This is a genomic window from Pseudomonas sp. GW821-FHT03E01 (genome assembly GCF_059420765.1).
The window spans coordinates 288,358-344,898 of the sequence record NZ_JBWKUI010000003.1; the positions used below are offsets into that span (position 1 = coordinate 288,358).

Annotated in this window: 54 protein-coding genes and 6 pseudogenes (2 of these 60 cut by a window edge); 28 read left to right on the forward strand and 32 right to left on the reverse strand. The window is 56.3% G+C overall.

From position 1 onward, the window contains the following. A protein-coding gene (locus AC07VO_RS06795; RefSeq protein WP_192351046.1) for a TetR/AcrR family transcriptional regulator crosses the window boundary here: on the reverse strand, positions 1–441 show its 5' portion. 174 nt of this gene lie to the left of the window's left edge; the window shows 441 of its 615 coding nt (coding positions 1–441); its start codon is at positions 439–441; the stop codon falls past the left edge of the window. A gap of 365 nt (positions 442–806) precedes the next feature. Here AC07VO_RS06795 and AC07VO_RS06800 point away from each other — a divergent pair, with 365 nt between their 5' ends. Continuing rightward, positions 807–2,042, forward strand: a complete 1,236-nt coding sequence (locus AC07VO_RS06800) for an NADH:flavin oxidoreductase/NADH oxidase family protein (RefSeq protein ID WP_310398336.1) — start codon at positions 807–809, stop codon at positions 2,040–2,042. Positions 2,043–2,063: 21 nt separating this feature from the next. Here AC07VO_RS06800 and AC07VO_RS06805 read toward each other — a convergent pair whose 3' ends face one another. The 3 genes from AC07VO_RS06805 to AC07VO_RS06815 are packed head-to-tail and all read right to left on the reverse strand — an operon-like array spanning position 2,064 to position 4,643. Continuing rightward, a complete protein-coding gene (locus AC07VO_RS06805; protein ID WP_192351867.1) occupies positions 2,064–2,711 on the reverse strand; it encodes a TetR/AcrR family transcriptional regulator in 648 nt (215 codons plus the stop codon). Between the two features lies 1 nt (position 2,712). Next, on the reverse strand, positions 2,713–4,371 hold the full coding sequence (locus AC07VO_RS06810) for a bifunctional 3-(3-hydroxy-phenyl)propionate/3-hydroxycinnamic acid hydroxylase (RefSeq protein ID WP_192351866.1): 1,659 nt from the start codon (positions 4,369–4,371) through the stop codon (positions 2,713–2,715). Continuing rightward, positions 4,368–4,643, reverse strand: coding sequence for a hypothetical protein (locus AC07VO_RS06815; protein WP_192351865.1), 276 nt, complete (start codon positions 4,641–4,643; stop codon positions 4,368–4,370). Before AC07VO_RS06815 ends, AC07VO_RS06810 begins: the two co-directional genes overlap by 4 nt. A gap of 170 nt (positions 4,644–4,813) precedes the next feature. Here AC07VO_RS06815 and AC07VO_RS06820 point away from each other — a divergent pair, with 170 nt between their 5' ends. From AC07VO_RS06820 to AC07VO_RS06840, 5 genes are all read left to right on the forward strand, one after another. Continuing rightward, positions 4,814–7,711, forward strand: a complete 2,898-nt coding sequence (locus AC07VO_RS06820) for an AAA family ATPase (protein ID WP_192351864.1) — start codon at positions 4,814–4,816, stop codon at positions 7,709–7,711. Between the two features lie 118 nt (positions 7,712–7,829). Next, a complete protein-coding gene (locus AC07VO_RS06825; protein WP_192351863.1) occupies positions 7,830–8,045 on the forward strand; it encodes a hypothetical protein in 216 nt (71 codons plus the stop codon). A gap of 117 nt (positions 8,046–8,162) precedes the next feature. Then, complete coding sequence (locus AC07VO_RS06830) at positions 8,163–9,680, forward strand: TolC family protein (protein WP_192351862.1); 1,518 nt, start codon at positions 8,163–8,165, stop codon at positions 9,678–9,680. 30 nt (positions 9,681–9,710) lie between these two features. Next, positions 9,711–10,823 (forward strand): efflux RND transporter periplasmic adaptor subunit, encoded by a 1,113-nt coding sequence (locus AC07VO_RS06835; protein WP_192351861.1) that lies wholly within the window; start codon positions 9,711–9,713, stop codon positions 10,821–10,823. After that, a complete protein-coding gene (locus tag AC07VO_RS06840; RefSeq protein WP_192351860.1) occupies positions 10,820–13,912 on the forward strand; it encodes an efflux RND transporter permease subunit in 3,093 nt (1,030 codons plus the stop codon). Before AC07VO_RS06835 ends, AC07VO_RS06840 begins: the two co-directional genes overlap by 4 nt. A 70-nt stretch (positions 13,913–13,982) precedes the next feature. Here AC07VO_RS06840 and AC07VO_RS06845 read toward each other — a convergent pair. Continuing rightward, positions 13,983–14,345, reverse strand: a pseudogene (locus tag AC07VO_RS06845) (saccharopine dehydrogenase family protein); the annotation flags it as partial. A gap of 870 nt (positions 14,346–15,215) precedes the next feature. Then, complete coding sequence (locus AC07VO_RS06850) at positions 15,216–15,773, reverse strand: terminase small subunit (protein ID WP_192351859.1); 558 nt, start codon at positions 15,771–15,773, stop codon at positions 15,216–15,218. Between the two features lie 216 nt (positions 15,774–15,989). On the opposite strand from AC07VO_RS06850, the gene AC07VO_RS06855 reads away from it, so the two are divergent. Continuing rightward, the gene (locus tag AC07VO_RS06855) at positions 15,990–16,190 is read left to right on the forward strand and encodes a KTSC domain-containing protein (RefSeq protein ID WP_192351858.1); all 201 of its coding nucleotides are present in this window, start codon (positions 15,990–15,992) and stop codon (positions 16,188–16,190) included. Positions 16,191–16,266: 76 nt separating this feature from the next. Further along, a complete protein-coding gene (locus AC07VO_RS06860) occupies positions 16,267–17,109 on the forward strand; it encodes a DUF4062 domain-containing protein (RefSeq protein ID WP_192351857.1) in 843 nt (280 codons plus the stop codon). Positions 17,110–17,242: 133 nt separating this feature from the next. On the opposite strand, the gene AC07VO_RS06865 is transcribed toward AC07VO_RS06860, so the two are convergent. The 6 genes and pseudogenes from AC07VO_RS06865 to AC07VO_RS06890 all read right to left on the reverse strand — a co-directional run bounded on the left by AC07VO_RS06865 (position 17,243) and on the right by AC07VO_RS06890 (position 21,972). Next, positions 17,243–17,575: a phage holin family protein gene (locus AC07VO_RS06865; protein ID WP_495007492.1), complete on the reverse strand. Its 333-nt coding sequence runs from the start codon at positions 17,573–17,575 to the stop codon at positions 17,243–17,245. 529 nt (positions 17,576–18,104) lie between these two features. Further along, the gene (locus AC07VO_RS06870) at positions 18,105–18,464 is read right to left on the reverse strand and encodes a PA0613 family protein (protein WP_495007493.1); all 360 of its coding nucleotides are present in this window, start codon (positions 18,462–18,464) and stop codon (positions 18,105–18,107) included. Then, entirely contained in the window at positions 18,457–20,676 is a 2,220-nt protein-coding gene (locus AC07VO_RS06875) for a VapE domain-containing protein (RefSeq protein WP_495007494.1), read from the reverse strand. Before AC07VO_RS06875 ends, AC07VO_RS06870 begins: the two co-directional genes overlap by 8 nt. Further along, positions 20,666–20,890 carry a TraR/DksA family transcriptional regulator gene (locus AC07VO_RS06880; RefSeq protein ID WP_008080171.1) on the reverse strand — a complete coding sequence of 75 codons (225 nt, stop codon included), beginning with the start codon at positions 20,888–20,890 and terminating at the stop codon, positions 20,666–20,668. The genes AC07VO_RS06875 and AC07VO_RS06880 overlap by 11 nt, the downstream gene beginning before the upstream one ends. Then, on the reverse strand, positions 20,883–21,401 hold the full coding sequence (locus tag AC07VO_RS06885) for a phage regulatory CII family protein (RefSeq protein ID WP_009049401.1): 519 nt from the start codon (positions 21,399–21,401) through the stop codon (positions 20,883–20,885). Before AC07VO_RS06885 ends, AC07VO_RS06880 begins: the two co-directional genes overlap by 8 nt. Before the next feature lie 319 nt (positions 21,402–21,720). Beyond that, positions 21,721–21,972, reverse strand: a pseudogene (locus tag AC07VO_RS06890) (YdaS family helix-turn-helix protein). Between the two features lie 101 nt (positions 21,973–22,073). Between AC07VO_RS06890 and AC07VO_RS06895 the strand changes: the two are divergent. The 7 genes from AC07VO_RS06895 (at position 22,074) to AC07VO_RS06925 (ending at position 25,778) form a co-directional block, all read left to right on the forward strand. Further along, positions 22,074–22,835 carry a S24 family peptidase gene (locus AC07VO_RS06895; RefSeq protein WP_102688073.1) on the forward strand — a complete coding sequence of 254 codons (762 nt, stop codon included), beginning with the start codon at positions 22,074–22,076 and terminating at the stop codon, positions 22,833–22,835. Positions 22,836–23,088: 253 nt separating this feature from the next. Then, positions 23,089–23,679 carry a hypothetical protein gene (locus AC07VO_RS06900; RefSeq protein ID WP_495007495.1) on the forward strand — a complete coding sequence of 197 codons (591 nt, stop codon included), beginning with the start codon at positions 23,089–23,091 and terminating at the stop codon, positions 23,677–23,679. Between the two features lie 9 nt (positions 23,680–23,688). After that, positions 23,689–23,970 carry a phage antirepressor KilAC domain-containing protein gene (locus AC07VO_RS06905; RefSeq protein WP_186534177.1) on the forward strand — a complete coding sequence of 94 codons (282 nt, stop codon included), beginning with the start codon at positions 23,689–23,691 and terminating at the stop codon, positions 23,968–23,970. Continuing rightward, positions 23,957–24,136, forward strand: coding sequence for a hypothetical protein (locus tag AC07VO_RS06910; protein WP_139315800.1), 180 nt, complete (start codon positions 23,957–23,959; stop codon positions 24,134–24,136). Before AC07VO_RS06905 ends, AC07VO_RS06910 begins: the two co-directional genes overlap by 14 nt. Next, positions 24,129–24,485 carry a pyocin activator PrtN family protein gene (locus AC07VO_RS06915; RefSeq protein WP_116254739.1) on the forward strand — a complete coding sequence of 119 codons (357 nt, stop codon included), beginning with the start codon at positions 24,129–24,131 and terminating at the stop codon, positions 24,483–24,485. The genes AC07VO_RS06910 and AC07VO_RS06915 overlap by 8 nt, the downstream gene beginning before the upstream one ends. Next, a complete protein-coding gene (locus tag AC07VO_RS06920; RefSeq protein WP_116254740.1) occupies positions 24,472–24,708 on the forward strand; it encodes a DUF4224 domain-containing protein in 237 nt (78 codons plus the stop codon). The genes AC07VO_RS06915 and AC07VO_RS06920 overlap by 14 nt, the downstream gene beginning before the upstream one ends. A gap of 2 nt (positions 24,709–24,710) precedes the next feature. Then, entirely contained in the window at positions 24,711–25,778 is a 1,068-nt protein-coding gene (locus tag AC07VO_RS06925; protein ID WP_258717588.1) for a tyrosine-type recombinase/integrase, read from the forward strand. Positions 25,779–25,941: 163 nt separating this feature from the next. Here AC07VO_RS06925 and AC07VO_RS06930 read toward each other — a convergent pair whose 3' ends face one another. Next, on the reverse strand, positions 25,942–26,403 hold the full coding sequence (locus AC07VO_RS06930) for an NUDIX hydrolase (RefSeq protein ID WP_495007496.1): 462 nt from the start codon (positions 26,401–26,403) through the stop codon (positions 25,942–25,944). Positions 26,404–26,519: 116 nt separating this feature from the next. Here AC07VO_RS06930 and AC07VO_RS06935 point away from each other — a divergent pair, with 116 nt between their 5' ends. Beyond that, positions 26,520–27,950, forward strand: a complete 1,431-nt coding sequence (locus AC07VO_RS06935) for an IS1182 family transposase (RefSeq protein ID WP_495007497.1) — start codon at positions 26,520–26,522, stop codon at positions 27,948–27,950. A gap of 227 nt (positions 27,951–28,177) precedes the next feature. Here AC07VO_RS06935 and AC07VO_RS06940 read toward each other — a convergent pair whose 3' ends face one another. The 5 genes from AC07VO_RS06940 to AC07VO_RS06960 all read right to left on the reverse strand — a co-directional run bounded on the left by AC07VO_RS06940 (position 28,178) and on the right by AC07VO_RS06960 (position 33,308). Then, a complete protein-coding gene (locus AC07VO_RS06940; RefSeq protein WP_258708126.1) occupies positions 28,178–28,672 on the reverse strand; it encodes an SLATT domain-containing protein in 495 nt (164 codons plus the stop codon). A 184-nt stretch (positions 28,673–28,856) separates the two neighbouring features. Then, complete coding sequence (locus AC07VO_RS06945) at positions 28,857–29,999, reverse strand: DUF2971 domain-containing protein (protein ID WP_495007498.1); 1,143 nt, start codon at positions 29,997–29,999, stop codon at positions 28,857–28,859. A gap of 2 nt (positions 30,000–30,001) precedes the next feature. Continuing rightward, positions 30,002–31,075: a hypothetical protein gene (locus AC07VO_RS06950; RefSeq protein ID WP_495007499.1), complete on the reverse strand. Its 1,074-nt coding sequence runs from the start codon at positions 31,073–31,075 to the stop codon at positions 30,002–30,004. Between the two features lie 150 nt (positions 31,076–31,225). Beyond that, on the reverse strand, positions 31,226–31,444 hold the full coding sequence (locus tag AC07VO_RS06955) for a hypothetical protein (protein ID WP_495007500.1): 219 nt from the start codon (positions 31,442–31,444) through the stop codon (positions 31,226–31,228). Positions 31,445–31,877: 433 nt separating this feature from the next. Then, positions 31,878–33,308 (reverse strand): IS1182 family transposase, encoded by a 1,431-nt coding sequence (locus AC07VO_RS06960; RefSeq protein WP_495007501.1) that lies wholly within the window; start codon positions 33,306–33,308, stop codon positions 31,878–31,880. 123 nt (positions 33,309–33,431) lie between these two features. On the opposite strand from AC07VO_RS06960, the gene AC07VO_RS06965 reads away from it, so the two are divergent. After that, positions 33,432–33,719: a barstar family protein gene (locus AC07VO_RS06965; protein ID WP_495007502.1), complete on the forward strand. Its 288-nt coding sequence runs from the start codon at positions 33,432–33,434 to the stop codon at positions 33,717–33,719. Between the two features lie 138 nt (positions 33,720–33,857). Here AC07VO_RS06965 and AC07VO_RS06970 read toward each other — a convergent pair whose 3' ends face one another. After that, a complete protein-coding gene (locus AC07VO_RS06970) occupies positions 33,858–34,400 on the reverse strand; it encodes a hypothetical protein (RefSeq protein WP_495007503.1) in 543 nt (180 codons plus the stop codon). A 729-nt stretch (positions 34,401–35,129) separates the two neighbouring features. Here AC07VO_RS06970 and AC07VO_RS06975 point away from each other — a divergent pair. From AC07VO_RS06975 to AC07VO_RS06985, 3 pseudogenes are all read left to right on the forward strand, one after another. Further along, positions 35,130–35,338, forward strand: a pseudogene (locus AC07VO_RS06975) (hypothetical protein). A gap of 419 nt (positions 35,339–35,757) precedes the next feature. Then, positions 35,758–36,003: pseudogene (locus AC07VO_RS06980) on the forward strand (winged helix-turn-helix domain-containing protein); the annotation flags it as partial. A 168-nt stretch (positions 36,004–36,171) separates the two neighbouring features. After that, a pseudogene (locus tag AC07VO_RS06985) lies at positions 36,172–36,360 on the forward strand (integrase); the annotation flags it as partial. Between the two features lie 1,098 nt (positions 36,361–37,458). On the opposite strand, the gene AC07VO_RS06990 reads toward AC07VO_RS06985, so the two are convergent. The 3 genes from AC07VO_RS06990 to AC07VO_RS07000 all read right to left on the reverse strand — a co-directional run bounded on the left by AC07VO_RS06990 (position 37,459) and on the right by AC07VO_RS07000 (position 39,170). Next, positions 37,459–37,626: a hypothetical protein gene (locus tag AC07VO_RS06990; protein ID WP_158245530.1), complete on the reverse strand. Its 168-nt coding sequence runs from the start codon at positions 37,624–37,626 to the stop codon at positions 37,459–37,461. Positions 37,627–37,865: 239 nt separating this feature from the next. After that, the gene (locus AC07VO_RS06995; protein WP_018927610.1) at positions 37,866–38,402 is read right to left on the reverse strand and encodes a dihydrofolate reductase family protein; all 537 of its coding nucleotides are present in this window, start codon (positions 38,400–38,402) and stop codon (positions 37,866–37,868) included. A 168-nt stretch (positions 38,403–38,570) separates the two neighbouring features. Next, the gene (locus tag AC07VO_RS07000) at positions 38,571–39,170 is read right to left on the reverse strand and encodes a TetR/AcrR family transcriptional regulator (RefSeq protein WP_173861155.1); all 600 of its coding nucleotides are present in this window, start codon (positions 39,168–39,170) and stop codon (positions 38,571–38,573) included. A 149-nt stretch (positions 39,171–39,319) separates the two neighbouring features. On the opposite strand from AC07VO_RS07000, the gene AC07VO_RS07005 reads away from it, so the two are divergent. The 5 genes from AC07VO_RS07005 to AC07VO_RS07025 all read left to right on the forward strand — a co-directional run bounded on the left by AC07VO_RS07005 (position 39,320) and on the right by AC07VO_RS07025 (position 43,789). Next, the gene (locus tag AC07VO_RS07005) at positions 39,320–40,420 is read left to right on the forward strand and encodes an alkene reductase (RefSeq protein WP_495007504.1); all 1,101 of its coding nucleotides are present in this window, start codon (positions 39,320–39,322) and stop codon (positions 40,418–40,420) included. Positions 40,421–40,472: 52 nt separating this feature from the next. Then, positions 40,473–41,261 (forward strand): SDR family NAD(P)-dependent oxidoreductase, encoded by a 789-nt coding sequence (locus tag AC07VO_RS07010; RefSeq protein WP_019649210.1) that lies wholly within the window; start codon positions 40,473–40,475, stop codon positions 41,259–41,261. Between the two features lie 81 nt (positions 41,262–41,342). Then, entirely contained in the window at positions 41,343–42,212 is an 870-nt protein-coding gene (locus AC07VO_RS07015; protein WP_086946260.1) for an alpha/beta fold hydrolase, read from the forward strand. A 67-nt stretch (positions 42,213–42,279) separates the two neighbouring features. Next, on the forward strand, positions 42,280–43,278 hold the full coding sequence (locus tag AC07VO_RS07020) for an NADP-dependent oxidoreductase (protein ID WP_086946331.1): 999 nt from the start codon (positions 42,280–42,282) through the stop codon (positions 43,276–43,278). 349 nt (positions 43,279–43,627) lie between these two features. Then, complete coding sequence (locus AC07VO_RS07025) at positions 43,628–43,789, forward strand: hypothetical protein (RefSeq protein ID WP_018927603.1); 162 nt, start codon at positions 43,628–43,630, stop codon at positions 43,787–43,789. 270 nt (positions 43,790–44,059) lie between these two features. Here the strand turns inward: AC07VO_RS07025 and AC07VO_RS07030 are convergent, their stop codons facing one another. The 3 genes from AC07VO_RS07030 to AC07VO_RS07040 all read right to left on the reverse strand — a co-directional run bounded on the left by AC07VO_RS07030 (position 44,060) and on the right by AC07VO_RS07040 (position 45,725). Beyond that, a complete protein-coding gene (locus tag AC07VO_RS07030; protein ID WP_192351830.1) occupies positions 44,060–44,629 on the reverse strand; it encodes a DJ-1/PfpI family protein in 570 nt (189 codons plus the stop codon). Positions 44,630–44,782: 153 nt separating this feature from the next. After that, on the reverse strand, positions 44,783–45,439 hold the full coding sequence (locus AC07VO_RS07035; protein ID WP_018930324.1) for an HAD hydrolase-like protein: 657 nt from the start codon (positions 45,437–45,439) through the stop codon (positions 44,783–44,785). Positions 45,440–45,569: 130 nt separating this feature from the next. Continuing rightward, a complete protein-coding gene (locus AC07VO_RS07040; protein WP_155944828.1) occupies positions 45,570–45,725 on the reverse strand; it encodes a hypothetical protein in 156 nt (51 codons plus the stop codon). Positions 45,726–45,804: 79 nt separating this feature from the next. On the opposite strand from AC07VO_RS07040, the pseudogene AC07VO_RS07045 reads away from it, so the two are divergent. Then, a pseudogene (locus tag AC07VO_RS07045) lies at positions 45,805–45,966 on the forward strand (DMT family transporter); the annotation flags it as partial. A 259-nt stretch (positions 45,967–46,225) separates the two neighbouring features. On the opposite strand, the gene AC07VO_RS07050 reads toward AC07VO_RS07045, so the two are convergent. The 6 genes from AC07VO_RS07050 to AC07VO_RS07075 all read right to left on the reverse strand — a co-directional run bounded on the left by AC07VO_RS07050 (position 46,226) and on the right by AC07VO_RS07075 (position 53,282). Then, the gene (locus tag AC07VO_RS07050; protein ID WP_086946257.1) at positions 46,226–47,836 is read right to left on the reverse strand and encodes a gamma-glutamyltransferase family protein; all 1,611 of its coding nucleotides are present in this window, start codon (positions 47,834–47,836) and stop codon (positions 46,226–46,228) included. 81 nt (positions 47,837–47,917) lie between these two features. Beyond that, positions 47,918–48,697, reverse strand: coding sequence for an amino acid ABC transporter ATP-binding protein (locus AC07VO_RS07055; protein ID WP_018930320.1), 780 nt, complete (start codon positions 48,695–48,697; stop codon positions 47,918–47,920). Positions 48,698–48,699: 2 nt separating this feature from the next. Then, a complete protein-coding gene (locus tag AC07VO_RS07060; RefSeq protein WP_086946256.1) occupies positions 48,700–49,473 on the reverse strand; it encodes an amino acid ABC transporter permease in 774 nt (257 codons plus the stop codon). A 12-nt stretch (positions 49,474–49,485) separates the two neighbouring features. Next, positions 49,486–50,292 carry an ABC transporter substrate-binding protein gene (locus tag AC07VO_RS07065; RefSeq protein WP_007941906.1) on the reverse strand — a complete coding sequence of 269 codons (807 nt, stop codon included), beginning with the start codon at positions 50,290–50,292 and terminating at the stop codon, positions 49,486–49,488. Between the two features lie 72 nt (positions 50,293–50,364). After that, positions 50,365–51,033 carry a GntR family transcriptional regulator gene (locus AC07VO_RS07070; RefSeq protein ID WP_018930317.1) on the reverse strand — a complete coding sequence of 223 codons (669 nt, stop codon included), beginning with the start codon at positions 51,031–51,033 and terminating at the stop codon, positions 50,365–50,367. Positions 51,034–52,826: 1,793 nt separating this feature from the next. Then, a complete protein-coding gene (locus AC07VO_RS07075) occupies positions 52,827–53,282 on the reverse strand; it encodes a tautomerase family protein (RefSeq protein WP_064617066.1) in 456 nt (151 codons plus the stop codon). Between the two features lie 96 nt (positions 53,283–53,378). On the opposite strand from AC07VO_RS07075, the gene AC07VO_RS07080 reads away from it, so the two are divergent. Then, complete coding sequence (locus AC07VO_RS07080; RefSeq protein WP_086946254.1) at positions 53,379–54,338, forward strand: GlxA family transcriptional regulator; 960 nt, start codon at positions 53,379–53,381, stop codon at positions 54,336–54,338. Positions 54,339–54,494: 156 nt separating this feature from the next. On the opposite strand, the gene AC07VO_RS07085 is transcribed toward AC07VO_RS07080, so the two are convergent. Next, the gene (locus tag AC07VO_RS07085; protein WP_173861154.1) at positions 54,495–54,671 is read right to left on the reverse strand and encodes a hypothetical protein; all 177 of its coding nucleotides are present in this window, start codon (positions 54,669–54,671) and stop codon (positions 54,495–54,497) included. Positions 54,672–55,236: 565 nt separating this feature from the next. On the opposite strand from AC07VO_RS07085, the gene AC07VO_RS07090 reads away from it, so the two are divergent. Further along, positions 55,237–56,541: the beginning of an AAA family ATPase gene (locus tag AC07VO_RS07090; protein WP_018930311.1), read on the forward strand. It continues 1,548 nt past the right edge of the window; the window shows 1,305 of its 2,853 coding nt (coding positions 1–1,305); the start codon lies at positions 55,237–55,239; its stop codon lies off the right edge, out of view.

Sequence of the window (56,541 nt, forward strand, 5' to 3'; positions counted from 1 at the left end):
CGTCAGGACAGAGAGCAATTGCTCTTGCTGAAACAGGTATCGACCGCTAGACAGGCCGCTCAGCAGATCCGTCGTCGCCTGGCTGCTAAACATTTCCCGCAGCGAAGCGTTGCTCATGGCGAACTTATGAATGAAGGCGCCCCAGTGGGAGTCCTCGTGAGCTCGACGGATGAAGAAACGTATGCCGTTGGCCAGTCGCTGAGCGGGATCGGAAAGGGAATCGAAGCTTTTGTTAACCCGTTCATGCATCTCTCTGGCGAGATGGCTGGCGACCGCCTCGAACAGGCCTTCCATGCTTTCGATGTTGCTATAAACCGTGCCGCGCGCCACCCCTGCCTCTTGCGCAAGGTCGAGGATGTTCACTTGGGCAGTGCCCTTTTCCGCGAACAGGCGAAAAGCGGCTTGGTGAATGCGGCGCTGTGTTGGATTCAGGGTTTCCATGGTCTTTTCCCAAGATTGCCTTATGGGTCAATTGAACACGTGTGTTCGATTTGCGTCAATCTACTTTTTTACAACGAAAAGATATTTTTCGAATAAACACCACTTACGACCTATATTTAGCTTATCTAACCCATCTTTTGCGAGTGCGCCCGGCGCTTTTCCGATACCTGCTCATTGACTCAATTGAACATTCGTGTTCAGATCAATGTCAACGGGTGCTTTCACTGGACAGTCATTCAAAGCCGTCTATCGGTGAGCACTCCTCACGTTCAGGTAGACCGATATAGCGCGGTAATGAGGTTGCTTCAGGGGCGCCGCCCTTTTGAATGAAGACCGCCTGCTTTTCGTTAACGGAAGGACAAGACATGACCGCCTCCAAGCTCTTTGAACCGCTTCGATTGCCCAATGGTGTAGTGATTCCCAATCGAATCGCCAAGGCAGCCATGGAGGAAAACCTTGCCAATGAGCATCACGCTCCCGGAGAAGCGCTGACCAGGCTTTATCGAAGTTGGGCAGAAGGTGGGGCTGGCCTGATCATCACGGGCAACGTGATGGTTGATCGCCACGCCTTGACCGGACCTGCGGGCGTGGTGCTTGAGGATGATCGGAACCTGCGCAATTTCCGGGTATGGGCCGATGCTTGCCGCAGTCGCGGGGCTCAGGCCTGGATGCAGATTAACCATCCCGGACGACAGCTATTGGCTTCAATGGGGCAGCCGGCAAGAGGCCCCTCCGCCGTTGCGGTCGATATACCCGGGCTTTCAAAAGCGTTCGTGCCGCCCAGGGCTCTGGATGAGCAGGAGATCGAGGAACTGATTGGGCGCTATACCCAAGCAGCGGTGCTGGCAGAGCGTGCCGGGTTTACGGGGGTGGAAATTCATGCGGCGCATGGCTATCTGTTCAGTCAATTCCTGTCGCCCCTGACCAACCGGCGAGACGATCGCTGGGGCGGCCGCCTGGAAAATCGTGCACAAATTCTCCTGCAAACGATCGACGCCATACGTCAGCGCGTGGCACCGATTTTTTGTGTCGCGGTGAAGCTCAATTCCGCGGACTTTCAGCGCGGCGGATTCGATGCCGAGGATGCAGCTCGCGTGGTGGAAATGCTCAACGCCAAGGCGGTCGATCTGGTCGAGTTGTCGGGTGGCAGCTACGAAAGCCCGGCGATGCAGGGGCAGACCCGCGATGGCAGCCGCCTGGCTCGAGAGGCCTATTTTCTGGAATTCGCGGAGAGGATCGGAAAGATCGCCGACATGCCGCTGATGGTCACCGGTGGCGTGCGTAGAAAAGAGGTGGCGGAGCGAGTGGTGAGCGGCTCTGTGTCGATGGTCGGGCTTGCCACGGCGCTGGCCCTCGAACCGACCCTGCCCAGCCAGTGGATGGCAGGTCATGACACCGCAGTGGAGCCCATCGTCGTCCGCTGGAAGAACAAGGCGCTGGCGTCACTGGCAGTGGCGTCGCTGATCAAAAAGCAGCTCGGCCTGCTGAGTCAAGGGAAGCAGCCACGACCTGGGATGTCACCGCTCATGGCATTGATCAGCAACCAGCTAAAATCCCGACGCCAGGCGAAACGTTATCGGCAATGGATCAATAACGCCTGATCGATCAAGCATGAACCGAGATCAGGTGGGCAGTGGCTTTGCGGCGATTTTCCGGGCTTTGGCGCGCGTCACGCCCAAGGCCTGGAGAACCATTTCAGCGACCCGCACATCGTGCTCCACCGCTGCGCGCCCCGCGGCAACCGAGCGCATCGCTCCGGTGGTGCATGACAACACCAAATCCAGGGCGATCCCCTCGTCCTCATAAGCAAAAATCCCCGCCTGCAACCCCTCACGCAAATCACCCAAGACATGAGTAGCCAATCGCGAGCGCATGGCCTGATCGAAATGGATGATGCGTAGCAATGCATTCGCCCATTGATGGTCAGCGGCGGCCCGACACACAAACATGCGTACGCCAATCGAAAGCCGCTGCGCTCCACACTGCACATCCGCGCTCAAGACGGTAATGGCGTCGGAGAACTCGGCGGCCATGGCAATGCCCACCGCCTCGAGGACTTCGTCACGCGTTCGGAAATAGTTGTAGATGGTGCCGTTGGATACGGCTGCTTCGGCGGCGACTTCGAACAAGCCGATATCCCCCACCTCCTTGCGTGCGACAAGTCGCAATGCCGCGTCTACCAGACCGCGACGGGTGCGCTCACGCTTTTTGTGCCCCCTGGTGAGAGGTTCTGGCACAGCAATTTCCAAAGGAGGTGTGGGGGTAGACATGTCAGGCTCGCAATTTAATGGGCTCGCTGATGGTAATGGAAACGCTGTCTGAAGTGGCGCCATCATTCATCAACAACCCCTGGCATTCCTGAAGGAGCTGGACTGCCTCTGTGCCAGGAGCGTGGTGCATGATGATACGGTCAGGACGAACGGCGACCAGTGTTCCTTTGGCAGCCAGCGGCAGGATCTCATGGTTCATGTCTTCGATGAAGTCACAACTGCCACCGGAGCGTTGGCCGCGGGGTCTGACCTGCAGGAAGTGACCGCCCATCTTTTCCCAGGCAGCGATCTGATCAGGGGTGAGCAGTGACAACGGGTCGACACCGAATCCAACCAGGGTCAGGTTGTCTCCCAGCGCATCGTCGCTCAGCTTGATCTGCTTTTGCAGGGTGCGAATCCAGGCTTGGGGAAACAGGCTTCCGCGTACCAGCTTGTCACCCCGGCGATGCTGCACGAACAGGCCTTGCTTGAAGATGTTCTTCGGCTTGATGTCCAACTGCTCGAAGTACCTTCTGGTCGAGGGCGTCAACGCCATCATGCGCATCAGGCCGTGGATGAAGAACGCCGCGACCTTGTTCTTGGGCATCACCAGGCGACCCATGAGTTTCGCCAGATTGATCATCGCCTGAGCATGCGGGCGGCGCTCCGTGTCATAGGTTTCGAGGATCGCGGGCGAGGCGTGGCCACGAAGGACCCAGGCCAGCTTCCAGGCCAGGTTGGCGCCATCACGAAGGCCCGCTACGAGACCTTGCCCGACGAACGGAGGGGTGATGTGTGCGGCGTCGCCGACGAGGAACGTACGTCCCTTGCTGAATCGGTTGCAGCAACGCGCGTGGAATCGATACACCGCCTTGCGTTCGATTTCCAGCTCCAACGGATTGACCCATGGCGCAATGAGCCGGGCGATGCTTTCCCGGCTTTCCAGCTCTTCCCGGGATTCGCCGGGTTGCAGCATGAACTCCCAGCGTTCCCTTCCACCCGGGGCGGGCATGTGCGGCGTGGGCCGCCGTGGATCACAGATAAACTCAATGTGATCAATGGCTGACTGATGCCGGTTCTTGGCATCGACGATCAGCCAATCCTCGGCGTAGGTTTGTCCTTCGAACTCCTGGCCGATCAGTGCTCTGACCCTGGAGCTGGCGCCGTCCGCACCGATCAGGTACTGGGCCCGAACAGAATGCGAGTTCCCCTCTTGATCCCGTACGGTGGCGACCACGCACTCCGCTTCCTCGACCAGACTCTCCAGCTCGAAACCACCCAGGCTGGTCACTGATTTCAGCCGGGAAACCTGGCCACGCATCGCGCGTTCAAGATCAGGTTGATAGAACGTCACAAGCTTGGGATGGCCGTCGATGCATCCCTCGGTATTGGCTCGCCCGAATTGCCCGAGGACCGGAGAGTGCATCTTCACTTCCGGGATAACGATCTTCTCGAAAGCGTCCTCAGACAATCCGGCGAGTTGCAGGATGCGCAGGGCCTCGTTGTCCAGGGCAATGGCACGAGGCATCAGGACGATTTCATGGAGCTTGTCCACCACCAGGGTCGTCACCCCATAGCGGCCGAGAAGCGCCGCGATTGTCGCACCTACCGGACCGTTACCGATGACCAGTACATCGACGACGGAGGAAGGCAATTCGCAGACTTTCTTGTTGTTGTTCATTTCGAGCCCTTGTTGTGATTGAAGTCGTGAGGCGCACAGGTCTCATCGTCAGGCAGAATCAAGGTATGCAATATTGAGATAAATTTCAATATTGATGTATTTGTCATTATTTTTTTGAGATCATTGAAAAACCGTGATGAGGCCGGACGAACCGGCTGAAGTGCCAGGCGGGACTGGCCGCGTTCTGACGAAGAAGGCTCATGGCGTGAAGTTGCGCGCGTGCCGGTTTCCGACCGACGACGCTTGGCTTCAGAGTCGATCAGCGTTGTCATAGGAACAATGGCCCTGGTCTGCAAAGCTTGACCGCTGTGACCTGCCCCTGGACTGCTGAGCAGTCTGTGCAAGAGAGCGGATCGCCAGGATCAGGAAGTCCGGCATCGTTTTCCAACAACGAAGCCCATGCGAATCTTTCATCGCCCCACCCTGCCTGTAGGAATCAACCGTGGCGCGTCCGCAACCTCATCCGACCCCCGTCTTGCTCGACTTCGGCGAGTTCGAACTCGACGAGGCCAACGCTTGCTTGATGCGTGACGGGCAAGCGCTGGCGTTGGCACCGACCCCTTTCCTGTTGTTATGCGTGCTCGCACGCCAGCCGGGGTCGCTGGTGTCCAAAGACGCCTTGCTGGATGCTGTGTGGGGGCATCGGTTTGTCAGCGATTCAGTCCTCAAGACGGCCATCAGCGATCTGCGCAAAGTGTTGGGCGATGACCCCAGGCATCCTCGTTTTATTGAGACGGTGTCGCGGCGCGGCTATCGCTTTATCACGGTATCGCCCTCTCCCGCTTCTACACCGCCTGCAACCATGGCCGTTACGGCACCCGGGACACCTCCGTCACCGACATTCATCGGTCGCCTTGATGAAGTTTCCAGGCTGCAACGGGCGTGGGAGCGGGCCGGTTCAGGCCAGAAGGCCGTGGTTTGGCTTGCTGGAGAACCGGGGATCGGCAAGACCACCTTGATCGAACACTTTCTCGCCGGCCTTGGCGGTATCGCCTGCGCTCGCGGCCATTGCATTGAGCACTTCGGCACCGGCGAACCGTACCTGCCGGTGCTTGAGGCGTTGGCCGATCTATGCCGCAGCGACCCGACCCTGCAGCAGTCGTTGCGCGAAGTGGCGCCGACCTGGCTGCTGCAATTGCCTTGGTTGAGCACCACGCAGGAGCGAGACGCATTGCGGCGCGAACTGGCCGGCGTCGGCCCGGAACGCATGCTGAGGGAATTTGGTGAACTGTTGGACCGCTATACAGAGCTGCGTCCACTCTTGCTGGTGACCGAAGACCTTCACTGGAGCGACCGGGCGACGGTTCAACTGATCAACTACATGGCACGACGCCGTGGTCCCGCACGACTCATGTGGCTGTCGAGCTTCCGCCTTGCCGAGGTGGTGGCGCTCGATCATCCACTCAGCTCATTGCGCCACGAACTGCGTCTGCAACGCTTGTGCGAGGAAGTGGTGCTCGACCCGTTTTCGGAAACCGAGGTCGCCGACTACGTGGCGTTGCGTTCAGCCTCACTGGCACGCGATGAAGCCTTCGTGCGCGCCCTGCACGAACGGACCGACGGCGTACCGTTGTTCGTTTCCTCCATCACCAGTGAAGTGATGGATGCAAATGAAGACGAAACCACCATCGAAGCTCGACTGGCGGATCTGGCGGTCCCCGACAACCTGGCCACCATCATTGATCACTACATCGCCAGGCTGGGTCCGGAGCAACGCACACTCCTCTCTGCGGCCGCCGTGTGCGGGGCCGACTTCCGCGTGGAGACGGTTTCGCTGGCCCTCGAGCGCAATCTCTCTTCGGTGATCGGCACCTGTGAGGAACTGATGCGTGAGCAGGTATGGCTCACACAATCGCGGGCTCTCGACGTTGACGAAGCGATAGAGCCTCCTTACTCGTTCCGACACGCCCTTTTTCGCCAGGTACTGTATGACCGCACGCCGCGTAAGTTGCGCATCGATCTCCATGGCCAGGTTGGCACTGCCCTGGAGCGCGAACGCTCGGCCGGAGTGCCGATCGCTGCCTCGGAACTGGCGATGCACTTCGACCGGGCCCGACTGCCGTTGATCGCGCTGCGCTACTACGCCGAGGCCGCAGAAGCCGCGCTCATGCACTTCAGCCCGGACTTGTGCATTGGTCTCACCGAGCGCGCCCTGATCCTGCTTATGCAGGCCCCCGACGGGCCGGAACGCGATACGTTCGAAATCACCCTGGCCACGTTGCAGGGCGTGTCGGCCTTCCACATGTTCGGTGTCGGCAGCAAAGCCAAGGACGCCTTCGAACGTGCCTACAGGCTGCTGGCGGACGTACCCGAGCACCCCATGCGCTGCCGCCTCCTGCACGGGTTTGGCTATCTGCTCGGCCTGCGCGGCGACTATTCGCGGGCTTTGGAGGTGGCAGAGCGTGCTGAAGCTTTCTCCCTGAACGCAAACGATCAAGAGCTCATGCTGGCGGCGTGCATCGTTCAGGCCGAGGTGCATCACCTCCAGGGCCGCACGAAAACGACACGTAGCTGGCTGGAGCGCGCCCTCGCGATCGCCGAGCCACTGGGTATGGGGACAAACGAGATCTTTGCGACAGATCCTCAGGTCATGCTGCACGGCATGCTGGCCATCGAGTTGGTGCGCTCTGGCCTGATTGAGCAAGGGCAAACCCATATGCAGAAGGCACGAAACCGGGCGCATACGCTTCGACAACCCATGACTTGGCTGGTCGCTACCTGGCAGGAGGTGTTGATCGAGGTACGACTGGGAAACCCTGTGCGGGTGGCAGCGCTGGCTGACGACATGCAGAAGCTCGTCGACAAATATTCGCTCGCGCTCGGGCGCACGGCTTGCCGCTGGTGGCGCGGCTGGGCCGACTCGCACAACGGCGCCCCTCACGACGGCTACCGGCACATCCGTGAGGCCTATGAGGAACACACCGGACTCGGTATGCGCTCCGGTGCCAGCGAGGTACTGGGCTACGCCGCAGAGGCGCTGTTACTGGCAGGCGATTACGACGCAGCACACATTGAATTGCAGGAAGCCTTCCGGGTGGGAGAGGAACTGGGTGAACGCGTATACCTTGCACAGCTGTTGCTGCTGGAGGCCGCGATCGCGCGCGCTCAGGGTCGGTTGCAAGCGGGCAGCGCGTCGGTGCGGCGTGCGATTGAGGAAGCTCGCACCCAGGAAGCAACGTGGCTGGAGTTGCTCGCCCTGGTTGAGCTGTGTGAGCAGCACGACGCCACGATTGAGGACTACCGGGCATTGAGAGGGCTGATTGACCAATTGCCCGAAACACATGGCACTGAATTGGTAAAACGTGCGCATGCACTGATCAAGGTTGCAAAGTCGAAATGACGGGAAGGTCCTGTGCTGAAACGAACGCAGTCCCGACCGAATCCTGACCTTTCGCTTACGACTCCTCCCACGGGACGGCTTACGCTGGCATCGAACCTTTTTGATCCGCAGGTCCGCGATGAGCCTTAACCCCGAATCCAAATACCCGAGCCGCCGCTCATACGTCGTCAAGCTGCGCAGTGACGCCGGGCCCGGTGCCCTGAAGGGACGCCTGGAAAACCTGGTCACCGGGCGTCAGCACGAGTTCTCGTGCGCTGAAGAGTTGCTGGAGTCGATCGACTCGGATCTGGCGTCAGCAGCCAGTGAGCCGGCGGTAGAAAACGGCGCCGAGTGATCCATCCAGCCTCAACGTGAAGTGCCCATGGCGACCGAAATGCGACGGTTCGCTGACAACTTCGCGCACGCAGGTCCCTACCCTGACGCAACCTCAAATCCACACGAGTCCACTCTAATGCCGCGCCTTTCCATCCCCCTTCCGTTGCCGTGTCACACCGATCGGACAACCTTGCAGCGCACTGCGCGCGCGAGCGGGTTCGCCATTGCGGTCGCCCTTGTCACGTCGATTTCCCTCGCCCTTTGCGGCTGCTCCACGCCTGTCGTCAAGCCATCGGTCGATGTCCCGAGCAATTTCGCCGCCGGTACGGCCTCCGAGATGGAGCCCGAGGCAGCCTGGTGGGAGGTCTACCACGACCCGTTGCTGACGGATCTGGTGCGCCGAGCCGCGCGGGAGAACCGCGACGTCAAGATCGCCGCCGAACGCTTGCGTGCCGCCCGAGCCGGTGAAACGATCAGCCAGTCGTGGCTGCTGCCGAGCGTCGGCGCAGCCGTGTCCGGCAGTGACCGCAGTACCGGCTACAACTCAACCATCAAACAGGGGTATCCGGATACCAAGACCGCCAGTGTGGGTCTGGACGTCTCGTGGGAAGTCGACCTAAGCGGCCGACTGCGAGCCGGTGCAGCGGCGGCTGACGCCGATGCGCTGGCCGCGGAACACAGCATGCGGGGAGTACGCCTGCTGGTGATGAGCGATGTCGTCAGCAACTATTTCACACTGGTCGGTGCACAGCGCCAGGTCGCAACGCTGCGCGCAATTTCGGCCATGCAGGATGAGACGCTGCGTCTGGTCACCGCGCGTCAACAGGTGGGCCTGGCATCCGCCTTCGACGTCGAACGCGCACAGACCGACGCCTTATCGGCGCGGGCGCAGATTCCGCCACTGGAAACCCAGGTCGCGGTGGCACGCCACCGTATCGCGGTGCTGATCGCCGACCCGTCTTTCAACACCAAAAATATCCAGCCTGCCATAGGGGACTTGACCGACGTCCCGGAGGCCAAGCCCGGCCAGCCCGCCGAGCTGCTGCAACGCCGACCTGATGTACTGGTGCTGATGGCACAGCTCGACGCCGCCAATGCACGTCGCCAACAAGCGAAAGCCGAGTGGTTTCCGCAACTCTTTCTTGGCGCGTCCTTCGGTCGCCAAGGTCTCAACCTGAACGGTGCCGATCTCGGCGCAGCGCGCTTCACCAACGTCGCGGGCCTTCTGGCGATGCCACTCTTCAACGCGGGGCGCACGCAAGCGATCAACGAAGCGGCCGAAAGTGCTCAACAAGAAGCGCTGCTGCGCGCCGAGGACGGCATCGTACGGGCACTCGAGGATGTGGAAAACGCCCTTGTCACGCTTGCGCAGGAACGCCGCCGCTCAGGGTCGCTGCAATTGGCCGCCGCGTCAGCGGAGACGGCACAGAATCGCGCCCAGTCGCTCTATAACCGTGGGCAGATCGACCTGTTGCCTCTGCTGGATTCGCAGCGTGCGCGCCTGAGTGCACGCCTGAGCGCCAACGAAAGCAATACCCGCCTGCTGCTCGATAGTGTGCAGCTCTACAAATCACTGGGCGGGGGCTGGCAGGTGTTCGAACAACCCTCCAACCCCACCGCATCGACCAAAGCCGACCGCCCCCCCCTTTCCTGAGTCTCTGTCGTTTTCCAAAGAGGAACCGTCTTGAAGAATTCCCTTACTGCGGCCGGCGCCCTGGCCGTCGCCGCCCTGCTTTGCGCGTGCAGCCCGGATCAGCCGTCCGTGCCAGCACCCCGAGCTGTACGTACCGTTGAAATCAACTACGGCAATGCCCTCGACGCCAGTCGCTACGTGGGCACCGTACAGTCGCGGCATGAAGTCGAGCAGTCCTTTCGTGTGGGCGGCAAGGTAGCCCAACGCAAAGTTGATGTAGGTCAGTTGGTGCATGAAGGCGACATACTGGCCGTGCTGGACGACAGCGACTACCGCCTCGCGGAAGAAGCGTCGCAACAGCAATGGGCTGCTGCCGTAGAGCAGACGCGTCAGGCGGAATCGGATCGCCAGCGTCTGACGGCACTGAAGGCTGATGGTTCGGTCAGCGCGGCCGACGAAGAGCGTGCGCGTACCAATGCGCAGACCACCCATGCAACCGCCGAGGCTGAAGCGCGCAAGCTTGAACTGGCACGCAACCGGCTCAAGTACACCGTGTTGCGCACCTCCCGCAGTGGCGTGGTCACGGCGGTACGCATCGAAGCCGGACAGGTCGTTGCCGAGGGGCAGCCAGTGATCACGGTGGCGAATCCGGACGAATCCGAGATCGTCATCGATGTGCCCGAGGATCGGATGTCCGCCTTCAAGGAGGCGCGTTTCAAGGCCTCGCTGGCCAGTGCGCCAAACGAAATCCTTGATGTCACCTTGCGCGAACTGTCGCCTCAGGCTGCGGCGCAAACGCGCACCTACCGTGCTCGCCTCAAGCCAGCCAAGGCTCTGCCACTGGGTGCCACCGCGACGGTAACGGCCGAGCGCGTGATGACCGGTGTCTCCGTGGCAGCGGTGCCGGCGACGGCACTGACGCAAACCGGCGGCCAGCCTGCGATGTGGGTGGTCACGCCCACGGGCAAGGACCCGGTAGGCACTGTCGAACTGGTGCCTGTCGCGGTAATGGGCTATCGCAACGATGAGGTGCTCGTCTCCGGGCCACAGGCCGGAGCATTGGTCGTCACCGCCGGGGTGCAGAAGATGGCATCCGGACTGAAGGTCGCGCTGCCCGGCGCGGCGATTGTTGATGCGAACGCTTCGCAGCAGGCCGCCCGATGAACAACTTCAACCTCACCGACTGGGCCTTGCGCCATCGCGCCATCGTTTTGTTCATGCTCCTCATTGTCGCGGTGGCTGGCGCCTTCAGCTTCACCCGGCTCGGCCAGCTCGAGGATCCGAATTTTTCCGTGCCCTCAATGACCGCCATGGTCATCTGGCCGGGCGCTACCGCCCAGCAGTTGCAGGACCAGGTCCTCAACCGCATGGAGAAAAAATTCGAGCAGATCGATAACTTCGAGAAGGTGGTGACCTACGCACGGCAAGGTTACGCCGGCATGACGCTCACCGTGCGCGGCGGCACCTCCAAGGCCGATCAACGCGAGGCCTGGTACCAGGCGCGCAAGAAACTCGACGACTTGCGCCTGGAGATGCCTGACGGCGTGGTTGGCCCGATCCTGAACGACGAGTACGGCGACGTGTATGGCCTGATGTACGCCGTCAAAGGCGACGGCGTAGACCAGGCAGAGCTGTCGGACGCGGCCGAGGACATCAAGCGCCAGATGCTGAAGGTGCCGATGGTCAAGAAGATTGATCTGATCGGCAAGCAGGCCAAGCGTGTCTACGTCGAGTTCTCTCACGAGCGCCTGGCAGCGCTGGGCATTACACCGCTCACCATCGCCGAAAGCCTCAAGAGCCAGAATGCGATGTTGCCCGCAGGCCAGATTGACACCCATGGCGACCGCGTCATGGTGCGCGTGAGTGGCCAATTCACCGGCGTAGAGGCCATTCGCAACGTCCCCATCTCCGCGGGCGGCCGGCTGATCAAGCTCGGCGATATCGCGACCGTTACACGTGGCTTCGAGGATCCGCCGACCTACACGGTCCGCCACAACGGCCAACCGGTGCTGATGCTCGGGATCACCATGACCAGCGATGGCAATATCGTGGACCTTGGAAAGGCGATGGACACTACCGTCGCCAAGATCCAGTCAGAACTTCCGCACGGCGTGGAGCTGGAGCTGGTGGCGGACCAGCCCACCACGGTGAAAGATGCAATCCTGGACTTCGGACGAGCACTGGCCGAGGCGCTGATCATCGTGATCGCGGTGAGTCTGGCCAGCCTGGGCTGGCGCGCCGGCCTCGTGGTCGCGGCCACGGTACCGCTGGTGCTGGGTGGTGTGGCGCTGGTGATGCTGGCGATGGGCTGGAACCTCGAACGCATCTCCCTCGGCTCACTGATTATCGCGTTGGGACTGTTGGTGGATGACGCCATCATCGCCATCGAGATGATGGTGGCGAAGATGGAAACCGGTATGGACCGCGTGAAAGCGGCCGCCTTCTCCTACCAGTCCACCGCCATGCCGCGCCTGACCGGCGCACTCATCACGGTGGTGGGCTTCCTGCCGATCGGCCTCTCGAAGTCCACCACCGGCGAGTACGCGGGCGGCATATTCTGGATCGTCGGTGCCGCGGTGCTGTTCTCATGGATCTGTTCCGGCATCTTCACACCGTACCTGGCGGTCAAGATGCTGCCCAACGACTTGGACAAGCACCAGCACGGAGAACAGCACGACACAAAGTTCTACCGCAACCTGCGCCGCCTGATCGACGCCGCCATCGAGCATCGCTGGGTGGTTATCGGTGCGACGGTGGGCGCACTGGTGCTTGCCCTGGCTTGCATCAAGCTGGTGCCGCAGCAATTTTTTCCCAACAGTTCGCGCCCTGAGCTGGTCATTGATTTACGCGTCAAGGAAGGCGCCTCCTTCGCCGCGACGACCGAGCAGGTCAAGCACATGGAGGAAATCCTGGCGAAAGACGAGGACGTTCGCTTTTATACGGCCTACACCGGCGCCGGCGCACCGCGCTTCTATCTCTCGCTCAACCCCGAACTGCCGAATCCGGGTTTTGCCCAGTTCGTTGTAATGACCAAGGATCTGGCTGCACGCGAGCGGGTACGTGCGCGACTGGTGGCCTCGGCCGACCAGCAATTCCCACAGGCATGGGTGCGCGTGACCCGGCTCGAGTTGGGGCCACCCGTCGGCTATCCGGTGCAGTTCCGCGTGGTAGGCCCTGATACCCAGGTGGTGCGCAAGATCGCCCGCGACGTGGAGAAAGTGGTTGCGTCCAACCCGAAGGTGCGCGACCTCCAGCTGGACTGGAACGACCCGGTGCGCACGATGAAGGTGGAGCTTGATCTGGACAAGGCGAGCGCGCTGGGCCTCACGCCGTCCGACGTGTCGCTGGCGACTCAGACCGTGATGAATGGCGCAACACTGTCGCAACTGCGTGAACGCGAGGACCTGATCGACATCGTGGCCCGTGCCGTGCCAGAGGAACGCTCGAACCTCGACACCCTGAAAAACATCAATCTTTACACACGCCAGGGCACGGTGGTGCCTCTGTCGCAAGTCGCACAGGTGCGCTCTGAACTCGAAGAGCCGGTCCTGTGGCGCCGCAATCGTGACATGGCGATCACCGTGCGTGCCGACGTGAAGGATGGAGAACAGGGTGTATCGGTGACGCAGGAAATTCGGCCATTGCTCAAGGAGGTCGAAGCCAGGCTGCCGACCGGTTACCGCATCGATGTGGGTGGTGCGGTTGAGGAAAGCGACAAGGCCAACAAGGCGCTGCTCGCGGTGGCCCCGCTGATGCTGATCACCATCCTGCTGTTACTCATGCTGCAATTGCAGAACTTTTCCCGCATGTGGATGGTGATGCTGACCGCACCGCTGGGCCTGATTGGTGTGGTGCCGGCATTGCTGGTGTTTCAATCGCCACTGGGCTTCGTCGCGATCCTGGGCATCATCGCTCTGGGCGGCATGATCATGCGAAACGCGGTGATCCTGATCGATCAGGTACAAATCGAGATCGCCGAGGGGCGCGACCCGTGGAATGCCGTGCTGGACGCAGCTATTCACCGAACCCGTCCGGTGATGCTGACCGCGCTGGCCACCGTGCTCGCGATGATCCCACTCACGCGCAGTGTGTTCTGGGGACCGATGGCGATTGCGATCATGGGGGGGCTTTCCGTGGCGACGCTACTGACGATTTTCTTCGTTCCGGCGTTATACGCTGCATGGTTCAAGGTCCGTCGCAGCAAAACGGCTGACATCCGGCAGGTGATGGCAGAATCGTCGCTGGCTTCCTGAGTCACGAGCGCTGGAAATGCGAAAAAAAGCCGCTCAGTGAGCGGCTTTTATTTGGAGCGGGCAACGAGGCTCACAGGCTAAGTGAACTCCAGGCTTTGCCGTTCCAGGGACGGTCTCCATTCTCGTCCTTGATGCGGGTCGGGAGGCCGATCATATCCAGTGCCGTGAGGAACAGTTCAGCCGACAGTTCCTCGAAGTTGACCATACGTTGCACGTCCCACTCGCCTCGGGCGACCAGCAGCGCTGCGGCAACCGGCGGCACGCCAGCCGTATAGGAAATGCCCTGGCTGTCGGTTTCCGCGTAGGCGTCTTCATGATCGGCCACGTTGTAGATGAACACCTCGCACGGTTGCCCATCCTTGGAGCCCTTGACCAGATCGCCGATGCAGGTCTTGCCGGTGTAGCCGGGTGCCAGCGAGCTCGAGTCTGGCAATGTGGGTGTACGTACGACAGACTGCTCGCAGCGTGGTGCGCAATACTTTGACAGACACTACTGAGGCGGCGACGGGAAGGCATTCATTCTTCCTGATTTGGTTTGCGAGCTGCGTCGAGCTGCTGAATTCCTAGAGACCATATGGTGCCTCAAAACCTAGTCAAATGCCCCCGTGTCTGAATCGTTCTAAAAATGTGTTTTCACACAGCCTGGGTCGGTTGCTGCCGATCGCGACGGGAAATAATCGGCCAAGAGCTGCCGCTTGAAAGTGCCCATGGATCCAATCTTTACTTTCGGCTGAGGTTTCCAGACGCAGATTTCACGTAGCAGCGAGTAAAAAAGGCGTTTTCACCGATCAATGACCAGGCAGTTTTGGATGACCGACTTTTTCAACAGAATCGGTTGTTTGCAGCCCTTTTTCACAGGTAGCAATCGGCCAGGAACGGAAATCAAGGAGGTTACGATGACCATCCATAAGCCGTCCGTTGTACTACGCCGTTTGATGCAAGAATCGGTCTGCGCGTGAAGAGGCTGCTGGCAATCGACAAAACTAGATCATGCCGTTACACCATAATTGGTACGTCAACGGAATGGCCAGGCCTGTAATGGGCGGCAACACTAGGATGTTGGACGGCTCCAAGTCCATTAGCCCACCAATGCAGTTGATACCGATTGGGGGATCTATGGAGCTACGTGACCAAGGTGATCCCGCGGCTAAAGTTTCGTCGACGCCAGGCATCGCATGGACTCATTGGCTGCGTCCCTTTGGTGGGCGCCGGTGTAAAGCGGGATGCACATACAGGATACAGCTTACGAAAATATGTCTCCCAGTACACCTCTGCACTGTCAGGGATCGCCGTATGCATGGGTTTAACTCGTCGCCAGGGCGTTTTCAAGATCCGCCGAGGACAAGCGCTCTGCGTCCTCAAGCAAGCGACGGATAGCCGCCGTCAGGCGCTTTTCGATTTGCCAAGGGTCGGTCATGACGGCTAGCTCCGGCGCCAATTGCGGGGGCATACCCAGCAGCTGATCCCGCAACAAGCGGCCCGCGTTATAGGCCCCGGTTTCCACCGCGATGCGCTCGACCAAGGAGCCTTGCTGCTTGTGAAAATTGGCTTGCTCTTGCAGGGCCAGGTAGTGCTCCCGCAGAGCGCGAGACTTTTGAAAGTCCACCGCCTGCCCGACTTGCGGCACCGCAGGTTCTTTCGCGGTGATTTGAGCTTCCCGTTGAAGGCGAAGCCGTTCGTGGCGGTCCGCGACGGCGGCTTTGCTGGGGTCGGCAGATTCGGCCAATAGTGCTTCGGTGGCTTCCAGCTCTACCTTGCCGTCATCGGTCAGTACCAACCGATTCTGATTAGCCAACTTGGACACATACGATTTAGCCCAGCCACGCCGTGCCGCAAACTCAGTTTTACTGATTACAGTCATGATGGAATGTCCTGTTCACCTATTGAATACGGGGGATTCACCTGTTCACCACTGTTCACTAAGCTGGTGAACTGTCCGCTAACACTTTCCCGCGGGTTTCCGACCCCGTGCCCTTTGAAAGTCCTCAGGGTCCCCGGCGCCTTTTCGGTGGCCTGGCCAGCAGATCCGCCTCGTTCGACTAGTCTCTGTGGACGATCAGTCAGAAGGTGAGAAGTCATGGAAATGATTGCCGTGCGTTCCAGTGCGATGACCGCCGTTGGCTACGATCCTGCAACGAGACGAATGAGGATCCGCTTTGAACAAGGCCACTCCTACGACTTCTGCGGTGTCCCATCAACCATACACAATGGCTTGATGGCAGCTGTGTCCAAAGGCGCCTACTACAACCAGCACATACGCGATCGCTTTCAGTGCTGAGACGCGCCTTGATGGCCATGCCTTGGTGCGATCACCTTCAGCTTTAACACCCCGCCCCCCTTTCTGAGGATGTGCAATGAGCTATGCCGCAGAAGCGTTCAACGTGATGATTGCCTCACCAGGTGATGTAGCCTCCGAGCGCGCGATTGTGCGCGACGTCATTTATGAGTGGAACGCAGTTCATTCCAATACACGGAAGATCGTTTTGCTTCCCATTGGCTGGGAGTCTCACTCCTCTCCCGAAATGGGCAACTCCCCTCAAGCTATCATCAATGAGCAAATCCTAGAGAAATGTGACCTGCTGATAGGCGTGTTTTGGACGAGGATTGGTACGCCAACCGAAGACTACGCGAGTGGCACCGTCGAAGAGCTCGAAAAACACATTCAGTCAGGCAAGCCAGCAATGTTGTATTTTTCATCTCAACCAGTGGTCTTCGACTCCGTTGAGCTTGAGCAGGCCGCAGCAGTTAAGAAATTCAAAACCGATTGCCAAAGTCGAGGGCTCTATCAGAGCTACGACAGTCTCGCGGACTTTCGAACAAAGCTTTATCGACACCTCCAGCTTAAGGTCAACGAGCATCCAATCTTCAACAAATTGGAAAGCCATAGCTCAAGCGAAATCTCCGAATCTCAAACGCAGATTCCGAAGCTTTCTGATGAAGCTCAAATTCTGTTGAAGGAAGCTAGCCTGGACGCTCATGGGACAATCATTCATGTCGAATACATGGAAGGTACAGACGTCCAAACAAACGGTAAGAATCTCGTCGCCGAAAAGAGAGACCGCCGAGAAGTAGCCAAATGGGAACAAGCGATTCTCGAACTCTCGAACGAAGGGCTTATCGTTGGTCAGGGCTACAAAGGCGAGATCTATCAAGTCACAAATCTTGGTTACCAGATCGCAGACATGATTGCCCTTTAGCCAATCCTTTGAAAAGACGGACATCCCTGCGAAGGTTTCAGCTAGAGAGATTCCGCGAGTTCGATCACCCGTGTAGGGGGCGGCCCTTGGGGAGGACCCGTGAAATCTGCCCCCCCTACCCGGCCTGCCCGGCTCATGCCTTCGGTTCCGCCTCGCTCAGGTCCAGGCGCTTGGCCACCCAGCGTTCGTACAAGCCGATGGAAACATCGGCGCCGGCCATCGCGGTCAGGCAACCCAGGGCGCCCGCTGTCCAGATCGACAGGCCCGCACCGAACAGCAACATCATCGCTGACACGCCGCAGACGATGCAGGCACCGGATCGAAGTGCAAGGCGGCGCACTAACGCCCAGCCTCGTGCACCGTCCTTGTCAGCGCGCCACATCTCGCCGGACACGCCGCCAACCAACGACAGGGCAATCACCAACCAGATCGGCATCTCTGCCAGTGCCTGTTGCTCGTTCGTCATTGCCCTGCCCCTTAAACAAAAAGACCCGGCGCAATGGCCGGGTCAGGTGGTGGGTGGCCTGCCGCGCTTGGCGGTCGCACCCATCGAAGATGCCCCCTTTTTACAGGTCGATTCTGGTGGCAGCAAGACCGTTTTAATGCCATCCGGTGAATGTGTGGGTGACGCCCGGTGAACGGCAGGCGAATGTCGGTGAATATCTATCCCGGCTGTCTTTTGCTTTTCTGGCGTCCCATGCGTCCCACCTCTCTAAAACTAGGTGGGACGTCTGAAAGCCCCGTAGATTGGGGCTTTGCCCCACCGTCCTACTTTTATCTCTCTTTTCTCGTGTATAGAAAGAATATTTAAAAATACGCGTGCGCGTGAACACGCGCATTGATGCCCGCTACGCACACACGGGCGGGAGGCATGAAAAAGGTGGGACGGTGGGACAGCCCAACAACGACGGGGCCTGCGCCCGTCCCACCACCGCAAAAAGCGGTGGGACGGATGCAGGCCGGTGGGACGGCGTGAGCCAGAGTAATGCCCACGATCAAGCCGCTTCCCCCAGGAGGAAGTGCTCGACCACGATGTGGGCGTCATGCAGGCGCTGGTAGTAGAGATTACGGGTGCAACCACTGTTCGCGAGGCGTGCAGCCAGAGGCGCATCGGGCTGGAAGTAATGCACCTTGACCACCGTCATCAACTCGGGATCAAGGCGTTTCTTGACGATGCGCTCGATGTCCAGCGAGGCTTCCAGCGGCACCCTGCTCCCGCGCCTGCCGCGCACGAGCTGGCCACCGCTCTCCATCATCATGGCGACCATGTTGCCGCCCGAATAACCGGCGGCGACCTCGTCGCTGTGCAGCTCCTGCGCCCATTGTTTCAGGGCCATGTCGATTGTCTTAATCATCGAAGCACGGCTCCTCAAACTCAGATTGTTCCAGCGCAGGCGCCCTGCCCCAACCCTCTGGTTTCTTGTACGCCCATGGCCGCTGGCCGCTCTTGCTCAGAGCGCCCAAACGGAACCGTCGCCACCCCAGTCGATGCAGAATCGCGCCCACGCGCATCTGCTCGGGTTTGCCCCAATGACCGGGATCGAGCTTGAGCGCCTGACTCATTACTTCACTGCCGGTGGTGGTCTCGCCGATCTGCGACTCTTCGAGCCAGGTCAGGATGGGCGTTTCCCATTCGTCCACCACAAAGCGTTCGTCCTGTTCCTCGCTAAACATTGGCGCTTCCTCTCGCGTCACCCACCAGAGGTCCCCAGCCTCAAAGCAGAACATCGCTTCGGCCCAAAGCTGGTCGCGGATCTCGCGCAGCAACGCCACATCGACCTTGGTACAGGCCACCGGCCAATACCGGCGGTTGCCGGTGGCGTCCTTGAGGTACTCGTCCTGGTTGGTGGTACCAACGAAAACACACTGACGTGGCACGTCGAGGGTTCTGCGGCCATAGCTTTCGCGGTAGGTGTCAGTCGATGCCGAGAAGAACTGCTTGGCCTTTGTGCTCTCGGCCTTGTTGAAGCTGTCCAGCTCGCCCAACTCGACGATCCACTTGCCACGAATCGCCTGAAAGCCGTCCTTGTCGCCGAGGGCAAACGGCGTGTCCATGAACCACTCGCCACCGAGCACGCTCATCGCGGTCGACTTACCAGCGCCTTGTACGCCTTCGAGGATCATCACCGAGTCCGCCTTGCAGCCGGGTTTCATCACCCGCGCCACGGCCGAGATCATCCAGCGCTTGCCGACCTTCGAGGTGTAGTCGGTTGCTTTCACCCCCATGACATCGGTCAACCAACGCTCCAGGCGCGGAACACGATCCCATTCCAGCTTTTTCAAGTACTCGCGCACCGGGTGGAAGGCGTGGTCATGCGCCACGACACTCACCGCCTCGATCACGTGCGAGGACTTCACGCGCAGGTTGTACTGCTGCGCGATCCACTTCATCACGCGCACGTCGTCGATGTCGGCCCACTCACCGGTACCACCACCATAGGGCGCCGCACGCAGCTTGACGATTTTCGAGCTGAAGGCGCAGTAGCTGATCACCCCGGCCCAGCGTTCGTCGTGAGCGAGAATCAGCTCCACGTTCTGCATGTGCGCGATCAGCGCGCCGCTTTCACTGCGAGCGAGCTGATCTTTCCAGCCACCGGCGGCCGGTGGACGCACCACGGCCAGCACTTGCCGGCGGACCGCGTCGAGGCCTTCGGCGACGTGCAGGTCGTTGAAGTCGGTCCACTTGTCGTGACGCTCGACCGAGAAGATCGGCGCAACAACCTGGGCACCGACGATCAGCGCGGCGTTGCTCGCCTTCTCCTCGCCCGGGTTCCAGGCATCGCCATTGGGCTTTTTGGTCTTCCAGTCATCGTCACGGCAGATGATCAGTGGGCAGCCGGCGAAGCGCTCGCGCATGACCTTGCACACGGCCAACAGGTTGCCCGCATCGAAGGCCACGGCCACAGCGAGCGACGTCGCCATGTGCAGGCTGGCGCCGGTGGCGTAACCCTCACAGACCAGCACCGGTTCGCCCGGTACCGGATGCGGACCGAGCAGGTGAAAGGTGCCCTCCTTCGCCATGCCGTAGGGCCAGTAGGATTTGTCGCGGCCGGTGTCTTCCTGCTTGTTCGGGAAGATCACCTGCAGGCCCATGATTTGATCACGGGCATTCTTCATCGGCACCAATACCGCACCGGTGCGTGGCGCGTAGCGGACGTTGATGCCGACGATCTGCTTGCGGTCCAGGTAATCGCTGCGCCCGGTGGTCGGCATGCGCTCGAACAAACCTTGCGCTCTTTTCGCGGCCCGCCGCGCAGCGTTATTCGCGATTTCCGCAGCGCGGCGCTTGGCTTCTTCCTGGCGAGCGCGCATCACTTCGCGCTCTTCCGGCGACATACGACCGGCCTTGACCTTGATCTTCTGCGTCTCGCCCGAACGCCAGTCACCGAAAGCGCCGAAGATAAGCGTGTCGCCCTTCTCCGTGCGCTGCTCGTGGACCACGTACCAGCCGTTCTTTTCCTTGCCCTTGTCCTGCGATGTCTTGCAGCGGGTCAGCTTGCCGAACACCAGCGGTTGCGATGGCTCCAGACCGTAATCGGCGAATTGGCCCAACACCTCATCGAGCATGCTGAATCCCCCGCTCAGAGAGTGATTGGCAGCTGATGCACTGCGAGCAACCCGGCTGCGCCAGGCGGCGCGCTTCCGGGATTGGATCGTCACAGGCTTCGCAGAACAGCAAGGAATGGGCAGCGCTTTCGGCCTTGGCAGCGCTACGCGCGGCCATGGCCTGATCGATACGTTCCTGCACCAGATCATTGGCGAAATCGGCAATATCAGCCACGGTCAGCACCTCGCGTCGTCTGGTTGACGTAGGTGGCGCGGTTGAACAAACCCAGCAGTCCTTGAATACCGCGGAACACCTGCAGGCGAATCGCCGCCAGTTCCTGATCAGTCACCACACCGTCGCCGATGCTCTTGGCCCAGGTCTCGGCCAGATCAGCGACCTGGCGGAAGTATTCGGCGATGCCGGTGGTGAGCGTTTCGGGCATGTCGTTGGTGTAGGTGTCGGCCAGCTCCTGCCAGATCGTGTCGCCGACCAGCGCATGCACCGCATCCAGAATGCGGCGATCCTTGGTCAGTTCGAGGATCTCGCCAAACTCCTGAATGTTGATGGAGTGACTCGGGTGGGTCGGCGACAGTTTGTGCTGCAGCGTGGTCGGGTTACGACCGGTCGTGGCAGCGATGGCAGCAGCGCCGCCCGGGTAATCGCGAGCGGCGTGGTACAGCGCTAAATCGAGCGGCAGGATTTCCCGCTGCGCCCGTTCCAGAGAACTGAGAGCAATTCGGCTCATGGCATTAATCCTAAAAGTTGCCAGTGCCGCGCGACAGAAGTTGGTGATACATTTGTCGCGTGGCTTGGTATGGCCCAAACGCCGGGAACCCTTGCAGGGGATGACCGGCACCGTGCCGGGGCGAACAATCCGTTGTTCACCCCTGGCGCAACAGCTGCCAGCTCTGTGGTAAGAACGGCAGCAACACCAAGGCTTCCGAGCCTTGGAAACGCGATGAAGGTCGGCGGCATGTGGTGTGCTTGCCTTCCGACATCGCAACCCGACCGCATTGTGGTGATGCTGTCGGGAGAAACTGGGCGACCCTTGGGTCGCCTTTTTTCTATGCAGCGTTTTCTACGCTGTGATTAGCTGGTGCCTGCATTCGCAAATATTGCCAATCAATGTCTGGTCTTAACGACTCACACGTCACTCGACCGCTGCTATGTCGATCAATCGAAATGGATAAAGCTGCGTTCGCCCGACGATTGCCTTAAGCGACCTGCTTTAATTGGCCGACTGAGGTATTACACCGAGAGGCAAAGGTCTTGAGCTGTGCGTCGTCTAGGATCTTTATGTATTCGAGAAGCGTCATTGCTAACCCCCTATTCAACACAAGATTAGCAACTGCTAATTCGGTCCGCAATAGCAAAACGTAATTTACATTTTGCTAACGGAGCACGGATGATTCCCTATATGAATATCTACGAAAAACGCCTCACGATTCTTAAAGCCTTGATTGGTGAAAACCAACTCAAGGACTTTGCCGGAGCGCATGCAGATGTGGACGCTTCGTACATTTCTCAGATCCTGAACGGGCACCGGACGTTGGGTGACCGGGCTGCCACGAACCTTGCTAAAAAGCTCGCAATTCCTGCTGATTTGCTTACCACGGGAACCTACTCAGCCGAGGATCAGCATCAAATCACCGCCGCTTGGATAGCACTTGGCCTCAAGCCCCCAGTTTTGCCCCACCCCGCTTTCTTCAATGCAACCATCAACGAAACCGCCCTTAGAACCGCTGAGGAGCGAGAAGCAAGCGAGCAACGGCGCCCCGCCCCAGTGCCCGTAGTCGGAAAGGCAATGTTGGGTACTGACGGCTATTTCGACGCGCTTGAATACCCCCCTGGGCATGGCGACGGGTACTTGGAAATCATCAGTTCCGATCCCGATGCATACGGATTGAAAGTCGTGGGAAGCAGCATGCACCCACGCATCAAAAACGGGGAGTTTGTACTTATTGAGCCGAATCATCGTTATCAAACTGGCGATGAGGTACTCGTGCGGACCACCGACGGTAGGGCGATGGTGAAAGAGTTCATTTATCACCGGGACGGTCAACTTCGGTTCGACAGCATTAACGACAGCTACCCTCCTATCTTCTTGGAAGAAAAGCTCGTCGAAAAAATTCATTACGTAGGCGCTATTTTGAAGGCGTCAAAGTACTTGGAGATCTGAAATTTAGCATTTGCTATTGCGAAACAGATTAGCTATTGCTAATTTGCGCTCACTCTTTCACCACAGAGCGAGTCAAATTCATGCATACCAAAGCTACGATTCACCTGCACCCAACCATCGCTGATCCCTGCCGCATTTTCGAGGTTCGCCGTCTGGCCCGAGAAACTGGCTGCGCTTTTATCAGCACCAAGACCTTCAAAAAACGTCGCCCTCCTGCCAAAAGTTTCGACCCGAACGGCGGAGGGCACGCGGCATGATCAAGTACAAGATCGACAACCGCACCCTGCAGTTGCTCAACGCCCAGGTCAACCTGACCGAGACCTTCAATCACGTCCTGCGCACAGCACCGAAGCGTGAATGCCTGGCATTCCGTCTCAAGGCTGAGCGCGGCACAGTGGAAAGCACTTTTGTCGTGGAGCTGGGCAGCGAACGCCACACGCTGACCCTGCAGAACGACAAGAAGATGCACCTCAAACTGGCTGACTTCATCGAAGAGATTGCCAACGGTCCGTTCGACGCGAACAACTCCAGCGACCTGGTGCATCTCCCGCATGCCGATCGTCAATACGGCCGTTTTGAAGTCCAGGACAAACAGCGCGTGTTCGAACTGGTGCACACCGGCGGTGTGCTGAGGCTCGACATGGGTTTCGAGCTTCCCCTGCATGTGGCGCTGCATCGCACCCATTCGCGCCGCGGCGTCACCGCCATCTTGAGCATCGGCAACAAGAGCCCGCATACGCGCTGCTTCACCTTGTACGACTCCGATGCCGAGATCTACGCAAAGCTCACTGAGTCCATCAACCATCTTGCTGCAGCAGCCACTCCAGCTGCGCACGCTGCATAGGAGGACGCCATGGAACGCACCCTCGCCCAAGCAGCCGCTCAACTCGGCCTCACTCGCCCCAAACTGATCACTCTCATGCGGGAAAAAGGTTTGCTCAAGGGAAACTTGCCGGCGGACCCGAAGCGCGACAAAGCGTACCTGCGGGTCAAGGACAGTCCCTGGTATGACGAGAAACACGGAATGCAGTACAGCCAGTCGACTCGGGTGAAGCAGGCCGGTATCCGCTGGCTGGCCGAGCAGTTGGACATCGATCTTCCTGCCATCCCGGCAGATCGCCGTGACGTGGCCTAGGGAGTACGCCCGCCAGATCGTTGCCATGCGCACACGCGAGGAGCGCAACGCCGCGCTCCTCGAAGTGCCCGAACATCTGCGCGAGCTGACCAGACGCCACTGCCTGAACGCCTGGAACCACCCGGCACGACAACAACGCAAGGAGGCTCGACAAGCCCATGAGTAACGCTGCACAGAATCCGCTTCGCCTGCATCCGGCGCCCGAATCGGCCACCGTCGAACTGCTGTATCGAATCTTCGGTGACGTCCTGATCCCGCTGGAAAAAGTCCGCGAGCAGTACTTTCGCAATCTCAACGAGCAATCGTTCGTGACGGAGATCAACAGCGGCCGCATCCAGCTTCCCATAACCACGCTGGACACCAGCCGCAAGGCCCTCAAATACGCCCACATCCGGCACGTCGCCTCGCTGATCGATATCCGCGCCTACAAAGCCGACGAGAGCATGCAACGCCAACAGGGCGAACCCATACAAGCAGAAGCGAATTTAGAAAGGAATAAACATGGAAATTCATAGCGAAACTCTTGCCGAGGACGAGCTGGTCGCAATCACCGGATATCAACGACCTTCATTGCAACTGGACTGGCTCAATCGAAATGGCTGGAAATACGTACTTACAGGTGCAAGACGACCCGTTGTTGGTCGCGTGTACGCACGAATGAAACTGTCCGGTGTGAAGCCTTCATCTGACAATATTGCGGCTGAAGCCTGGTCGCTAGATCTTTCACGCGTGGGGTGAAAATGCGACCAAGAAAGGCTGCAAATCGGGATCTGCCACCTCGAATGATCAGGCGGGTTAGGTCAATGAAAAACGGCTCAGAGTGGGTCGGGTACTACTACGACGGGAGAGATGATCAGGGGAAGAGGAAGGAAATTCCGTTGGGTGGCGACTTGGATGTCGCCAAGGCGGAATGGGCGAAACTCGATTGCAAGCCAATTCCGCAAAAGAACACCCTTCTGGGAAAAGTTTTCGACCGATACGAAGCCGAGATCATTCCGGCGAAAAAACCTAGAACCCAAAAGGACAACTTGCTTTCACTGACGCAACTCAGGAAAGCATTCAGTGAAGCGCCCATCAATGCGGTGACACCACAGGTGATAGCCCAGTACCGCGACAAACGGACCGGGAAGGTTCGGGCGAATCGCGAGATCTCACTGCTCTCGCACATCTATAACATTGCCAGGGAATGGGGTATCACTGACAAGGAGAACCCAGCCTCCGGTGTGCGCAAGAACAAAGAGACACCACGTGACTTTTACGCTGATGCCACGATCTGGAATGCCGTCTACGGTGTTGCCGTGCCAGAACTCAAAGACGCCATGGACCTGGCCTATCTTACGGGCCAACGCCCTGCTGATGTCCTATCCATGCGCGCTACGGATATCACCGACAGCTTTCTGCAGGTTGCCCAGGGCAAGACCTCGAAAAAGCTCCGCATCCGGCTCGATGCCGGCGAGATCATTAACGGTTTGGGTGAGCTGATAGAAAAGCTGCTCGCACAGCGGAAGGCGCGCGCAGTGCGAAACCCGTACTTGATCATTACGGAGGATGGTCGCCGCGTGACCGCGCCAATGCTTCGCCTACGGTTCGACGATGCACGCAATGTTGCTATCGCGAAAGCTCTAGAGGACGAAGATGCGCAACTCGCTTCAAGCATCCGACAGTTCCAGTTCAGGGATATCCGGCCGAAGGCAGCCAGTGAGATTGACGATCTTGGTCATGCCAGCCGACTGCTTGGGCATACCGATAAACGCATAACAGAAACAGTTTATCGACGCGTCGGCGAGATCGTGAAACCCACACGATGAACCCAACATAATCGGTTAAATTCGCTCAGGAGCGCTCTAACCGCTCACCTAGAACTTAAGAGCTGCTCTCCGCGACATGCAGCTCTCGGCCAATAGCTCCCAGTTGTATCCGGCAGCAACCGGCCCAGAGTGTGTAAAAACGCATATGGACTCGCGGTGACGGTTACGCATCCGGTTCGAAGACACCTGCATCCACGAGCATCTCAACTAACGCCTCTGGCCATACCGTTTCTCCAGTAGATCTCAGCTCGGGAGCGGACCACCAGTGATGATCTGCCATGACCTGAGTCTCGTGTAAGGTCCATTCGGAGCTAGAAAGGATCTGGCTTTCCGCGTGCACAACGAAATACTGCTCAACTGCGAATACCGTCTCGCCGCTGGGCAGGAGCATTGAAAACCTCCGATCTGCCACAGGCCCTACAACTGTGTTGACCTGAATACCGGTCTCCTCACGCAGTTCACGTATTGCAGCAGCGTGGAATGTTTCTCCGTCCTCAAGACCACCGCCAGGGGTGGCCCAGTAATTTCTACCGGCTAAGGCACCGTCTTTATGGAGAAATTTGAAAAGCAGGACATCTCGAGAGGGGCTTATAACTAGTAATCGTGCTGCCTTTCGCTCACGCATTTGACGTATATCTTCCCTAAAATTTTGAGATGTGGAGTGCAGCCCTGATTAGTCGGAGGTCACCCACATGGCTCGTAGCGTTACGATGGGGTAATGATACTTCAGCAGGGCTGCCCATGAAGCGCTTCATCCAAGGTGAGCATCGCGGCCAAAGCACATTGCTTCCCGAGAGCCTCGACGACTACGTCAGCGATACCAACCCAGTGCGCGTAGTTGATGTTTTTGTCGACGAACTCGACCTGATCAGGCTGGGTTTTGACGGAGCAGTTCCAGCTGATACGGGCCGACCTGGTTACCACCCTGCGATCCTGCTAAAGATCTACATCTACGGCTATCTCAACCGCATTCAGTCGAGCCGACGCCTTGAACGAGAAGCCCAACGCAACATTGAGCTGATGTGGTTGACCGGGCGTTTGATGCCGGATTTCAAGACCATCGCCAACTTCCGAAAAGACAACAGCAAGGCCATCCGAGGCGTCTGTCGCCAGTTCGTCGTGCTGTGTCAGCAGTTGGGACTATTCGGAGAAAATCTGGTCGCCATCAATGGCAGTAAATTCAAAGCAGTCAACAACCGCGACCGCAATTTCACCAGCGCCAAACTGAAACGGCGAATGGAAGAAATTGAATCGAGTATCAATCGGTATCTGACTGCGCTCGACGAAGCCGATCAGCAAGAACCCTCAATCGCACAGCCCAAAGCTACTCGTCTGCAAGAGAAAATCGACAAGCTCAAAGTTCAGATGAAAGAGTTACAGGTCATTGAAACTCAGCTCAACGAATCGCCGGATAAACAGGTCTCACTGACCGATCCAGACGCCCGCTCCATGATGACTCGCGGCACGGGAATCGTCGGTTACAACGTGCAGACAGCGGTCGATACCCAGCACCATTTGATCGTTGCGCATGAGGTGACCAACGTCGGTTCTGACCGCGATCAACTCAGCTCGATGGCCAAGCAGGCCCGCGAGGCGATGGCGTCAGAAACGTTGTCGGTAGTGGCTGACCGAGGATACTTCAAAAGCGAAGAAATCCTGGCTTGTCACGATGCAGGCATCATCGCCTATGTGCCCAAGCCGATGACCTCTGGAGCCAAGGCTGACGGGCGTTTCAATAACGATGCGTTCATCTATGACACGGCGAAAAACGAATACATCTGCCCGGCTGGAGAAGCGCTCATTTGGCGCTATACCAACGTTGAAAAAGGCCTGAAGTTGCATCGGTACTGGAGTTCAAAATGCCAACGTTGCTCACTGAAATCGCAATGTACACCAAGCACAGAGCGGCGAGTCCGACGCTGGGAGCATGAAGCAATACTTGAAGAAATGCAGAGCCGGTTGAGCAACGCGCCGGAGATGATGCGAGTCCGAAAACGAACGGTTGAGCATCCCTTCGGGACGCTCAAACAATGGATGGGTGCGACGCACTTCCTGACACGAAAGCTTGCAGGGGTGAGTGCCGAGATGAGCTTGAACGTGCTCGCCTACAACCTGAAACGGGTCATGAAAATCATCGGTACCACTGGTTTGATGAAGGCTTTAACGGCGTAAAAACCGGTATTTTTACCCATCCAAAAGGACTCCAAGAGGCTGCTGAGGCGTTTCAACTGATCTTGGAAACGTCGTGGCCTTCATCAGTTGCAAAGCCTGAGCACGGTCTACTAGCGTCGCTTTAGAAAACCCGATTTAGCCGTTTTTACACACTCTGGGCCAATAGCGGACGCTCGAGGGTGCGAAATTGCAAACCGAACTTCAGTTCTTCGCCTTAAATAAAAATTTTAGTTGCTCCAGTTTGACAGTTGGGCAGGGTTGGCGATTTTTTTATGGATCTTCCGTGGAATGTGCGGAGCCTCCTCTGCCAATGCATCAAGACGAGAACGGACGTTGTGTATTAGCTCCTGAGTTATTGGCGTCGCTAATCCGATCTGTTCAAACTCTCTTCCAATGGAGTTATATTTAGACCCCGCAGTCCTGTGCTTTTCTGCTTTTTCCTGATAAGCCATCGAGGCGGAAAATGTTGCTAGGACTGCTGCTAAAATACTAAAAAAACCAAGCATTATCTGCAACCATAATGCGGGTTGGTTCTGCAGCGTCGCGAACACAGTGGTACCGGTTATAGCAGACAGCACTGCTGCCGAGCCAGATAATCGCGCGTGCATTTTAGTGTAGTATTCAGCAGATTTGTAATGCCCAACGGCTACTGTACTACACCGTGTATACCATTTTCTCAGCAGCTGTTCGGTGTCAACTGGTAGCTCAAGATCCACTGACATATAACCCCCTACAAAGTAACCTATAAATGGCAAAGCCGGCCTAATCGTATTACACTACTAAAATTAAGATCTGAAGCTTCTCGCATCATTCCAACTTGTAGTACTCAAGTGGCTGCCATCGCTTAACTAGCGTAAAATATTACCGATTCCTAGTTATAGGGAAGCGGGTTAATGAGTATTCCACTCAGAGTATAGGGTCATAGGAAAAATTTCCGTTTTCGATAGCCATTCCTTCCCCTCTCCTCCACCTATCCAATCGATCTGCATACTGCGCACTACCGGGCTTCAATATTGACCCCATCAGATATAAATCAAGATCTACAATTTTTACAGCCCTAGAACTGGGGCAGATCTCTGCCTGTTGATAGAGAAAATCAAAAACATAGGTTTTTCCGCCCTGAATATTTTTGTATTTATCTAGCATTTTATGACTAATAATATTTCGTATTGCTTCTTTGTCCTGTGATGACATTCGCGCACCGAATATTATTCCAGTAACCTGACTGAAATCATAATAAAACAAACGTTGCAAACTGTTATAGGCCGAGCAGCCGGAAATCCACTTAGTGGGCTGGCGCAACATTAGTCTGCATTCTTGCTCGTACTGCCAGCACTTATTTTTGGTAAGTAATTGCTCTCTAATTTTTTTATGATACTCCAGCCTTGATGATTCTGAGTCGAAGCTATAGCCCGTGTAGATTACTGGTAGCAATGAAAATGCATCTATCGGATGAAGCTGATCTTTGTAATTGATATCTTCGATTTCGAAAGCAGCACTAACAGATGAGAGGTGGTTTGTTGCAACAGCTAGTGAGTCTTTTTTTCTAATTGGACACTGATTTAGGCAGCCATTTATCGGTCTATAAGTCAGACAAAATCCCGTATGACTCGCGGCATAGTGAGACCACATCAACATGTCTGAATTTGTTCTAGATAATGAGATGGAGTATCCCGAGCCAGGGGCATAAAGGTTTAGCAGTGCCAATAGGTGTTCCAGCGAATTTTCAAGCTTGGAGAGCTCCATGAGTGAGACGTGCCTATTACTGAAAACTCGCTCTATTATTTTTTCTTTATGAGCGTGAAAGTCGATTATTAACTGCTCATAAGAAACTGGACCTATCTTTGTTAAATAAGCCGCAGCAATTTTTGCTTCATGATCATTCTCCCATAGGCTTGTTAGTGTTCGTGTCCAGTCGCCTGAAAATTCAAATTTTGACTGCATATCGATAGGGTCGTTAAGCTCTTCCTTTGAGGCGAAATACCATTCATCGTAAAGTAAGCCTTTTTGTGAAAGCAAGTTTGACGATCGATACCGATAGACATGCATTTTTACTCTCCTATGCTGACTTTGAATTCTGTATTAGGCCTAAGCTCCATCTGCCATAGTGGAAGCTTGTCGCCTTTGTATCCCTTGGGGATCTCAACCGAAAAAATCTCGGGATCTGCCGCTGTATCTAATGCAATTACTCGCTGCTCGTAAACCGTATGTTGTTTGTAAGCAGTGCTAACCATGGAGCTTAGATGGCCAATGATTCCAAATCCTTGTTGACGCGCATCGTCCACTTCCTCTTGATGTTCAGGCTGATAGTCAAGCTTCACTCCCGCCAACCGTTCGCTATCAAATAGTGCCTCACCTTCAGATTCCGACCACTTTCCAAATTGAATGAGATAGAAGGCAATGTTTTTCTCAGTTCCGTCTGTAATCTCATTCTCGTCGCAATAAAATTTTATATCCGAAATAATAAAACTTGCCTGACCATCGTCTGTGATAAATGCTTCCTTTTCGGGATCGGCAACAAAAACAACTGAAAGAGGCGGCTTCGTGCCAATCATCCTGTCTCCAATGATCGACATCTCATTTTTGGCTATAGCTTCAATAAAGCTGATGCTGCATTTCGTCTTATGCTCTGTAAAAGAGCTTTTGGAAAGTAGCACCCACTGATTGAACTGGGAAAAGAATACCGCAAACTTAAGCGCCGCACCGTTTAGCTGCGCATAATTCTCAAGCTTTTGGATGTAGTCACTTTTAACAGGGAAGGGAGATTTATAATTCTTGAAATGACAGTTTTTGACTTCTACAAAAATTCTCTCCCCACTTTTTAGGACAATTAAATAGTCTGGAGGCTGAAGATCGTCATCATCAGTAAATATCGAACCACTGTCCTCTTGCTTTATAAGCTTGCATCCACCGAGAGCTCCAGCAACATGAGCAAACATTGCCTCTACTCTTTTACCATGTAGCAGCTTTGCATCTTCGAACGACTCTTTTAGTGAGCTTTTTACGAGCCCCATGAATTCTCTAGCATCCTCATCCTCAGAGACTTTAAATCCATGTTCTCTACCAAGGGCAGTGAAAAGATCTATCACTTCAAATTTACCAGGGTTTCTCTTAATTCTCTTCATCGCTAAAACTCTATTTAGATGAGTAGGCTCTTTGAGCATAACCCTGAATTTATCATCGTAAGAATATCTCTTACAGATAAGTTCGACGTAGCCTGCCTATGACTCCAAGTCAGAACCCTTACACTTGGCGAATGGCGGGCGGCCAAAGCCCTAGAGTTCCCGTAGTCGCATAATTGCATCTGTGATTGCTTGCGCGTTCGTATCCAAGGTTTCCATCGCCACAACTGCGTTTTCTGCAACAGCGTCTACGCCATTATCTGAAAGCCATTTCGTGACCTCCTCAATTGCTGCGGCCAAGGCATGTTGGTTGTGCAGCAGCAATGTCAGAGCATCTGCCGTGGCGACGTTGGATTCAGAACTGTTTGGCATGGGATCGTCCTTGAGCGAGGTTCCTTGACAGCGTAGTCCAGGGCAGTCGGATCATCACCAACGCAGCGTTTGCCGCACAGCATTTCTCGCACCAGAACAGTGCGCCAGTCCCATATGGCCTTTTTTCAGACGCCAAAAACCACAAACCCCCGACTTTCTCTAGGAAAATCAGGGGTTTGCGTTTTCTGAATTTGGCGGTGAAGGAGAGATTCGAACTCCACCAAATTTTTGCCATCATCAATGCTCTTCGGGACTCACGTTAGCGTCCGCTTCTGGCCCAGAGTGTGTAAAAACGCTAGATCCCGTTTCGATCTTCAAGGCCGAGTGACTGTCCGGCTTCGTAGCTTGATCAAGGCACGACGTCCCTTCCTGATGAGCTAAACCGTCCCAGCAATGCGCCAGATCATCGGGAGACGGTTAAATAGGCCGGTTTTTAGGCCGTTAGCGCCTTTATCAAGTGATGGGTGCCGATGATTTTCATGACCCGTTTCATATTGTAGGCGAGTACATTCAAACTCATCTCCGCACTCACCCCCGCCAGCTTTCGCGTCAGGAAATGCGTCGTACCCATCCATTGTTTGAGCGTCCCGAAGGGGTGCTCAACAGTCCGCTTTCGAACTCTCATCATCTCCGGTGCTTTGTTCAGCCGAAGCTGCATTTCCTCCAATACGGCTTCATGCTCCCAGCGTCGAATTCGTCGTTCCGTGCTCGGCGTGCACTGCGCTTTCAGCGTGCAGCCCTGGCATTTCGAACTCCAGTAGCGGTGTAACTTCAGGCCTTTTTCAACGCTGGAAAAACGCCAAATCAGTGTCTCTCCAGCTGGACAAATGTATTCATTTTTTGAAGCGTCGTAGCTGAAGGCATCATTGTTGAAACGCCCATCGGCTTTAGCTGCTGAGGTCATCGGCTTGGGCACGTAGGCGGTTATATGAGCGTCGTGACAAGCCAAGATTTCCTCGCTTTTGAAGTAACCTCGGTCAGCCACTACCGACAGCGTTTCTGACGCCATCGCCTCGCGGGCCTGCTTGGCCATCGAGCTGAGTTGATCGCGGTCGGAACCGACGTTGGTAACCTCGTGCGCAACGATCAAATGGTGCTGGGTATCGACCGCTGTCTGCACGTTGTAGCCGACAATTCCAGTGCCGCGCGTCATCATGGAGCGGGCGTCTGGATCGGTCAGTGAGACCTGTTTATCTGGCGATTCGTTAAGCTGGATTTCAATCGCTTGAAGCTCCTTCATTTGCGTCTTCAGCTTGGCTATTTTCTCTTCCAACCGCACTGTTTTTGGCTCAGAGGATGTGGGTTCTTGCCGATCGGCTGCATCGAGTGCCACTAGGTAACGGATGATGCTCGATTCAATTTCTTCCATTCGCCGCTTCAGTTTGGCGCTGGTGAAATTGCGGTCACGATTGTTGACTGCCTTGAATTTGCTGCCGTCGATGGCGACCAGATTTTCTCCGAACAGTCCCAACTGCTGACACAGCACAACGAACTGGCGGCAGACGCCTCGGATGGCCTTGCTGTTGTCTTTTCGGAAGTTGGCGATGGTCTTGAAATCCGGCATCAAACGCCCGGTCAGCCACATCAGCTCGACGTTGCGTTGGGCTTCCCGTTCCAGGCGTCGACTCGACTGAATCCGGTTCAGATAGCCGTAGATGTAAATCTTCAATAGGATCGCGGGATGATAAGCTGGCCGGCCCGTCTCTGCCGGTATGACACCGTCAAAACCAAGCTTGGCCAGGTCGAGTTCATCGACGAAGACGTCGACTACGCGCACCGGGTTGGTATCGCTGACGTAGTCGTCAAGGCTCTCGGGAAGCAAGGTGCTTTGGCCGCGATGTTCGCCTTGGATGAAGCGCTTCATTGACGATTCCTGAGTTAAACAACTCGGAAAATCATAGCAAAGGTGTATAGCGGCATAGGCTCCCTGACAGAGGCGGACTTCAGTTACCCCTCTTACTGGCGAACAATTTTTGAGGTGCTGACGATGGCCCGCTTACAGGTAGTAAAGATTGACTTAAGTGAGGTGACGAGTTCTGACGAACTCCATTCCATCTTGAAAGATGCACTCGGATTCCCTAGCTGGTACGGCTGCAATTGGGATGCTTTCTGGGACGCAATTACGGGACTTGTTGAAATGCCCATACACTTGAAAATCTCAGGGTGGAATACTTTATCCAGACGTTTACCGGGGGATGCGAAGCTGATGCAAAAAATCCTTGAAGCCATGAAGATCGAGTATCCAGAACTCGCACCAGATGTGGAGTTCGACTAAACGATTTTTAGGCCGACATTTGGCCGGAGCCACGTAAACCGCCAGCCTCGCAGCGAGATCCTTGGCTCACTGCCGTTGGCTGGCTGCACCATCTGTTTTTACACACTCTGGGCCAGAAGCTGACGCTGAATTCAGTTGTTAGCTCGGTGACCTGCGCAGGGTTTCCACTCTAGTGTGCTCAAGCGCATTCAATAGCGCATCAGAAAGCTCGCGACGAGAGACGATGACGTCCTCATTTACCCGCCAAGCGATGCCAATGTCAAAAGCAAACCCAGGATAGGCGATATGATTGTCAGTCTTTTTATGGATTGATGCTGGTTCAAACTTCGCCAACGGAACTCTTACACGAGCAAATCTTGCTTTTACCTGCTTAAAAGTCTCAAAAATTTGGGGCGGATCGTTGCACTGATTTTCTGACAATCGCTGAGTCAACGTTCGAACCACTTCATAGGCACCAAGTACCCATAGGTATGACTGGGTCACATGTCCTTGAATATCTTCATATGCGGGTGAGATATTTTTTTGGCAGTAGTCATCCACAAGCTTTTCATCAGCTCCACACAACTTAACGTCCATGTCCCCGAGGTTCTGAACTAGCTCCATAAGATGGGGCTCGAACCTCATCAACCCAATAGAAACCTTTATCCATCGCTCAAAGCGATCGCCCTCGTCAAAAATCATTTTCTCTCCCTAACAGCTCACAATACTGTGCTGGCCAACACAGTTTCATCGTGCGTTCCCTACCATCGACCCTCGGTCAGGTCCGCCAATACCCAAGTTCGTCGTCTACTCTGAGCCTGATGGTATCTCAAGAGCGGCCCGGTGCGACTGGCCGCTATGGGATTTCTACCTGTAGGCAACGTCAGCTTCTGGCCGTGTCCGCCTGCCACGACTGACCAGGTTGGCTGCAAAAATCCCACTTCAGACGAAAGTCGCTTTTCCATCAAGCTCAGTCTCTTGATTGCAGCTATGAAATTTAGGGCGATCATGAGCCTACCCAGAACGCCAAATAACCGGTCAAATTCGTTTCCGCAAGTAAGCGTCCACCCCTTGATTTCAGAGACCTCCAGAGCATTAATGACTACTGCCTAGCGGAAACGAATACAACTTAAGATATTGAAATATAAGGATTAATCTTCGGACTTGAAAACCGTCGACTGTAACAGGTCCATGAGTTCGAATCCCATCGCCTCCGCCATCTTTATACGACAAAGCCCTGATTTTTCAGGGCTTTGTCGTTTCTGGGGTTTGGTGAAAATCTCGGCTCTCGGCATGTGTTCCATAACTATTATGGACTATGGACGTGTTCCAGAACTCAGCGGCTGAACCCCCTCCTCCGGCGTCCTGCTGATCGTTAAAAATCCTTCACGTAAGGTGATGCTACGCTGTCCTCAAAACCGAGGATTTGCGATGCCACATTCGGACCTCCCCCCTCCCTGCTGTACAAGATCAACGAAAACCAACTCGCGCTCGAAGCCGCCATCATGGAGCTTTCCAACTGGGTCGAAGCCCGCGGCTCAGCCGACGTCGCCGACAACGTGCGCGGCGCCTTGGACACCATCGACAAGAACGAAGAGTTCATCAAGATGACGCTCGCGGTACTGATGACGCTGGAGTGAATTAGCACTGCATCTTATCGCTACCCCGCTACCACCTCGCCTCAAATACTGAGGCGAAACCGTGGATCCGTACGAAATCGAAGACACCCGCAACTGGCTGGAATGTCCTTAATCCTCCCTATCAAAACCAACGTACGTTCGATCTTTTTTAAAGATTTTATGATTGCTGAAACGTATCATCACCGAAATTAGCCGGTTTTAACCGAAATACACTCTGCATTGCACTGCGCCATCTCCGCTGACCTAGGAATTTCTCTATTTCGAGCCAGCTAGCGGAAGAGCAATACATCCAAAGAAACATCCTCACTTAGATGAATATCGATACGCCCCCCTCCAGACGACCCTCCGCTTTCGAGGCGCACGCCCCCGTTGAAAAGAGTATGTTCAACGCAATACGCGCACAAAGTTCAAATGCATGGATGCTAGTCGAGCCTCTGCGATTACTTACTAACAATGAAAAAACTATCAATCTAACCAAGATGGAGTACGCAGTACTCGACTTGTTAATAAGCAGCACAGAACGGATAGTAAGTAATGATGCCATTGCCAAAAAACTAAACAAAAACCTTGACCACTATAAGGGACTGGTGATGTGCCTCAGCAGGCTACAAGCGAAGTTCAAGAGGTCCGCTAGAGGAGATAACCTTTTCCGCTCGGTGAGAAATCGCGGCTACTGCATCGTCCAAACAATACACATTGAGAAGGACTTATCTAACAGGCATACCGCATGCGATGAAAAAACCTGGAAGCGCTGCTCGCCCCCCCGCCACAGCATCTACTTGCTAGCCGATGCATCTGCCTATTGGGTTGACGTATGTAGCGGCTCTGGCACGGAGGAGGTGCCGAGCTTCCATGAAATGCGGGCGCTGTCGCTGCACCTGTGGAAGAACGCCGGAAACGATGGACAGAAGATCGCAGGGCACGCGAGCGAGGGCATGACCAAAAACTACCAGCGGGACCACGAGAAAATCGTCCGGCCTGAGGCGATACCGGATCTGAATATCAGCGAAATCACTGGGTAGTTTTGCGTAGACCTGAAACGAGAAGGGGGACCAAGCCACTAAGCGCTTGATCTCCTCACGAAATATGGTCGGGACGGAGTGATTCGAACACTCGACCCCTAGCACCTCATGCCGGGGACTGTAACGACCTAAGCTATTGTTTTAGAACGAATATGACCACCTTTAAGAGTGGCAAAACATTCGATTTTTTGTGCTTATGCAAACGGAAACACGCGGCCTCCAGAGGAGGTTTTGCGCAAGCCACCGCAGGAGAATGACGAGGTGACATTGCGAAACTTTCTGCATCCGCTAGAACTTCGAGATGGCGTAGAATTGTCTGCCCGTCACCTCGAGGAAGGGACATGGCTGTAATCACGAAGAGTGACTTGGTGTACAAGTACACTTGGTCGGCAGATCAAGGCGACAACCCGCATTACACCGGGTTGCTGGATCGCGACAAGGTAGACCGGGACGAGGGACACGAGGTTGTACATTTTCCGACAGTAGTGCCCTCCCTTCCAGGCGTTCTGCCGACCTGAACCCCAAGCCCCTAGTTTGCCCCTGCCCTTACGCACCAGCCAAAAAACCGAGTATTCAGCGTGTTTTTTCCTCCTACAGACCAAGCGCCGGATATGTATTAACCCTGATACATGAAAGGTTATTATTTGACGCTTTTCTAACAGAGGCACATTGCTATGATCCCGGCAAACTCCACTGCTAGAGGCTCTGAAGTGAAATTAACACCTGCCGAAAAGACCAAGTCTCGGGGTTGGGAATGGGCCTATAAAAAAATCCGGAGTTTTGGTTGCTCTCGAAGAACGGCCCTCTACAGGGCAAGCCTCTATGCTCTTCGAGGTGACTCGGGAGGTTTCTCAAGCGAGCGGAGCTTGCAAAGATTCCGACTACGGCGTTAACCAAGCTGGTCATCACCGGTACGCCATGGCTCGACCCGACCCCCCTTCGGGCTGCAGGGCTGCGGCCACAAAGACAACCCTGACTACAAGACCGGCGCCTGCAAGATCACCATCAACTGCTAAGACAAGCGTTGGAACTCCTTCTCGGGGCGGCATGGGGCCGCGTACGGTGGCCGAGTAGGTCCCTTGATCTCCCCCGACGGCCTCACGCTGGCGTCACACATTCCGCCGCCGACGATGACACCCCGCCCGAACCAATGACATGCATGACCGACTCGACCTGCCAAAGTCTGTTCGCGCTGGCGCGATGGTTGCGCACATCGATCCGCCCCTCGGCGACCATTCCAGGCGTCAGCGGCCGAGTGATGGACATGGTCGATCTGAGCCACGCCCCTGGGCACCACCACCAGGCGACCGTCGACCGGCTTCGCCACGGCGCCCAGTTCACGTGCCAAACGCGTCAGTAGGTTCATATCGGATTCGGCGCGCTGGTCGATATGGCTGAAAACATGCTTTGCCAGCTCCGGCGCTACGGCCGCAATGTAGCATGCTCCTTGGCCATCTTGGCGACCAGAGCGCCCAGCGTTTTGGATCGGGCCTCCCTCCGGAAAATCAAGGAACCAACTGATAGGTTGACTGCACTAGACCGGAAGGAAAACACCGGCTATTTACTAGCTTCAATTCAATGTCCTGCGTAAGGGCCCCGAACAATGGTCTTCCCGACCCAATCAGCACGGGAACAGTGGTGATCACCATATCGGCGACTAACCCGTCACGCAGGAATGACTGCACCAATTGCCCGCCATCGACATAGACTCGATGCACACCTTGCCTCGCCAGTTCCGCCAGCAGGTCTGAAGGAGTGAGGTTGGAAAAACGCACTTTTCCCTCTAGCGCATTAGGCACCTGTGAATCGGCCAACTGTTGAGACAACACGATTACTGGCAGGTCGTAGAACCAAGTGTCGAAGGTCAGCACTTTCTCATAGCTCCCCCTCCCCATCACGATAGCATCCTTATCGGCGATGAAGCCCAGGTAGCCGTGATCCTCACTCTGATCATCGCGCTGCAATAGCCAGTCAATGTCACCGTCGGATCTGGCGATATAGCCATCTAGACTGATGGCGATGAAAACATGTGCAGTAGTCATAGAAGTTTCCTTATTCAGACGACGCATGACTGACCGCAAAGAGGATAGCAAAACTAATATATAGCTAAATTTCTTAGCTGGTTTTCTACAAATCCCGCTCAAATCAAATTGGTCAAAAAAACTGTGTAGCGTATTTTGATCGCGCGAATAGGCCGTTCACGCTTTGAATTAATCTTCCTTCAACACCGGTTCAACTTCATCGACCGGCAACGAAGCCAACATTTCAGCGCGACAAACCTCAAGGATCTCATCCGCGAGTGCAGAATCATCCGGGCAGGCACGCGACAAAATAATCGCGCCGACAGCACGAGACAGCAGGTCGATCATTTTCTTTCTCCCCTCTCCCGCCTCGGCATCCGGTCCCGTCGGATATTTCTCTCCCAGCGTTTGCAGGGTGTGTTCAATGCCTTCGGCAAATGTCGCTTTCACATCATCCGATTGACGCGCCGCGTCGCTGCACAACGCGGCCATGGTGCAACCGCTGCCACGTCCGTCCCGATGTTCTCGGGTCACATAGACGTTGATGAAGCCCGGAACATCGAGCGCTTGGGCGCCAGTCAGCGATTTGGCAAGACTGCAGGCCGAGGCTTCGGCCATCAGGTCGGCCTTCGACCCGAAGTGCTTGTAGAAGCCTCCATGGGTGAAACCGGCAGCTGCCATGAGATCCGCCACACCGACGCCGTCAAAGCCGCGCTCACGGAACAGCTCTGAGGCCGTTTCAACGATGTGCTCTCGATTGGCCTGCGCCTGGGCCTTGGTCACTCTCACGTGCAATACCTCGTGTTTACCGGGAAATCATGCGTCCAATCATACATAGATGCTGGTCATAATCAAAACCGTTGACAGTTTAGATTTCGATCATCATCCTAATTGCACGCAACACCGATCTCCATCAACGGGCACGGAAGAAATACCAGATGACCAATCAGAATCTGTTCACCCCTTACACCCTTGGCAGCCTAACGCTGTCGAACCGGGTAGTCCTTGCGCCGCTGACACGTAACCGCGCAGGCCAGGGCTTCGTCCCCAGCGAGTTCGCGGCCACCTATTACAGCCAACGCGCCAGCGCCGGCCTGCTGATCAGCGAAGCCACGCAGATTTCCCAACAGGGCCAGGGCTATCAGGACACCCCCGGGATCTACACGCAGGCGCAGATAGACGGCTGGCGCACCGTGACCGATGCCGTCCATGCCAAGGGCGGAAAAATCTTTCTGCAACTGTGGCATGTCGGCCGCGTGTCGCATGTTGATCTGCAAGAAAACGGCGCCGCTCCTGTGGCCCCTTCTGCACTGCGCGCCGCCACCAAAGTGTTCGTCAACAACCGTTTTGAAGACGTCTCCGAGCCGCGCGCACTGGACATCAGCGAACTGCCGGGGATCGTCTCCGATTTCCGCCAGGCCGCGGCAAACGCGGTCGCCGCCGGGTTCGATGGTGTGGAGATTCACGGTGCAAACGGCTATTTGCTGGATCAATTCCTCAAGGACAGCGCCAATCTGCGTACCGACGCTTACGGCGGTTCGATTGAGAATCGTGCGCGCCTGTTGCTCGAAGTGACGGCGGCGGTTGTCAATGAAATCGGCGCGGATCGCACCGGTGTGCGCCTGTCTCCCGTTTCGCCGGCCAATGGCGTATCCAGCAGCGATCCGCAGGCGCAATTCGATTACGTCGTTGAACAACTCGACGCCCTCGACGTGGTTTATCTGCACGTGGTCGAAGGCGCGACCGGTGGCCCGCGCGACGTGGCGCCCTTCGATTTCGGCGCCCTGCGCCAACGCTTCAAAAACACCTACATCGCCAACAACGGCTATGACCTGGACCTGGCGACTTCGAAGCTCGCTGCAGACCAGGCCGACCTGATCGCCTTCGGTCGCCCGTTCATTGGCAATCCGGATCTGGTGGAGCGCCTCAAACGTGGCGCGCCGTTGTCCGCGTTCAATCCCGCCACCCTCTATGGCGGCGGTGCGGCTGGCTACATCGACTACCCGACGCTGGCTGAATCGAGCGCTATCGCAAGCTGAGCCATCAGTGATCGCGCTTTCTGTTTCTCACATCCTGAAAGAGAGATAACCCATGAGCACTCGCCCTACTGTTCTCATCACTGGCGCCTCCACCGGCATTGGCGCGGTCTACGCCGAGCGCTTCGCGCAACGCGGCCACGATCTGGTACTGGTCGCCCGCGATCAGGCGCGCCTGGATGCACTTGCAGCGCGCTTGCGCAGCGAACACGACGTCGCCGTCGATGTCATTGCGGCGGACCTGACCCAACTCAGCGATCTGACAACCGTTGAAAGCCGCCTGCGCGACGACGCCCGCATCGGCATCCTCGTCAATAACGCCGGCGCCGCGCTGTCCGGTAACTTCATCGACCAAAGCACCGACAGCGTTGCGCAACTGGTCGCCCTCAACACCACGGCGCTGGTGCGGCTCGCCAGCGCCATCGCCCCACGCCTGGCCAAGGCAGGCGACGGCGCGATCATCAACATCGGTTCGGTGGTGGGCCTCGCGCCGGAGTTCGGCATGACGGTCTACGGTGCGACCAAGGCATTTGTGCTGTTCCTTTCCCAGGGCCTGAGCCTGGAACTTTCGCCTCAGGGCGTCTACGTGCAGGCCGTGCTGCCCGCCGCCACCCGCACGGAAATCTGGGATCGCTCCGGCGTCGACATCAACACCTTGAGCGAAATCATGGAAGTGGGCGATCTGGTGGATGCCGCTCTAGTCGGTTTTGATCGTCGCGAACCGGTGACCATCCCGCCGCTGCACGAAGCGGAACGCTGGGATGAGCTGCAGAGCGCACGTCAGGGCCTGCTGGGGCAAATCCGCCAGTCTGCAGTCGCCCAGCGCTACCAGACCCAACCGTGATCTTTTGGTAGCGAGCACTCGCGCCGGATTCGATGCAGGCGCAGGGCACTGCATCGAACCCGGCCACTGTCCGGAGTAGCAATGAATTCAACGCAGACAAGTACGCCCTCGGGTTCACAGACGTCGTTCATCAATGCGACGAACCAGACGATCACGGTCAACGGCATTCCCTTTGCCTATCGCGATACCGGCCCAGCAACCGGTGTGCCCCTCGTACTGTTCAACCATTGGGGCGCGGTGCTGGACAACTTCGACCCCGCGATCATCGATGGCCTTGCACAAACCAGACGCGTCATTACCACCGACTATCGCGGCATCGGCGGCTCTGGCGGAAGCGCACCACTGACCGTCGGCGAAATGGCTGACGATGCCATCCAGCTGATTCATGCGCTGGGGTTGGAAACCGTTGATGTGCTCGGTTTCTCCCTCGGCGGCTTCGTCGCTCAGGACATCGCCCTGAAGGCGCCTGATTTGGTGCGGCGTTTGATTCTGACCGGCACCGGACCAGCCGGCGGCAGCGGTATCGACAAGGTCGGCTCGGTGACATGGCCATTGATGCTCAAAGGCTTGCTGACCTGGCGCGATCCGAAGTTCTACCTGTTCTTTACTTCGACGCCCAATGGCCGTCGATCCGCCTCGCAGTATTTACAACGTCTGAAAGCACGCAAAAAAAATCGAGACAAGGGCCCGACGCCCAGCGCTTTCCTGCGGCAGTTGAAAGCCATCACCGCGTGGGGCAAACAGGCGCCACAAGACCTCAGGCGCTTGCGGACACCGACGCTGATCGTCAACGGCGACAACGACATCATGGTGCCCAGCGTTAACTCGAGTGCACTGGCAAAGCGTATCCCCAACGCACAACTGGTGATTTATGAGGATGCCGGGCACGGCGGTATTTTCCAACACCACGCTGACTTTGTGGCCAAGGCACAGGCGTTCCTCGATGCCTGACAACACGGCGCAGCAACGCCGCAACACACCGGCTACCCTCCTTACAACCGAAAAGAGCTGCACCACGATGAAAGCATTTCTAATTGATCGCTATGGCAAGAACCCCGGGCGGATTGGCGAAGCGCCCGCCCCCGCAGTGGGTGCCCACGACGTTTTGATCGAGGTACACGCCAGTAGCGTCAACGCACTGGATTCGAAGATCAGCAAAGGCGAATTCAAGCTGATCCTGCCCTACTCATTTCCGTTGATCCTGGGTAACGATCTGGCAGGCGTCGTGATTGAGGTGGGCTCGAAGGTGACACGCTTCAAACCGGGAGACGAAGTGTACGCTCGCCCACCGGAAGCGCGGATCGGCACGTTCGCCGAATTGATCGCCGTGAACGAGAACGCGATCGCCCTGAAACCTGCCAATACCAGCATGACACAAGCCGCGTCCCTCCCCTTGGTTGCACTGACCGCCTGGCAAGTGCTGGTCGAAACCGCCCAACTGAAAAAGGGTCAGAAAGTGCTGATTCACGCCGGCTCCGGCGGCGTCGGCACCCTCGCCATCCAGCTCGCCAAACACCTCGGTGCGTTTGTCGCTACAACCACCAGCACTGCGAATGTCGAATGGGTGAAGGCATTGGGGGCCGATTTGGTGATCGACTACAAACAGCAGAACTTCGAAAGTGTCTTGCACGACTACGACGTGGTGTTGAACAGTCTCGGCGCCGATGTCCTGGAGAAGTCACTCAAGGTGCTCAAGCCAGGTGGCCAGCTCATTTCCATCTCTGGGCCACCCACTGCGCAGTTCGCGCAGGAGCAAGGATTGTCCTGGCCATTGCAACAAGTCATGCGCCTGCTGAGCCTCGGTATTCGGCGCAAGGCGCGCAAGCAGGACGTCAGCTACAGGTTTGTATTCATGCGGGCCAACGGCGCCCAACTGCAACAAATAACCGCGCTCATCGAGGCCGGCATCATCAAACCGGTGATTGACCGCGCCTTCCCCTTTGAATCAACGGCAGAGGCGTTGAAGTATGTCGAGCAGGGACGAGCCAAAGGCAAGGTCGTTGTTTCGATCAAATGACTACGCCGCCTATCGATGAGTCGACCAAAGAGCCCGAGCAACTTTTAGCACACCAGCATTCTTCATCCGGGCTGAGCGAGTTGACGACACTAGAGTTGCCGAAACCGGAAGCGCAGCAAACGGACGTCGTGCCTGTAGCACCAACTGTGATCCTATGGCGCAGTTTGATGCTTAAGCAGTAGATCTCGGCCTCGCCACAGCCACCGTACAAAGCACATTCATAATCAGTTTGGCGACTCTCTCCGTAGCACAATTGACGAACCCGAGGATGAATATACGTTCATCAAAAACATTGTTCTATGCGTCTAGCCTGTGGGTTCCGACATAGTGAATACAGGAGTAACCCACCATGTTCTCGCACGAAAGCATCCCGCTGATCATCATTTTCATCATCCTGCTGCTTGGCGTGCTTACTGCCGTCCTCCATCCGGTACATGCGTTCTATAGCTGGCTTCAGAGGCGCAGGGAAAAATCATCCGTCGAGATCGCGAAAGAGGTGGATTCGCGCTGAAGTTTTTTTAACGAGCCCGGCTAAGTCCGGGCATTTTTTTGAAGTTTTCGGGCCGATTCTGTTGAAAAAGTCGGCTTCGGTTTCCACGGCAGAAAAGTACGTGCCTGAGATTTAAATCTGTGTTTTGGGCAGAAGGTTCAGGACTCGGATTTCAATCTCGGACGCGTACTTTTCTGATGCGCAAACCAAGGCCGACTTTTTCAACAGAATCGGCCAAGAGCGGACACTCGAGCACATCACCTGGTTGGCTGTTTTTTCAGGACGAAGCGGTCACCTGTGTTCTGCTGCCAACATTGACCTGAACTGAGAAATGATCTCTGAAGATAACCCGGCAGCTTCGAACACTGCGCAGGTAAAGCTAACGGGTGCAGGACCTGGCGCAGTTATGATGCGGTCAGCAACCACAGCTACTGGACTGCTTCGATAAAGCGAGGACCCTTCATAACCTGCGGCATTCTGTTGTAAAAAGTCAGCGCTGTTCGAGGTATGAGAAACCGTGTCGAGAAGCCCGGCTCTCGCAAGTGCCAGCGTTCCCCCACAGATACCGGCAATTGTCGCGCCACTTGAACGACTAGTATGAAGAAAGTCCCGAATATCCGGTGCATCTGCACGTTCCCAGATCATTCCACCGATGACGACAACAACGTCCGGTTTCCAGTCCAGGCATTGTTGCAAGCTGCAATTCACAGTTACTGCCAATCCACCCTGCGAGCGGAACTGTCCCGTAGTAGAGGCGAAAAACCTAACGTCGATCCCGTAGAACGGGGATGCGGTTCCTGCAATGAAAGCATATTCCCAGTCCGCAAAACCGGGTGTCAGTATCAATCCCACGCGTGCCATCAGTCAGAATCCTCCATGAAAACGAATAACATAAAGCGACAACACATAGGTCTCAACGGCTGCCTTGGGTCGAAAGTTTCCCCTCACCACTGACAGCTTTCGGCCAGAGGCTGATTGTTGAAATCGACTGAAATCGCCACTCAATGGTCAAGCCTATAAACTTGCGGATGACTCAAGGTGCGTATCACTTCCTGCCAGTCGCCGTAATTCGCTCACATCGGCGAACCACTCATGGGACTGAAGACTGTGGAATGCATCATATGCTCCATACCCCCAGGCGACCGCACCAAAGGCGATACCGGCAGTCGCTGCTGCTTCACCATCCGTAGGTTGGTCGCCGATGTAGATAACTTCCTCTTGCGCCACGTCGAATTTGCGCATGACACGGCGCAAGCGAGACGCCTTGCCGAAAATGGAGGCGCCGCACTCGAAGGCCCGGATATGTTGACAGCTGGAGCCCAAAATTTGCTTGATATTTTCTTGGGAGTTAGAAGATACCACCGCCAGAATCAGTCCTCTCTCGTCAAGATGGGCGAGGGTATTTGCAATGTTATTGAACAGTGGGATCGAGCTTCGATGTTTCTTCATCAAGCTCATGAAGGTTCGCGCCACCAGAGGCAACTTCCAGCGAGGCATTCCGATATGAGCCATGATCTCCCGAGCCCCCTGCTTGCGCAAACCGTCCAACTCTTGCGGGTGAATTCGACTGAATGCGTGTCTGTCAGCAACCTGGTTGAACACTGAAACAAAGAACGGAAAGGAATCAGCGAGCGTGCCGTCAAAGTCGAAAATGGCAAGCCGGTATGACATGTAAAAGCTCCTTCCTGTAGTGGTGGCAGCCGAGTCCGGGCGGCTGCTTGTGCTGGGCGATTGATTCACCCGATTGGTGGGAAAGGCGCATTATCCCTGCTCCGGAATCTGCCCGGAAGGAGTAAGTGGCTTAACGCTGTTGCCGTATCTGACTACCTTCAAGGCCTTGACTTGATTTATCGAGCTCGCCGAGCATATTCCGATGATTGCCAAGGCCAAAGTCGTTTTTCTCGCCACCCGCAATCACCTCAACCATCCGCTTCAGCACTCCTTCACGGCGATGCATGGGAGTAAACGTCCCATCGATGTGGGGCGGCATTCTATCGAACGACAAATCAGCGACAGGGATCGTCATCAATGCAATGCTGACCGAGCCGTTGTTCGCCGCGCTGCTGACGTTTGTGGTGCTCAATGAAGTACCGCGCGAAAGCCTGTACGCAGGGGCAGTACTGATCATCGTCGGCCTGTGTTTTTCCAATGAGCTGATCCGCTTGGGCAGCAAAGCATCCGTCCCTTCGACCGAGTGAGCTATTTTCGGATCCTGATTGCTTTAGCAATCAGTGGTTTTGAAGTGCTTTCAGGGCTTTGTCGTTTCTGGGGATGCGAGCGAGCAGCCCCTCTAAGCCCCAGCAATCTCCACTGAACCTACCGCGCCCCAACCACGTCCAGTCGAAGAAGGCTAGAGAACACGCGAGGCCACGCTGTGCATCAGTTCCGCGCACGGATGCACAGCGTATTTCTCACGCAGAAGAGACCGAGTCGTCTTCGTTTGTTTTCAGCTACCCGTTACCACACAGCAATATGGGAATCGGCCCGCGGCTCGGTGCCGCCGCACAACACACCGGTGTCCGGGTCGCGGATGATGATCTGCCCTCGGCCATAGTTGATCAGGTCGCAATCGACCTGAACCTTATGTCCGCGCCGGGCCAGCGAAGCGGCCAAGTCCCTCGACGCCCCCTGCTCGATGCCGACTTTCATGCCTCCCAGCCATTGCCATCGCGGTGCGTCCAGCGCAGCTTGAGGATTGAGACCAAAATCCACCAGGTTCATGACCATCTGCACATGGCCTTGGGGCTGCATGTAGCCACCCATGACGCCGAACGGTCCCACCGGCGCGTCACCTTTACTGATGAAGCCAGGAATGATGGTGTGGAAGGTCTTTTTGCCCGGTGCCAGGCAGTTGGCGTGGTCAGGGTCGAGACTGAATTCCTGCCCACGGTTCTGCAAGGCGATGCCGCTGTCTGGCAGCACCACGCCAGAACCGAAGCCGTGGTAGTTACTCTGGATGAAGGACACCATATTGCCCTGCGCATCTGCCGTGGCCAGGTACACCGTACCGCTGGCGTGAGGATCGCCGGGATCAGGTTGCTGAGCCTGATCAACGATCTGTTCACGGCGTTGGCTGCTATAGGTGTCGCTGAGAAGATCAGCCACCGCCACACGCATGTGCAGCGGATCGGTGATGTAATGCAGGCCATCGCTGTAGGCCAGCTTCATGGCTTCCAATTGACGATGCCAGGTCTGCTGGCTGTCTCGGTGATCGAAGTCGAAACCCTGAAGGATTTTCAGGGTCATCAGGGCCACCAATCCTTGCCCGCTTGGAGGGATTTCCCACACATCGTAGCCGCGGTAATTGATGCTGATCGGGTCCACCCATTGAGCGCGATAGTCCTGCAGGTCGCTGGCTCGCAGGTAGCCGCCGGTGGCGCGGGAATGGGCATCCAGACGCTGAGCCAGAGCACCGCGATAGAGGCTTTCGCAAGCGCTGTCCGCCAGTTCTTCCAGCGTTCGGGCTTGCGTCGGGTTGCGGAATAATTCACCGGCCTTTGGCGCACGGCCATCAATCAGGAACGTGTCGAACCAGGCGTCTAGCACCGGGTCTCGATGGGGGCTGAATTCATCCAGAGCAGTCTGCCATTGTCGGGCGACCACCGGCGACACTGGGAAGCCCTCCCGGGCCAGACTGATCGCGGGCTGTAGCAACTCGGTAAAGGGCAGCTTGCCGAACCGTCTGGACAACTCCGCCCAGGCCGAAGGACAACCGGGCACCGTGACCGGCGTCCAGCCATAAAGCGGCATCCGCTCGTGACCACACGCCTTGACTGCATCGATCGTCAGTGCCGCCGGCGCTTGGCCGTTGCCGTTCAGTCCGTGCAATTGGCCTTTGCTCCAGACCAGAGCAAAGGCGTCGCCGCCCAAGCCGCAGCCGGTGGGTTCAACTACCGTTAGCGCCGCCGCTGTAGCGATCGCGGCATCAATGGCATTGCCGCCGTTGCGCATGGTTTCGATGCCGGCCTCGGCGGCCAGTGGCTGTGAAGCCGCGACCATGCCACGGCGGGCAAACACACTCTGGCGTTGCGACGGATAGGGATATTCGTGGGCAGAAAATTTCAACATGGCAAAAGCTCTTCCAAACAAAGATTCAATGGCCGCAGGTATCCGGTTCCATTGCCGGGTAAAAAACCCTGACTGAGAAGGTCACAGCACGCGACTGAGAAAGGCCCGAGTTCGCGGGTGTGTCGGTCGACTGAAGATCTGCTCCGGCGGACCCTGCTCAATCAGTTCGCCCTGATCGAGAACCACCACGCGATCAGCGACTTCCCGGGCAAAACCCATTTCATGGGTGACCACTACCATGGTCATGCCGTCATCGGCCAACTGCTTCATCACCTGCAGGACCTCGCCGACGGTTTCCGGATCCAGGGCGCTGGTGGGCTCGTCGAACAGCATGGCTTGAGGTTTCATCGCCAACGCCCGGGCGATTGCCACGCGCTGCTGCTGTCCACCGGACAACATCGACGGGTAATGCATGGCCTTGTCCGCCAGGCCGACCCGGGCGAGCAAGGCCCGGGCCTGTTCCAACGCTTCGGCGCGTGGCACGCCGAGCACCTGGATCGGTGCCTCAATGATGTTTTCCAGCGCGGTCATGTGGGGGAACAGATTGAAACGTTGAAAGACCATGCCGATGTCCCGACGCTGGCGAGCGATGTTGCGCTCGGAGTCGCGCACCAGGCTGCCGTCGGCGCGCTCGCGATACCCCATGGAGCGACCGTTGACGCGTATGCGCCCGCCTTGAATGTCCTCCAGCAGATTAATGCAGCGAATGAAGGTGGTCTTGCCTGAACCCGATGCACCGATCAACACCACCACTTCACCGCGCCGCACCTGCAAGGAAATCCCCTTGAGAATCTCCAGGTCGCCAAAAGACTTATGAATGTCCAGGGCCTCGATAATCAGTTCTTCACTTTTGTGCGCCATGCTTAACGCCCTCTCAGCAATTTGAGCGTGCCGCGGCCAAACATGCGACTGCCGGCCGCTGGCGGTGCGGGTCGATCGGACTGTCCGAAACGCGCTTCCAGCCAACGCTGGAAGAAGCCCCAGAGGGTGGTCAGCAGCAGGAAATAAATCGCCACCACCAGGTACAGTTCAAATACCCGGAATGTCGCCGACGTGACCATTTGCGTACTCAGCAGCAACTCCTGCACGCCAATCACGCTGACCAGCGTCGTATTCTTGAGCATCACGTTGAATTCGTTGCCCAACGGCGGAACGATGACCCGGAACGCCTGAGGCAAAACGATACGCCGCATCAGTTTGGCGAAGGTCATGCCCAGCGAACGCCCAGCCTCATACTGTCCCTTGTCGACAGCGCCGATCCCGGCACGAATGATCTCGGCCATGTAGGCACCTTCGTTCAGGCCCAGGGCGATGATCGCTGCCTGAATATTGCCCGGCACCACCAAACCAAACAGTTCCACGTCCTCGAAACGGAAGATGCCGCCGGCCGCCAATGCGGTATAGAGAAAAACGATTTGCACCAACAGCGGAGTGCCGCGCATCAGCCACACATAGAACCGTACCGGCAGGTTGAGCAACGGGTTGCGCGACAGACGCATCAGCGCCGCTGCCAGCCCAAGCACGCAGCCCAACACCATTGCCAGCACACTGATCAGGCAGGTCAACCAGAGCCCAGTGAGGTACACCCCGCTGGGCTGCAAAAGGTATTGCCAGAACACATCCCAATTGAAATTCATCGAGCGCTCGCCTCAGTCGAGTGTGTCGCTGGAAACATGCCATTTGCTCAACAACTGCACATAACTGCCGTCACTGCGCATGTCACTGATGATCTGCTGTACTGCGGTGGTGAGCTGGGAATCATCCTTGCGGGTCCCTAAACCCGTGAGAATCCGGCTGAAGGCTGGCACCCCCTCCTCGAATAAATCAGGCGCCATTGCGGCGTAGTAACCTGCTGTTTCTACGGTGGTGCCGTAAGCGTCCACCTGACTGATACGCAGCGCCTGGAAGGCGTCAGTATCACTGTTGTAAACCACCAGTTTCATCGGTGTCTTGCCAGCCTTGGTGAGCTTTTCATTCTCGGCGTCCAACAAGGTTTTGATCGTGGAGCCATTGAGCACTGCCACCTTGTGTCCAGACAGTCCATCCAGGGTTTTGATGCCCTTGGGATTGCCTTTGGGAACGACCACTGACTGGCTGGAATACATGTAGTTGACGATGTCGATCACTTCCCGGCGTTCGGGCTTGTCGAACAGCTGATCAACGATCATGTCGCACTGCTGGGCGAGCAATGCCGGCAGCAACCCGGAGAATGGAATGACCCGCCATTGCACCGGTTTGTCTCCCAGCCGTTTGGCGATTTCCAGCCCCAGATCGACAGTCAGGCCCCTGGGTTTTTGCGCCTCATCGAAAGACACCAAGGGTGGCGAGTCCATGCCCGAGCAATACGTGAGTTTTTCGGCCTTTTGCAGTCGTTCCGGCACTTGGGGTGTGGCGAACGCCCACTGTGCGCAGAGTCCCAGGGATACAGCAGCAAGCAACACACGGCGTTTATGCATGACCAGACACTCCAGTTGTTTAGTAACGGGGCAGTACTCAAAGTCAACACACGGTCGGGCTCGAGCCCGATTCTATTTTTCCGATTGCAGGAACTGAATCAGCGCCGGCACTGTGCCCTCGATGTGCTGACGCACCACCGACTCGGCCTGGTCGGCATCGCCTGAGCGAATGGCATCAAGGATCACCGCGTGTTCCTGGCGGGCACTCAAGGGCTTTTCACCGTGTTGCAGCCACAGGCGCATGGGCGCCTCGATCAGCGAGTACAGGGCCGAGATTTGCTTCATCAAACGCGGACGGCCGCTGAGGCTGCACAGGTATTCATGGAAAGCCCGATGACGGCTGACCCATTCCGCGCTTTCGTCGCGGTAGTCATCCATCTCGTCCAGCATGCGTTCCAGAGCCGCCAGCTGACGCTCACCGATCTTGGCCACGGCGACGCGGATGGCCAGGCCCTCGAGGGCACTGCGCATCTCGAAGACTTCGTGCAGTTCGTCGATGTTCAGGCCGCTGACTATCGCCCCGCGGTTAGGCCGCAAGGTCACCAGGCCTTGAGCATCGAGGCGTCGGAAGGCTTCGCGCACCGGCATGCGGCTCATGCCGATCTCAGTGGCGATGTCCTCGGCGATCAACCGGTCGCCTTTGCGGTAACGACCGCCACAGATCGCTTCCAGCAGAAAGTTGTAAGCCTCCTCCTCGGCGGTCAGGGGCTGACGCTCAATGTAAGCGGGAGCGAATTGCATAAAGTCACCTTTTGCAGTTTTGTATCCAATTATCCATGGATTCAAAAAAGCAGAAACCGTGCCAGACTGCGTAGCACTGCTTCAAGCGCTTAATTGGAAAGGATTTTCGACTCAAGAGACGCTGATCTATAGATCAGCGTGGTACTCACCGTGCGCTACGAAATGGCCCAGTGCGCCCCAAATGGGTGAAAAATGGTACCCAGGTAACAAATCATTTCGCCGAATGCCCCCAAAGCCCTTGGCGCGTTCTCTGAGTAATTGCACAGACTTGCCCACCCATTTACATTCGGCCTGACCAGTCATTTGCAACGGATTTGACCAGCGCATTTCGCGGACATGACCGGCAGAGAATGGCCCAAAGCTGACCCCTCAGGATTTCGTACTCTCAGACCCCATCCGCGAATTTGCACACCACTGACGACATATTGGTACGTCTGGAGAGGGGCATGACCACCACGCAAAAACTGACTCAAACAACGCTATGTGCATTGTCAGATCAACCAAAGGTTATGGTTTGTCATGAAATGAAAAAGCGCTGTCGCCAAATGAAAGGCTGGCGCGCGCCCCGTCTATAAACTCCTCCTCAAGCCTGCGCAGCAAGCCCAGGGCTCTCACGGGTGCGAAACACCTATGGAGAAATCCACGCATTTCCCACGAATGGAGAAGAGACAATGAGTGAGCGGTCGATCAAGCCACGGCTGATCGATACATCCTACGATTACCTGCTTCAACGTTGAATCTGGATAATTAAGAGTTTTAAAAAACTAATTCCATTAGTAAGCGCTCAATGTCCAACCTACAAATATATTACTGAAAACCCACGACCTACCGTGCACTCACCCTAATAGAACTCACACTTAAAAATACGCCCCTAGAACTACATTGCGGAAGACAAAAATAAGTAATGTTTTTGCGATTTGTTTTTTGTTGCATTCATGAATTTTATAATCAGAAACCATGACAAAACTTGCAGAGACATCACTTCAACGCCCTCAATGCTGGAAGCTCGATATAAATAATCGAATATTATTCGACGACGCCATTCAAATACACTTAACAAATATTGAGGGCATCATTGTAAAAAACATGCTCCTCAAGGAGGAACGCGTAATCAGTAGAGCAGAGCTAATTAGCAGTATTGGGAGAGATCCTGAACTCTATCGCGGTCTGGAGATGAGTTTGAGTAGACTGCAAATAAAATTCAAGAAAAACGCAGGAGGACGGCATCTCTTTCGCGCAGTCAGAAATCGCGGCTACTGCCTCACTCAAGCCATACATATTAATGGGGAGCCGTCTCGGGAATTTACGTGAGGTAAGCGGCAATACACCCCTCGCATGGTCATATGGCTGATGATGACTAACGAACTTATGAATTTAGGGGTGGCCGTGGGCGCAGCGTTCAAGATGAGTGAGTTCACTTTTTACGATTGACCTTGCGCTTTGATACTGGTGTAGCGGCGTTAAAAAACTGTCGCATAACTTCTAAGTTATGCGACGACTCACTCGGGCTTGACAGTAAAGGCTTTGTGATATCGCGTGACTCTGTCGCAGGTTCTCAATTATCTGCGACATGAAATGTGATAGATGTGACATTGAGAATGTTGGAATGTTAATCCGATATGCTCGTCCCCCACTCCAGGCAAAAATCTGGAGCCGCAGCAAGGCCTGCTGGCGAGTTTGTATCTGTCACGGTTGACCGGAAATGGCCGTTTTCAGCCGGCCGCGACCGACTGAAAACGCCCTATAGCAACCACTCGCAGTGGTGCGACAAATGTCCTGCGAGCTGTAATGCCTTACTGCTCCGCCTGCCCTTGCAGATGTCGGTACCCAGCCGCCTGAATGAAATCGGCCAAATGCCAAATCGCTCCGTTGGCTGCCCAGAAGCCATCTCTGACTTCATCAAGAATGATCGAAGTCATGATGATCCGCTGGTCGTCCGCTGCTTGCGACCGGGTTACTGCTTGATGCAAACGCTGCACATAGTCGCTTCGCATGGCCTCATTCAGCACACCGCCGGGGACCTTAACCTGCACAATGCAGGGGATGGCTTGAGCGCTGATATCCACTGCGCCGCATGTCCAGGAGCCAGAAGCCACTTCGTCAATGAGAGTCCAGCACAGGCCCCGTTGACGTGGATCGTCGCCGATTTGCTCGACCGCGATGGCCACTTTCGTAATCTCTTCGCACAGCAGTGCCCGTTGTTCGCAAGTAAAAGAACCTTGAGGCACCTTGATCAGGATATTTGGCATACGGGTTAACGCTCGATGAAATGGAAGCGTTATTAAGTCAGCCCTCGACCACTGCAACCAGCGACCGATTCGACATCTTTCGTGCATAATCAGCCAATGAATGACTTCACGATTCTGGTAGTTCCTGGCGCCTTTGCCTCCAGTGTCGCACTGACTCTGGATATCCTTTCAACGGCGGCCGTACTCGCCCAGCGACTGGGCTCCGCTGTACCTCGCTGGCAAGTCTGTGGGGTGAACACGGATTGCGTGACGCTCGGCCACGGTATGCAGATTGCGGTTCAGCCCTTGGCTATCAACCCTGATGACCGCTCTTGCTGGATCATCCCCGGCATCGGAGTGGCTGACGCCCCCATGATCGAGCACCGATTACAACAGGCGGATATCGCTCTGCTGGTTCCGGCATTACGCGCGCATGTGCAGGCCGGGGGTAACGTAGCCGCATCATGTTCTGCGGTATTCGTGCTAAAGGCTGCAAACCTGCTCGCTGGGCGCTGTGTAACCACTTCTTGGTGGATGGCACCCTTACTCCAGCAGTGGGCGCCGGAGTGCCAGGTAGATGCCGAGCGCATGGTAATCCTCGATCCGCCGTTGATTACTGCGGGTGCAGCGCTAGGTCATAGCGATCTGATGTTGCATCTTCTGCGAAGCCATTTCTCCCCAACTTTGGCAGATGGCGTTGCTCGGGCGCTACTGATCGATGGTCGGCAACTGCAATCGCCTTTTATGGTTCCGGCAATGATGGCTCAGGGGAACGAATTGATCGCACAATTGACGGCTCATATTGAAGCCTCGCTACCGGCAATTATCAGCGTCAGCACACTCGCATCCGACTTTGGTCTGTCAGAGCGGACCTTGTCTCGACACATCCACAAGGCCACCGGATATAGCCCGTTGCGGCTGATCCAGCGTGTCCAGGCCAATAAAGCCCGGGAACTGCTGGCAAACAGTAAATACTCAATCGACACCATTGCCGAACAAGTTGGATACAGAGATCCCACATCCCTGCGGCGACTGATGAAAAAAATGCTGAACGCAACACCTCGGCAACTGCGTTAACTGCAGCGACGATTTTTTCAATTCAATTATCCGATTTGGCGTGCGACTCAGGCAGTTCAATATTGGCCGATTTCTGCCTTTGCCAAGGACTACAATCGACCCTTAGGCGTCATCCAGTTGCGGACTGACGAACATTAGCCAGATGTCTTGGGATGACTAGTGCTTCGACGCCTGAATGGCTTCTTCGAGCAAAGGCCCCGTAATTCGTCGACCGTTGTAATCATCGACAAAGTAATTGATTCGGTTAGCCAGGTGCTGAATGGACAGCCAGCCCAAGCCCTGGTAGTCACGCAATTCCTCGTCGTTGAGCTTGATCAGGCATTCGTAACTCACAAAAGACGCTTCACACTCGACGAGAATATAAATTGAGCCATCCTCTGCGTTGAGAAGGTGCCAGTAGCTGTCCGTTGTGTGGTATGCCGCAGGTACGAGCCGAACCAAATCCATGTTTGATTTCCATGCGTTACTTTTCGGTTTCTGACCATAACATGGCTGCGAGCGCACGATTCTCGAATGTCTGCTTCTGGCTGTCGATTCAACCGGTCAGGCGCGGCAGCTAACAGCCAATTTCTGCCTCTTGCGAAGGTCTGCAATCCCCCCATAGCGGACAATCGCCTGTGTAAGCTCAGACGCCAAGTCTTTATGGCTCCCCGGCATAGTTCATCACAGATTCCGTCCCGCTCCCCCTAGCAGGTCGCGTCTATTGGTCGTCCCCTTGGTTTTGATGGGACGTGGCCGGAACGAGCAACATTATGAAGAAGCAGAGCTGAATCCTATGAGGTACCAGGCCCAGATCGGCAGAGCTCAACAATAGCAAAGGGCCTCGACACTTGGCTTGGCGATAATGGCTTTCTGATTTCAGTCCGGCTACGCTCATGCGTATCAGGGAGGAGGCGCGATGAGCCAGTACCTTTTGAGTTTTGCCAGGCAGAATCTTGAAGGACGCAGTGACGCTTACCTCGTGCTGCTCTGGTGCATGTACCAGGCGAACCAAGGCAAGGGCCGCTATTCCGACCACATCAAAACGCACATCACAGCGGCAGCTGACCAGTTGCTGGGTCGCAACTATCAGCGCATCGCCGCACGCTTCAAAAAGGTGCTCGACAGCAAGCCAGAACTGGATCGAATACCGCCGTTCGGACTCGGCACGTTGGACTACCTTCGCGTAAAAAACTTCCGAGGCTTTGGAGAATTTGGCCCTGACGACACAGGCACCTTCATTCGCTTCAGCAAGCTGAAGAACATCTTCTACGCACCCAATGGCGGCGGCAAATCATCGTTGTGCGAGGCGTTGGAAATCGGCACCACTGGCGATATCAAAGAAGCGGCCAGGCGCAAGACTAAGATCAATCAGTACATCGCCCGGGGAGAGGTGAAGCCCAAGCTCATGCTGATGGGAACAGACAAGTTACCAGTCAAGCGAAGCATCAGCTGGTCGGGCTGTTTCATTGATCGGAACCGTCTTCAAGAATTTTCGTTGCTGGGCTCCAAGGATACTGGCAGTGCCGAGAGCGATGTCCTGGCCACCTTGTTTGGTTTGGAAGAACTCCAGGAGGTCATTTCTCGGTTCGTCCGGCCTGAAAGCTTCTCGCTCAAAGCCTTCATGCGTGCTGATCAAGCCGAGGCACTGGACACCCTGGAACGTGCCCGGGTAAGCCTGGGCCAGCTGCGGCGTAATCACAGGGCAGACCTTCATGCATCGATTTCCGAGAGTTGTAGGCTGCTGGGGTTGAGGGCCGACCAAGACTTCGATGTGCGCCGAAAGGTCTTGCGGCTGCGCGACACGGTCGAAATGCATATTCGTGGCGCTGAGCGCCTGCGAGCCGCCAAGGCCCCGTTCGCTATACCGCTAAAGCAGGTCAGGCGTATCTGTGCCATCGCTCAGCGCTTGCTCCACCGCAGAGCCGATATCGAGAAGGTGTTTCTGCAGAGGGCCAGCGAGGTCAATTATCGCGCCGTATATGAGGCATTGGTGACCATCGAACAGTTGCAGGTCGGGGAAACTTGTCCCGCATGCCTGACGCCCCTCGACCAGGTGGTGATGAACCCGTTCGAGAGGGCGCGAGAGCAGATCAAGGCGTTGGGTGCACTGGAGTCCCTCAAGCAATCCAGGCAGAGAAATGACGCCCGGATCGCGCTCTGGGCTTCACGAGTCGCGACCGGAATCGGCGCGGTGAAAGGCAATGAGCACGCCGATGTTCCC

Bases quoted from the DNA above. Each gene is read 5' to 3' on its own strand.
- AC07VO_RS06800 (WP_310398336.1), top strand. From the start codon at position 807: ATGACCGCCTCCAAGCTCTTTGAACCGCTTCGATTGCCCAATGGTGTA.
- AC07VO_RS06805 (WP_192351867.1), bottom strand. From the start codon at position 2,711: ATGTCTACCCCCACACCTCCTTTGGAAATTGCTGTGCCAGAACCTCTC.
- AC07VO_RS06810 (WP_192351866.1), bottom strand. From the start codon at position 4,371: ATGAACAACAACAAGAAAGTCTGCGAATTGCCTTCCTCCGTCGTCGAT.
- AC07VO_RS06815 (WP_192351865.1), bottom strand. From the start codon at position 4,643: ATGACAACGCTGATCGACTCTGAAGCCAAGCGTCGTCGGTCGGAAACC.
- AC07VO_RS06825 (WP_192351863.1), top strand. From the start codon at position 7,830: ATGAGCCTTAACCCCGAATCCAAATACCCGAGCCGCCGCTCATACGTC.
- AC07VO_RS06830 (WP_192351862.1), top strand. From the start codon at position 8,163: ATGCCGCGCCTTTCCATCCCCCTTCCGTTGCCGTGTCACACCGATCGG.
- AC07VO_RS06840 (WP_192351860.1), top strand. From the start codon at position 10,820: ATGAACAACTTCAACCTCACCGACTGGGCCTTGCGCCATCGCGCCATC.
- AC07VO_RS06850 (WP_192351859.1), bottom strand. From the start codon at position 15,773: ATGACTGTAATCAGTAAAACTGAGTTTGCGGCACGGCGTGGCTGGGCT.
- AC07VO_RS06855 (WP_192351858.1), top strand. From the start codon at position 15,990: ATGGAAATGATTGCCGTGCGTTCCAGTGCGATGACCGCCGTTGGCTAC.
- AC07VO_RS06860 (WP_192351857.1), top strand. From the start codon at position 16,267: ATGAGCTATGCCGCAGAAGCGTTCAACGTGATGATTGCCTCACCAGGT.
- AC07VO_RS06865 (WP_495007492.1), bottom strand. From the start codon at position 17,575: ATGACGAACGAGCAACAGGCACTGGCAGAGATGCCGATCTGGTTGGTG.
- AC07VO_RS06870 (WP_495007493.1), bottom strand. From the start codon at position 18,464: ATGATTAAGACAATCGACATGGCCCTGAAACAATGGGCGCAGGAGCTG.
- AC07VO_RS06875 (WP_495007494.1), bottom strand. From the start codon at position 20,676: ATGCTCGATGAGGTGTTGGGCCAATTCGCCGATTACGGTCTGGAGCCA.
- AC07VO_RS06885 (WP_009049401.1), bottom strand. From the start codon at position 21,401: ATGAGCCGAATTGCTCTCAGTTCTCTGGAACGGGCGCAGCGGGAAATC.
- AC07VO_RS06895 (WP_102688073.1), top strand. From the start codon at position 22,074: ATGAATATCTACGAAAAACGCCTCACGATTCTTAAAGCCTTGATTGGT.
- AC07VO_RS06900 (WP_495007495.1), top strand. From the start codon at position 23,089: ATGATCAAGTACAAGATCGACAACCGCACCCTGCAGTTGCTCAACGCC.
- AC07VO_RS06905 (WP_186534177.1), top strand. From the start codon at position 23,689: ATGGAACGCACCCTCGCCCAAGCAGCCGCTCAACTCGGCCTCACTCGC.
- AC07VO_RS06915 (WP_116254739.1), top strand. From the start codon at position 24,129: ATGAGTAACGCTGCACAGAATCCGCTTCGCCTGCATCCGGCGCCCGAA.
- AC07VO_RS06920 (WP_116254740.1), top strand. From the start codon at position 24,472: ATGGAAATTCATAGCGAAACTCTTGCCGAGGACGAGCTGGTCGCAATC.
- AC07VO_RS06925 (WP_258717588.1), top strand. From the start codon at position 24,711: ATGCGACCAAGAAAGGCTGCAAATCGGGATCTGCCACCTCGAATGATC.
- AC07VO_RS06930 (WP_495007496.1), bottom strand. From the start codon at position 26,403: ATGCGTGAGCGAAAGGCAGCACGATTACTAGTTATAAGCCCCTCTCGA.
- AC07VO_RS06935 (WP_495007497.1), top strand. From the start codon at position 26,520: ATGAAGCGCTTCATCCAAGGTGAGCATCGCGGCCAAAGCACATTGCTT.
- AC07VO_RS06940 (WP_258708126.1), bottom strand. From the start codon at position 28,672: ATGTCAGTGGATCTTGAGCTACCAGTTGACACCGAACAGCTGCTGAGA.
- AC07VO_RS06945 (WP_495007498.1), bottom strand. From the start codon at position 29,999: ATGCATGTCTATCGGTATCGATCGTCAAACTTGCTTTCACAAAAAGGC.
- AC07VO_RS06950 (WP_495007499.1), bottom strand. From the start codon at position 31,075: ATGAAGAGAATTAAGAGAAACCCTGGTAAATTTGAAGTGATAGATCTT.
- AC07VO_RS06955 (WP_495007500.1), bottom strand. From the start codon at position 31,444: ATGCCAAACAGTTCTGAATCCAACGTCGCCACGGCAGATGCTCTGACA.
- AC07VO_RS06960 (WP_495007501.1), bottom strand. From the start codon at position 33,308: ATGAAGCGCTTCATCCAAGGCGAACATCGCGGCCAAAGCACCTTGCTT.
- AC07VO_RS06965 (WP_495007502.1), top strand. From the start codon at position 33,432: ATGGCCCGCTTACAGGTAGTAAAGATTGACTTAAGTGAGGTGACGAGT.
- AC07VO_RS06970 (WP_495007503.1), bottom strand. From the start codon at position 34,400: ATGATTTTTGACGAGGGCGATCGCTTTGAGCGATGGATAAAGGTTTCT.
- AC07VO_RS06990 (WP_158245530.1), bottom strand. From the start codon at position 37,626: ATGTCCATCACTCGGCCGCTGACGCCTGGAATGGTCGCCGAGGGGCGG.
- AC07VO_RS06995 (WP_018927610.1), bottom strand. From the start codon at position 38,402: ATGACTACTGCACATGTTTTCATCGCCATCAGTCTAGATGGCTATATC.
- AC07VO_RS07005 (WP_495007504.1), top strand. From the start codon at position 39,320: ATGACCAATCAGAATCTGTTCACCCCTTACACCCTTGGCAGCCTAACG.
- AC07VO_RS07010 (WP_019649210.1), top strand. From the start codon at position 40,473: ATGAGCACTCGCCCTACTGTTCTCATCACTGGCGCCTCCACCGGCATT.
- AC07VO_RS07015 (WP_086946260.1), top strand. From the start codon at position 41,343: ATGAATTCAACGCAGACAAGTACGCCCTCGGGTTCACAGACGTCGTTC.
- AC07VO_RS07020 (WP_086946331.1), top strand. From the start codon at position 42,280: ATGAAAGCATTTCTAATTGATCGCTATGGCAAGAACCCCGGGCGGATT.
- AC07VO_RS07025 (WP_018927603.1), top strand. From the start codon at position 43,628: ATGTTCTCGCACGAAAGCATCCCGCTGATCATCATTTTCATCATCCTG.
- AC07VO_RS07030 (WP_192351830.1), bottom strand. From the start codon at position 44,629: ATGGCACGCGTGGGATTGATACTGACACCCGGTTTTGCGGACTGGGAA.
- AC07VO_RS07035 (WP_018930324.1), bottom strand. From the start codon at position 45,439: ATGTCATACCGGCTTGCCATTTTCGACTTTGACGGCACGCTCGCTGAT.
- AC07VO_RS07040 (WP_155944828.1), bottom strand. From the start codon at position 45,725: ATGCATCGCCGTGAAGGAGTGCTGAAGCGGATGGTTGAGGTGATTGCG.
- AC07VO_RS07050 (WP_086946257.1), bottom strand. From the start codon at position 47,836: ATGTTGAAATTTTCTGCCCACGAATATCCCTATCCGTCGCAACGCCAG.
- AC07VO_RS07055 (WP_018930320.1), bottom strand. From the start codon at position 48,697: ATGGCGCACAAAAGTGAAGAACTGATTATCGAGGCCCTGGACATTCAT.
- AC07VO_RS07060 (WP_086946256.1), bottom strand. From the start codon at position 49,473: ATGAATTTCAATTGGGATGTGTTCTGGCAATACCTTTTGCAGCCCAGC.
- AC07VO_RS07065 (WP_007941906.1), bottom strand. From the start codon at position 50,292: ATGCATAAACGCCGTGTGTTGCTTGCTGCTGTATCCCTGGGACTCTGC.
- AC07VO_RS07070 (WP_018930317.1), bottom strand. From the start codon at position 51,033: ATGCAATTCGCTCCCGCTTACATTGAGCGTCAGCCCCTGACCGCCGAG.
- AC07VO_RS07075 (WP_064617066.1), bottom strand. From the start codon at position 53,282: ATGCCAAATATCCTGATCAAGGTGCCTCAAGGTTCTTTTACTTGCGAA.
- AC07VO_RS07080 (WP_086946254.1), top strand. From the start codon at position 53,379: ATGAATGACTTCACGATTCTGGTAGTTCCTGGCGCCTTTGCCTCCAGT.